The following is a 56,562-nucleotide window of genomic DNA, read 5'->3' as shown; positions in this document are numbered from 1 at the left end:
CGCAGTACACATGCGGGAACGCGACCTTGAGGGTGCGGTTCATCCGGCGCGCGCGTCGGACCAGCCCGAGGTGGGTCTCCTGCTTGCGAGCCGGGGCCTCGCCCACGGACGCAGCCTTACGTGCGCTCACGTGATTCAGGTTAGCGATGTCCTGCACGAACGCCGCTCACCGCGGCCGTCGGTGGCCGCGTCGAACCAGCCCGTCGAGCTCATCTCCGCAGGTCACAGCCGTGGCTCCGGTTCCGGTGTGAGCTACCCGGCACGTCCGGCCAAAATGAGGGACGCAACCTACGGTCAGGTAACAAGTCAGTGACGTCGCCTCGGCCGATGAGGATTCTGTGGGGTCTTTTGTGTTTACTTGTCCCCATGCATGGTCTCGCAGCACTGCTGTTCCCGGCTGTACTCATGCTCTTCGCCATGGGCATGGACAAGTTGCAGGCTCGGGTCGACCGCGTGTCCGTCTCGAACGACGAGGTCGACGAGTTCATCGACCGCACGGGGTCCCAGAACGCCGGCAAACCGCCGCGCGATTCCGCGCCTGCCGAACTGCACGAATTGCGGTTCCATCGCTTCGACCACGACTCGGCGACCGCCGATCACGCCGCCTCGCCGCAGCGGGCCAGCTGACCCGCGGCGGCTCGCACACACCGTTCCGACGCTTCTTTTCTCGGTGCCGACAGCCACGAGCGGTCGATGACGTCGAATCGCCGCATCTTGTCCGTCAGACACACCCGCAATGCGCCGTCAGTGACCCATTCAACACATATGCTGGTTCGCGGGGTAGCGTATCCAAGGGCGCGATCTCACACGTGGCTGTAGCAAAGATTTCGAGAAAGGTTCCCTAGGTGGAAGAAGTACTGGCGCGGGCAGGCATATTTCAAGGCGTCGAGCCTTCTGCCGTCGCGGCGCTGACAAAGCAGCTTCAGCCCGTTGACTTCCCTCGTGGACACGTGATCTTCCATGAAGGCGAGCCCGGTGACCGGCTCTACATCATCATGTCCGGCAAGGTGAAGGTCGGTCGACGCTCGCCCGACGGCCGCGAGAACCTGCTGACGATCATGGGACCGTCGGACATGTTCGGCGAGCTCTCCATCTTCGACCCGGGCCCCCGCACCTCGTCGGCGACGACGGTGACCGAGGTCCGCGCGGTCTCGATGGATCGTGACGCTCTGCGCGCCTGGATCAAGGACCGTCCCGAGATCGCCGAGCAGCTGCTGCGCGTGCTCGCACGTCGTCTGCGCCGCACCAACAACAACCTCGCCGACCTGATCTTCACCGACGTGCCCGGTCGCGTCGCGAAGCAGCTCCTGCAACTCGCCCAGCGGTTCGGTACCCAGGAGGGCGGCGCCCTGCGCGTCACACACGACCTGACCCAGGAAGAGATCGCCCAGCTGGTCGGCGCCTCGCGCGAGACCGTGAACAAGGCACTCGCCGACTTCGCCCAGCGCGGTTGGCTGCGCCTCGAGGGCAAGAGCGTCCTGATCGCCGACTCCGAGCGTCTGGCGCGTCGCGCCCGCTGACCCTTGCTTCGCTCGTTCCTCGGGGAGCGAGTTCGACGGAAGACAAGAGCCGCTCGTTCCTTCGGGGACGAGCGGCTCTTGCGTTTGTCCAAAAGCGCTATCTGAGGCCAGGTGCGCTATCCACGGATAGCGCACCGCGACTCTGCGGCCCTCAGGCGTGCCGCAGGTACTCCAACTGCGCCTTCACCGACATCCGCGCGGCCGGCCACAGCTTCTTGTCGACGTCGGAGTAGACCTTGCGCACGACCTTCATCGGCTTAGCCTCGTGCGGGGACACGCCCATGTCGTCGAGGGCGGCCACGATCTGGTCGATCCGCTCCTCGCGATGCGTCTTGTAGAACCGGGCGACCGGCACGAGATCCGGATGGTCGGGGCCGTGCGCGGGAAGGAGTGCCGCACCGTCGCCTTCGACGATGAGCCGGTTGAGGGAGTTCAGGTAGTCCCGCAACCCGCCATCACTGGGGTCCAGTACGGTCGTGCCACTTCCGAGGATCGTGTCTCCGGTCAGCACCGCACGCTGGTCCTCGTGCTCCACGAGGAAGCTCACCGAGTCCCCCGTGTGTCCAGGGGTGTGCAGCACGGTGATCCGCAGTCCCGCGATCTCGATGACCTCGCGGTCGCGAAGGGGCTCGGCATCGCGGCAGAATTTCCCGAGGCGGGCGCGGACGGGCGCGCCGGTGCGCTTGTGGAGGCGCTTGACCCCACCGGTGTGGTCGAAATGCCGGTGGGTGATGAGGGTCAGCGCGACCCCGGGCAGTTCGGCGAGGCGTCGCGCGTGGTGCTTGTACTTCGGCGGACCGGGATCGACGACGACGCACTCGTCACTGCCCGGCGCCCGCAGCACATAGGTGTTGGTGCCGTCGAGTTCCATCATCCCGGAGTTGTCGCACAACAGGACCGAGGCGAAGGGCGTGACCTCCCGCAGCACCCCGTAGGCGGGGTGTACGGGAACGGCATCGTCGGAGGCGCTCATGACTTCGAGCCTATCCATTGACGGCGACCCGGGTCACACTGCTCTGCGTATCCGACCACGCTGAGCCGATCCGCGGTCAGCTCGTGCTGCGGGCCATCCCCTCGAAGGGGTTCCACGACCGGCTGTCGTTCCACACGTGCAGGTACCACGCGTAGTTCGCGGAGGTCACCTGTTCCTGTTCCTCGGCCCCGGGCGACCGGGGTCCCCTGGCACGGACTACTCGTCGGCCGCCTCGTTCACGTCCTCGGCCCCGCCTTCGCCCGAACTCCAGGCCATCGCCGGCGGTCGTCGCCCGCGTGCACCGTCGGCGACGACGTACGCGGCGGTGACGACGGCGATCGTCCCGGCACCCAGGACGAGGGCGGCGTATCCGAACGCCCCCACCACGACTCCGGCGAGCGCGCCCGCGCCGGCCCCCGCGAGACTCATCGACGTGTCCGAGACACCCTGTGCAGCAGCGCGTCTCGTCGTGTCGACGGCATCGGTGAGCAGGGTCGACGCCGCGACCGTGGACGCCGACCACCCGATGCCGAGCAACACCAGCGCGACGACGAGGCCGGCCTGCGAGTCGACGAAGACGAACCCGGCGACGCAACTGGCCACCAGCACCGCCTGCCCGCCGAGAATGACCGGCACCCGCCCCAAGCGGTCGGCCAGGACGCCCATGATCGGCGAGAGCGCGTACATCCCGGCGATGTGGGCGCTGATCGACAACCCGACGAGCGTCACCGATGCGCCACCGTGATGCATGTGGACCGGAGTCAGGGCCATCACCCCGACCATCACCGCGTGCGCCGAGACCACCGCCGCCAATGCCGCTCGGGCGGAGGGGTTGTGCACGATCGCCGAAAGCCCCTCGGCCAGTGCCGGTCTCGCCCTCGGATCCGAATACCCACGGTTGGATTCGATCAGCGGATCGGGTCGCAACCCGAGGAGGAGTACGGTTGCGGCACACAGGCATCCGACGGCACCCAACAGGAACGGACCGGCCAGGTCGGCCATCCCGACCCATCCCGCGACCGTCGCCCCCAGCGGTACGAGCGCGGGACCGACGACAGCGCCGACCATCGTCATCCACACCACCAGCGAGAGGTCACGTCCCCGGGTCTCCGGCGCAGCGAGATCGGTTGCCGCGAAACGCGCCTGGAGGCTGACCGCGGTGCCCGACCCGAGGGCCATCATCCCGGCGAGCATCACCAGGAACCAACCCCGATCCACGCCGAGGGCCACGATGATCGTGCCCGCCGCGGCGACGAGCAGACCGGTGGCGAGTGCGGGTCGCCGACCCCGCGCCGACGCCAGGGCGGCCAACGGCAGGCCGGCCGCCGCCGCACCGAGGGTCAACACCGTCGTCGGCAGACCGGCCAGCGACTCGGTCCCGGACAGTTCTTCACCGAGGATCGCACCGAGGGCCAGTGCCCCGCCCATGGACACGCCACCCAGGACCTGGACCAGGCACAGCAGGACGACGGTGCGGCGCTGGATCGCGGCACGCATCGGATCGGCGACGGACTCACTCGGGGCGTTCACCTCCACAGCATCGACGTTCCGGCGCGAGACCACCAAGTCATTTCAACCCGCGCGCCGCATGCGCAACGAGTTCAGGGTTCCGAGTGCACCCGCGGCCAGCGGGATCACCAGGGCAACCTGCAACGCCACGGGGCGGACGTCGGTGTTGATCCGGAGGATCTCGGCCCGGACGTCCTCGGGTTGCGCGGCGAGCAGCTCGGACAGTTGGGAGTTGCTCATGACCTGCGCGTCGTCGTCGAGCACCTGTGCGACACGTTGCTGCTCGGCGGGTTCCAGCACCGTGCTCGATTCCGACGCGCGGGTGAAACCGAACGCGAGCGATGCCAGCAGGACCGCGCCGGCACAGGCCAGGCCGAAGGAGAGTCCGAACGACCCGGCGGCGGAGTTCGTCCCGGCCGCCTCACTCACGCGTTCCTCGCTCATCGGCCCCAGCGTGTAGTCGTTGAGTTGGGAGACCAGCAGCCCGAGGCCCGAACCGGCCACGAGGAGCGGGATGACCAGTCCCCAGCCGAATTCGGCGCGCGGCACGATCGGGATCAGCACGGCGATGCCCGCGGTGAGGAGCGCGAAGCCGACGAGGACGATGGTCGACGCAGGTCGCTCACCCGCCTTCCTACCGGCGAGCAAGGCCACCGCGAACATGCTGAGCGACAAGGGGGCCAACGACAGCCCGGCCTGCATCGCGTCGTACTCGAGCACCATCTGCAGGTAGATCGGCAACGCGATCATGATGCCGCCGAGCGCGATCTGCTGGAGCAGTTGCTGACTCACCCCGATCCGGAACGGCTTGGACCGGAACAGGTCCGGGTCGAGCAGAGTGGGCCGGCCGGCTCGTCGCCGACGAATCAACCACCAGGTCAATCCCGCGAGCGCGGCGGCCCCGACCACCAGCAGTGCTCCGACGGCTTCACCGCCCTCCTGCCAGACCAGGATTCCGAGGACGATGCCCCCCATGCCGATCACCGAGAGCACGGCACCGACGAGGTCGACGCCGCGCGGCCCGGTGAACTCGACATCGCGCACGAGCCCGATGCCGCACAACACGATCGCGATGATGACGACCTCGCCGAGAAATGCGAGTCGCCAGGACAGATAGGTCGTGATGAAGCCGCCGAGCAGCGGGCCGACCGCCGCCGCGATCGCCGCGGCCGCACCGACGAGGGCATAGACCCGCTTCTGGTCGTCGCCGGTGAAGTTCCCGTGGACGAGCGACTGCATCGCGGGCAACAGGAGGGACGCCCCGATGCCGCCGATGATTGCCCAGAAGACGACGATGGCCGTGAGTCCCTGCGCGAACACCATTGCCATCGCTCCGATGGCGTACCCGAGCAGGCCGAGGACGTAGGCGCGGCGTCGTCCGATGAGATCGCCGACCTTGCCGCCGATCAGGATGAACGCCGCCGAGACCAGGGCCTCCAGCGCGATCGCGGACTGCACGCCGCTGACGGTCGTCTCCAGGTCGCGGACCACGGCCGAGATCGAGACGTTCATGACCGACGTGTCGACGACGAGCACGAACATGGCCATCGCGAGCAGGAGGGCGAGGACCCGTTGCTTCCCCGACAGCGGCGCGGCTGTTCCGGGAGTCGTGGCATCGGTCATTCCGCACCGCCTCGCCGGGCGGCCGTCGAAGCATCGGGTGACGCATGCGACCGACCCGATGACGAGGATAAGTCCGCGGGCGGCCCCAGGTTCGGCGTTTGGTGGTGCCGGCCGGAGGATCAGTCCGTGATCAGGTCGTACCCGAGCTTCCCGACCATCACCACGACGACGGCGAGCAGGACCCACCGGACGAAGGAGCTACCGCGTCCGATGGCCATGTGCGAGCCGATCTGGGCGCCGACGATGTTGGCTGCCGCGAGCCCGAGACCCAAGAGCCACAGCACATTTCCCTGGAGCCCGAAGACCGTCAGCGCCCCGAGGTTGGTGCCGGTGTTGATGACCTTGGCCATGGCCGAACTCTCCAGGAACGACGTCCCGACGAGCGCGGTGAGGCTGATGATGAGGAAGGTCCCGGTACCGGGCCCCATGACCCCGTCGTAGAACGCGATCACCACACCGGCGATCACCAGACCGGCGATCGTGGACAGCCGCGACCGCGGTCCCGCCGACGCGTCACCGCCGAACCCGGGATTCAGCGCGACGAACAGCCCGACGCCGACGAGCATCACCAGCACGATCGGCGTGAAGATCTCCGTCGGCAGCGAGATCGCCACCAGTGCACCAATAGCCGAGAACCCGAGCGCGGCGACGAACACCGGGACGAGCCGGCGCAGGTCGATCCGCACGTGCCGCACATAGCGCCAGGCGGCCGACGCGGTACCGAAGACGGCGGCGAGTTTGTTGGTGCCGAGAGCCGTCGCCGTCGGCAGGCCGGGCTGAGCGATCAGCATCGCGGGGATCAACACCAGTCCCCCGCCGCCGACCACGGCGTCGACCCAGCCGGCAGCGGCGGCCGCGACGATCAGTAGCGCGACGTCCAAGGAGACGTCAGGCCACTTCGACGATCAGTTCCACCTCGACGGGTGCACCGAGCGGCAACTCCGCGACACCGACAGCCGAACGGGCGTGGACGCCCGCGTCGCCGAAGATCTCACCGAGCAGGTCCGATGCGCCGTTGATGACCTTCGGCTGCCCGGTGAAGCCCGGAGCGGACGCCACGAAGCCGACCACCTTGACGATGCGCACCACCGAGTCGATGCCGACCAGCGCGTGCACCGCCGCGAGCGCGTTCAGCGCGCAGGCGCGAGCCGCGGCGGTGGCCTCATCCGGACGGACGACGCCCTCGGCACCGTCGTGCACCTTGCCGTGGACCGAGAGTTCGCCGTCGACGATCGGGAGCTGCCCCGAGGTGTAGACGAGGTTGCCCGTCCGCACGGCCGGCGTGTAACTGGCCACCGGCGGCACCACATCGGGCAGCGCGATGCCGAGCTCGGCGAGTCGATCCGTCCAGGTCGCAGCCATGCTCAGCCCTTCGGTCGCTTCAGGTAGGCGACGTGCTGCTCACCGGTCGGGCCGGGCAGCACCGACACCAGTTCCCAGCCGTCGGCACCCCACTGATCGAGGATCTGTTTGGTTGCGTGCGTCAGCAGCGGCACCGTCACGTATTCCCACGCGGTCACTTCACTCATGGACTCACCCTAACTGCCGACGATGAATGGATAAGGTGTTGCGGTGGCCAATGAACAGGGCTCACGTTCCGGGGCGGGGGAAGGTCTCGATTCCGGCGTGACAGACAAGTCTTCAGTCACTGTCGACAACGAGTGGCCGGACGCGGCATCGCGCGCCCGGTTGCACTTCGTATCGGGCAAGGGCGGAACCGGTAAGACGACGATCGCGGCGGCGCTGGCACTCGCGCTGGCCGCCGACGGCAAGAAGGTCCTCCTCGTCGAGACCGAGGGCCGCCAGGGCATCGCGCAGCTCTTCGACATCCCGCCGCTGCCGCCGACCGACACCAGGATCGCGACCGCCGAGGGCGGCGGCGAGGTGTCGGCGCTCGCCATCGACATCGAGCACGCACTGCTCGAATACCTCGACATGTTCTACAACCTCGGCTTCGCGGGTCGGGCGATGAAGCGCATCGGTGCCATCGACTTCGTGACCACGGTGGCGCCCGGCCTGCGCGATGTGCTGCTCACCGGCAAGATCAAAGAGCGCATCATCCACACCGACAAGAAGGGCGACCGCGTGTACGACGCGGTGGTCGTCGACGCACCGCCGACCGGCCGGATCGGCAACTTCCTCGACGTCACCCAGGCGATGGCCGACCTCGCCAAGACCGGTCCGATCCGCAATCAGAGCGAGGGCGTCGTCCGCCTGCTGCACTCGGAGGAGACCGTCGTCCATCTGGTGACGCTGCTCGAGGCGATGCCGATCCAGGAGACCATCGAGGCGATCGACGAGTTGCGCGGCAAGAACCTCAACCTCGGCAGCCTCATCATCAACCGGGTCAGCGCCCCGCACCTGCCCGCCGACGCCATCGACGAGATCGCCGAGGGCCAGATCGATGCCGCGCGCATCGAGGAGAACCTGAAGGCCGCCGGGGTGAAGCTCGCCGACGGCGACCTGTCCGGCCTGCTCACCGAGACGATCGAACATGCGACCCGTCTGCAGGCGCAGCAGATCGCGAAGGCACAGCTCGACGAGGTGGAACTGCCGACGCTCGAACTGCCGTCCCTCGGCGACGGCATCGACCTCGGTTCCATCTACGAGCTGGCCAACCTCCTCCAGAAAGCGGGTGCGTGATGCCACTCGACCTCAAGATGGGGACGGTGCTCACCGACCCCGGGACCCGTGTCGTCATCTGTTGTGGCGCTGGCGGCGTCGGCAAGACCACGACCGCGGCGGCCATGGCGATGTATGCGGCCGAGCAGGGGCGCACGGTCGCCGTCCTCACCATCGACCCGGCCAAGCGGCTCGCCCAGTCACTCGGCATGTCCGAGCTCACCAACGAGCCGCAGCCCGTGCCGATCGAGGGCAAAGGCACCCTCGACGCGATGATGCTGGACATGCGCCGCACCTTCGACGAGATGGTGCTCGAGTACTCCACTCCGGAACGCGCCGAGGCGATCATGCAGAACGCCTTCTATCAGACGGTCGCGTCGTCGTTCTCCGGCACGCAGGAGTACATGGCGATGGAGAAGCTCGGCAAGTTGCTCGAGCAGGACCACTGGGATCTCATCGTCGTCGACACCCCGCCCTCACGGAACGCACTCGATTTCCTCGATGCCCCGCAGCGTCTCGGTTCGTTCCTGTCGGGCCGCCTGATGAAGGTTCTGGTCGGCGGCGGACGCGGCGTGGGCCGCATGGTCACCGGCGCGATGAGCCTGGCGATGCGCGGCGTCTCCACCATCATCGGCGGCGACATGCTTCGCGATGTCGCGATGTTCGTCCAATCGCTCGACTCGATGTTCGGCGGCTTCCAGGATCGGGCGCTGAAGACCTACGAACTGTTGAAGCAGCCGGGCACCCAGTTCGCGGTCGTCGCGGCAGCCGAGGCAGACGCCCTGCGTGAGGCCGCGTTCTTCGTCGACCGACTGTCTGAGGAGACGATGCCGCTCGCGGGTCTGATCCTCAACCGGACCCACCCGAACCTCACCTCGATCCACGAGGAGGCGGCGTTGGTGGCACTGGAGTCGGTCACCGACGACCTGACTCGCGGGGTGTTGCAGATTCACGCCGATCGCGCCGCCACCGGAAAGCGCGAACTCCATCTGCTGCAACGGTTCACGGCCGCCCATCCGCGGGTCCCGATCGTCGGGGTCCCGGCGCTGCCGTTCGAGGTCGCGGACGTGACCGCCCTCCGCGCCGTGGCGGAGCAGATCACCGGACGCGGCTGAGTCCTCTCCCCGCCCACTGATGACAATTCGGCTCGGCCGGCATCTGCCGGCCGAGCCGAATTGCTCTGACTGAAGGGTCTGCGGTGATCAGACCGCGTCGGCGCGCTGGCGACGACGCTGGGCTTCGAAAAACGCCGACCACGAGGTGACCTCGGGGTGCTGGCGCAGGAGGGCGCGGCGCTGACGCTCGGTCAGGCCGCCCCACACACCGAACTCGACGCGGTTGTCGAGGGCATCTGCGCCGCATTCGAGCTGTACCGGGCAGTGCCGGCAGATGGTCGCGGCCTTGCGCTGAGCTGCCCCTCTCACGAACAGATCGTCCGGGTCTCCGCCCCGGCATCGCGCCTTGGCCACCCAGGCCAAGCGATCTTCTCCGGTAGAAACTGCCGCTGTCGCCATCCGCCACCCCTACTTGTCGTGTTCCGCATAGCCCCGAGCTCGGGACTCAACTCGCTGCTCAGACCACATTTACAACTCACTGTTAAGTGAGTCACATTCTGCACTCAATCTAGGGATCTGTGCATGGGTGCGCAACCCCTGGAGCGCAACAAAGTGGGACCACCGTGCAAACTCATCCGATCGGAGGGTTGCGCTGACGCGCGGTCGGGTTTGCGCCGGGATCGTGTCCATGCACAACGGCAGCGCGGATCCCCGGGGGCGAGGCTGGACGATGTTCCGGCCGATCGCACGTATCCTGTCGGGGTGATGTCGAAGAAGCTGTGGTCACTGGCCTGGGCGAGCCTGCTGGCCGGCCTTCTCGTCGCGGGCCTTCTCTATCCGGTGGCCAGTGGGGTCGGCGTCGTCTCCAACCGGGCGGCAGCGGCAGTCGAGAACGTCTCCTCCGAACTACTGAACGGCACGTTGCCGGAGGTCACCACCATGACCGACGTCAACGGGAAGCCGATCGCGGTGCTGTTCGACCAGTACCGCTATCAGGTCGGATACAACGACATCTCGCCCGACATGATCCGCGCGATCATCTCCGTCGAGGACCGGCGCTTCCTGGAGCACGACGGCGTCGACTGGAAGGGCACCATCCGCGCGGCGCTGAAGAACTCGTCGTCCGGCGAGGTCCAGCAGGGTGCGTCGACGCTCGACCAGCAGTACATCAAGAACTATCAACTGCTCGTCCTGGCCCGCACCGACGCCGATCGCCAGGCCGCGGTCGAGACGACCCCCGCGCGCAAGCTGCGGGAGGTGCGCATGGCGCTCACCCTCGAGCAGACCCTCATCGACCAGGCCAAGCGTGACAAGGGCCTCGACGACGCCGCCGCCAAGCAGGAGGCGAAGAAGCAGATCGTCACCCGCTATCTGAACGTCGTCCCCTTCGGCAACAACGCCTACGGCATCGAGGCCGCCGCGCAGACCTACTTCGGCATCCCGGCCAAGGATCTCCAGGTCGAGCAGGCCGCGATGCTCGCGGGCATGGTCCAGTCCAGTTCCGCGCTGAACCCCTACAGCAACGCCGAGGGCACCCTGACCCGCCGGAACCTCGTGCTGGATACGATGATCGACAACTTCCCGGAACGACGCGCCGAGCTGGTGGCAGCCAAGGAGAAGCCGCTGGGCGTGCTCCCGCGTCCGCGGACGCCGACGCAGGGCTGCATCGCCGCCGACAACGAGGGCTTCTTCTGCGACTACGCACTGCAGTTCCTCGCCGAGAACGGCATGTCACGCAACTCGGTTCTGCGCGGCGGCTACATCATCCAGACGACCCTCGATCCCGACGTCCAGCGCGCGACCGATCGCGCGGTGAAGGCCCAGGCCAGTCCCACCGCCGACGGCGTCGCCGACGTCATGAGCACCATCCGTCCCGGCGACAAGTCGCACGACGTGCTGTCGATGGCGTCGAGCCGCCGCTACGGTCTGAACCTCGCCGCCGGCGAGACGATGCAGCCGCAGCCGTTCTCCACGGTCGGTGACGGCGCGGGCTCGGTGTTCAAGATCTTCACCGTGGCCGCAGCCATGGAAAAAGGCCTCGGTGCGGGCTCGAGCATTCCGGTCCCCGGCTTCGTCGCCGTGGAGGGCATGGGTAACAGCGCCGGCGCCAACGGATGTCCGGTGAACTCGTACTGCGTCAAGAACGACGGCCGGTACCCGGCGTCGCTGTCGGTGACCGATGCACTCGCCCAGTCGCCGAACACGGCCTTCGTCAAGCTGCTGCAGCAGGTCGGCGTCAAGCCGGCGGTCGACATGGCCGTCCGCCTCGGGCTCCGCTCCTACACGGTGCCCGGCTCGTCGGGTTACGGCGAGAAGAGCATGGCGCAATACGTCAAGGACGGGAACTTCGGCTCGTTCACCCTCGGCCCCCTCCCGCTCAACGGCCTCGAACTCGCCAACGTGGCCGCGACCCTCGCCTCCGGCGGGGTCTGGTGCCCGCCCAACCCCATCAAGGCGATCAGCCGCGTCAAGCGCGACCAGTACGGCAACCCGGTGATCGGCCCCGACGGACAACGCGCCCTCACCTCGGTCCCGTTCAACTCGCCGGGTTGCGAACAGGTCGTCGACAAGGGCCTCGCCGACACCCTCGCCAACGCGCTCAGCAAGGACGACCAGGGCGGCGGCACCGCGGCAGGTGCGGCCGGTTCGGCCGGTTGGACGCTCCCGATGTCGGGCAAAACCGGTACCACCGAAGCTCACCGCAGCTCCGCGTTCATCGGTTTCACCAACCAGATCGCCGGCGCCGCCTACGTCTACAGCGACGGCCCGAACCCGCAGGGTGTTTGCAGCAGCCCGCTCCGATCCTGCTACGACGGCGACCTGTACGGCGGCATGGAACCCGCACGCACCTGGTTCCAGGCGATGAAACCGGTGGCCACCAAGTTCGGCCCGGTCCGGATGCCCCCGGTCGACCGCGAATACTGGCGCGGCAGCGATCGCGGCCGGATTCCGCAGGTCAGTGGCCTGACCGCCAGTGAGGCCACCTCGCGGCTCCAGCGGGACGGTTTCAAGGTCAACGAGCTCGAGGTCGACAGCGGCCGCCCGAAGGGCACCGTCGTCTTCACCGCGCCGTCGGACTCCGCGATGCCCGGCAGCACGGTGACGATCTATGTGAGCAACGGTCGACGGGCAGGCGGTGACAGCGGCAACGGTCCCACCGAGACCACCGTCGTCGTTCCCGGCGTCGGACCCGTCGTCATCCAGCTGCCCGGTTGAGTCACGGGCCGGGCGGCCTCTGCTTCTGACGGCGGGCCGTCCGTGCGGCCCACCGAAGGGGGTGGGCACGGGCTCGGAGGTGCGTATTCTGAACAGATGCAGCACTCCGAACTCGACTTCCGCTCACGCCTCGGTTCGTCCGGTTCCGGGGTCGGTTCGCGCGCACTCGTCGGTGCCGCGGGGCTGGCCGCCGCCGGCCTCGTCTACTCGACCGTCATCGAGCGCAACGCCTTCGCCCTGCGCCACACGACGCTGTCGGTCCTCGAACCCGGCGCCTCGCCCTTGCGGGTCCTGCACATCAGCGACCTGCACATGATGCCCAACCAGCGACTCAAGCAGGCGTGGATCTCCGAGCTCGAGGCCCTGGAACCCGACCTGGTGGTCAACACCGGCGACAACCTCGCGCACCCGCAGGCAGTGCCCGCGGTGATCCAGTCCCTCGGTGGCCTCCTGTCGCGGCCGGGCCTGTTCGTCTTCGGGTCCAACGACTACTTCGGCCCCAAGCCGAAGAACCCGATGAAGTACTTCAAGAAGGACCATCAGCGGACGCACGGCGAACCGCTCCCCTGGCAGGATCTCCGGGCGGCGTTCACCGAACGCGGCTGGCTGGACGCCACGCACACCGTGCGTGAGCTCGAGGTCAGCGGGGTCCGCGTGGTCGCCTCCGGCGTCGACGATCCGCACATCGAGCGGGATCGCTACGAGACCATCGCCGGCCGCCCCAACCCGCTCGCGCACCTGCGCCTGGGCCTCACGCATTCGCCCGAGCCGCGGGTCCTCGACCGCTTCGCCGCCGACGGTTACGACCTCGTGATGGCCGGCCACACCCACGGCGGTCAGCTGTGCCTGCCGTTCTTCGGCGCGCTCGTCACCAACTGTCACATCGACCGCTCCCGGGTGAAGGGCCCGTCGAACTGGGGCTCGTCGATGAAGCTGCACGTCAGTGCCGGACTGGGCACCTCACCGTACGCGCCCGCACGCTTCTGCTGCCGCCCGGAGGCCAGCCTGCTGACCCTCACCCCGGTCTCGCACGGCGACGCCGACTATGACGCCGACCAGTCACTGCCGCAGCTGGCCCGCGAGACCTTGTGACGGGCAAGCGAACACGCCGGGAGCGCGCCGACTCGTGAACTCCCTCGGGGTGAAGGTCCTGGCGTTCGACACCTTCGGGACGGTCACCGACTGGCTCACCGGGATCTCCGGTGCCGTCGCACACACCGTGCCCGACGTCGACGCCGCCGACTTCGCCCGCGAGTGGCGTCGTCGCTACTCACCGATCCTCGCGCGGGTCGAGGCCGGAGACCTCCCGTGGCGACGTCTGGACGATCTGCAGACCGATACCCTCCACGAGGTCGCAGCAGCCTTCGACGTGACCCTGGACGCCGATCAGCGCCGCGCGCTCGTACGTGCGTGGCGTGCCATCCCTGGTTGGCCCGACGCCGCGGACGGGATTCGACGCCTCAAGCGCGACTTCGTCGTGTGCGCGCTCAGCAACGGCACCGTGGCGCTGCTGACCGACATGGCCCGGCACAACGACTTCGCGTGGGATGTCATCGGCGGCTCCGACCTCTGGCGGCACTACAAGCCCGCACGCGAGACCTACTGCGGCCTGGCCGAACTCCTCGAGGTCGAGCCGAACGAGGTGATGATGGTCGCGACGCACCAGGCCGACCTCGACGCCGCACGCTCCTTCGGTCTGCGCACCGCGTTCATCGAGCGCCCGGACGAGTGGGGCGGCGAGCCCAAGGACGATTCCGGGTCACCCGACAACGACTTCCACGCGCCGGATCTGCTGGACCTCGCCCGACAGCTCGGTTGCTGAGCGGCCACGGCCATGACCCTCGACGACCTGCGGCGCTGGGAGGACTCCGGCGCCGGCTGGCGGGTCGTCCACCGCGGCGCAGAGAGCGTGACGGTGAGCCTGCTGCGCTGCGACGGCGGCGAGGAGGTCGACCGGTTCGTCACCGACGACCCGGAGATCCTCGCCCACATCGGCGGTCGCACAGCATACGAACACGACGCCTGAATGGCGCCGCAAACGAGGAAACCCCGGCCGCATCTGGCGCGGACCGGGGTCTCACTGCTGTGTCTCAACCAACACATCTTGCTGACCGACCGTGGTCGATCTCTGTCGGGGTGGCGGGATTCGAACCCACGACCTCTTCGTCCCGAACGAAGCGCGCTACCAAGCTGCGCCACACCCCGTGTGTAGCCTGCGATAGCTTATACCGGACCCCCGCCGAGTACTAAATCGCCTGGTCAAAGATGTGCCCGAAGTGAGCGAAACGCTGTGGGTTGCGGGTCGGACGTCCCATTCTTGGTTAAGGTCCATCCGCAACAACGCCCCACGCCGTCGTTCAGGATCCCTGGGCGCCGGTGTACACCCCACACGAAAGGACGCCATCATGAGCGCCTCCACCGATCAGCAGGCGAACTCGTCCGCCAAGCAGGGCTTCGCCTTCGGCATCTCGATCGTCGCCGCCGCGCTGCTGTTCGTCGCCGGTCTGGTCTCGGTCTTCCAGGGCATCTCGGCGATCGCCAACGACGAGCTGTTCGTCGTCGGCCGCAATTACGTCTTCGAGTTCGACCTCACCACGTGGGGCTGGATCCACCTGATCCTCGGCATCGTCGGCATCCTCATCGCCGGTGGTCTCGCCGTCGGCGCCGACTGGGCGCGTATCGCGGCCATCGTGATCGCCTCGCTGTCGATCATCGCCCAGTTCCTGTGGCTGCCCTACTACCCGGCGTGGGCAATCCTGATCATCGTCCTCGACCTCATCGTCATCTGGGCGGTCTCCACCTGGAACCCGAACAACGCCTACAACCTGTAATCTCCAGCTCCACCAGCGTCGATGCCGGCCGACGAGGCCTGCCGGGTGCCCCCGACCCATCCGTGACCCGCAGTGATCCGAACCCTTCCCGACAGCCCATTGGGGCTCGACGGAGATGATCGGGCCACGAAAGGAAACACCATGCGCGTCACACGCACCCTCGCAGCCCTCGTGGCCGGCATCGTCGTCGGACTCGGTTACGTGATCGGAACCGGTTCGGCACAGGCCGCGCCCCTCGCCCCGGTGGAGAAGGTCGACGTCGACCGCTACCTCGGCAAGTGGTGGCAGCTCGCCACCGTCCCCTCGTTCTGGGGAGTCACCTGCGCCAAGGACACCAGCGCCTTCTACACCCGGATCGACGAGAAGACCATCGGCGTCGACAACCAGTGCACCGGACCCACGGGCATGAAGGGCGGCGTGCTCGGCCGCGCCACCGTCGTCGACACGAAGTCGAACGCCCAGTTGAGTGTTCGGTTCCCGCAGACACCGGCCAGCATCAACCCCAACGGGGCACCGAACTACATCATCGCCCACATCGAGGACGGCGAGAACCCGGACGGCCCCTACAAGTACTCGATCGTCGGCGATCCGAGTCGCGCGTCGGGATTTCTGCTCTCTCGCGACAAGGTCGTCTCCAACAGCGAGCTGCGCCGTTTGACCAAGGAGATCGAGAAGGTCGGCTTCAACCCGTGCACGTTCCTCGTCTCACCGACAACCGGTGGGCGCAGCGACTATTCGCCGCTGTGCACGATCTGAGATCTACCCCGTAGGCCGTCGGCGGACACCCTCACCGTGCTGGTGGTGTGTCCGCCGGGGTGTTGTAGATGTGCTGTAGCAGTCTGGCCATCACGGTGAACGCATTGTCGACGTCCTGTGTGACCGAGAGATTGGTCCAGATGACCATGCTGACGTCGTTGGCCTCGTCATGGACCGCCATCGTGTTGAAACCGGGAAGCTGGCCCTCGTGATAGGTGAGGCGGTTCTCTCCGAACCGGACCTCGGTGATCCCGTAGCCGTAGAACACCCGGGGATCCTCCTCGTGCTGGATCCGAATGCTGTCCCACCAGAGCTGCTGGTTGGCGTCGTCGAGAAGATCTCCGCCGACGAACGCCTTGATCCAGGTCATCAGGTCGTCGGCGCTCGAGACGACGCCGCCGGCCGCCCAGGCCCACGAGGGGCTCATCACCGTCACATCGTTGGGTAGCAGGGACCCGGCTCTCGCCGCCGCGGTCTCCTCGGGCGTCATCGGCTTGTCCGAGACCTGTAGCGGACCGTACTGATATCCGTGCGAGAACGGCGCCGAGAGGGTCGTGTCGGTCGCGGCGGGAAGCGCGGTACGGGTCAGGCCGAGCGGACCGAAGAACCGGTCGGTGAACACCTGCGCGAGGGACTTGTCCTCCACTTTCTCCACCACGAGGCCGGCAGCCGACATCGGAAGCTCTTCACGCTGTACGCCTTCCATCGGCCCGCTCCATGACGGACGTGCGATGTAGTCGTATCACGCGAGAGACGCCACCGTGCCAAAACCCGACAATTCCGGCATCAGCTAATGGGGATGCATCGACTCATGATGGGCCCCGAACGGCGGCGCCATACGGTTTCGGCGCAAGCACCCAAAGTGCTTGCGCCGAACTCTCTTAACTGGCTTCTGCGTCGGCCGCCATTGCGGTGCGCCGGAATTCGTCGGGTGTGAGACCGAACTTGGCGCGGAAGCGGTTGCGCATCGTCGCCGTCGAGGCGAAGCCCGAAGCATGCGCCACCGCTTCGAGTTTCAGGTTCCCCGGACCGGTCAACAGGCGGCGCGCCCACTCGAGACGGCGGTCGGCGATCATCTCGGCCAGCGACGTCGGGCCGCCGGCGAGAACGCGGTAGAGATGCCGGCGACTCACGTGAAGGTGCCGTGCCACGACCTCGACACTGAAATCTGGGTCGCGGAAATTACGCTCGATGAGGTCGGTGACCGCGGCACGTAGATACCGCTCACTGGTACGCAAGTCGGACACCCCGTCACGAGAAACGCGTTCACTGTGCGAAACACGTTCCGGCGCAATGCTCATCACTTGCCCGTCACCACCATTGGGACCTGCGCCCACCTGATTCCTTTCACAAGAGCCCCCTCCGACCCACAACAAAGATTACCGACGGGTCGCCCCTCGGTCTTGGGCCTTTGGTCCCAAATCGACGGGTCTTTGTCACGGGATTGTGCTGCGGGACGCGAACTTTCCCTATCCACTTCGCTCAGGGAGTGGGTCATACGTCCACGTTCTACTGCGACGTACGGTGGACTCCATGAGCACTCAGGACCCGGCCGCGCGCCGGAGCACCCTGCGAGCAGAGGCCCTTCGGGTCGCCGACGACATCCTGTTCCCGGCCGCCGCCGAGGTCGACCGGACCGGCGTCGTCCCGCCATCCCATTGGCGGGCACTCGCCGAGGCCGGCCTGTACGCGATCGCCGCGCCGGTCGAGGCCGGCGGACCCGGGCTCGAGTTCGGTGAGGTCACCGAGATCTTGGAGGTCCTGGTCAGCGGTTGCCTGTCGACCGCGTTCACCTGGCTCCAGCATCACGGTGTCGTCATCTCGCTGTCGCGAACCGCGAACAGATCGTTGAGCGACGAACTGCTCGAACCGACCATCACGGGTCGACTACGTGCGGGGGTCGCCTACGCCGGCGTTGTCCCGACCCCGCCTCGCATGACCGCCACCCGCACCGACAACGGCTGGGTCTTCGCCGGGCATGCCCCGTTCGTCAGCGGCTGGGGAGTCGTCGACCTCCTGCAGATCTCCGCCCGCGACAGGAGGACCGACAACGTCATCGCCGCGATCCTCCCCACCGCCGAGCTCCCGGGCACCATTCGGGCATCCCCGGTCGAGCTGACGGCCGCGGCAGCGACGTCGACTGTGTCACTGCAGGTCGACAGCCTCGCGATTCCCGACGCCCGGGTCGTCAGTCGCGTCACGGTCGACGAGTTCTTCGCCAACCAGAACGTCGGTGTCCGCCTCAACGGCACGCTGCCGTTTCGGGCTCGTCCGGCGCTGCACGGCACTTCTCGACGTCGCCGGGCAGGCGCGGGCCGCACGACGTCTCCGCGAGCGTGCCGACGACGCGCGGATGGTCCTCGACTCGGCGATGGACGACGCCACGGATCTGCTGGCCGCTCGCGCCGACGCCGCCGGGCTCGCTCTCGAGGCGGTCGCGGCCCTCGTCGCGGCACGCGGCGGCGAGGCATTGCTCCGCGGCAGCGACGCCGAGCGTCTGTTCCGGGAGGCGTCGTTCGTCCTCGTCGCGGCGAGCCGACCCGAGTTGAAGGACCTCCTGGTCCGGAGGTTCGCCGGCGAACCCGACTCCCGCTAGACCTCGCCCGCGGTGATGGCGGCCGATCTCGGGGCCTCCGATTTCGGGGCCTCCGCCGCGCGGGACGCGTAATCACGCAGGAAAAGAGCCTCGGCGAGGGCGATCCGCTCGATCTCCGTCGGGTCGACGCTCTCGTTCGGTGCGTGGATCAGGCACTGCGGTTCCTCGACTCCGAACAGCATGATCTCGGCGTCCGGAAAGGTGCTCTGCAGGACGTTGCACAGCGGGATCGACCCACCCTGCCCCTGGATCAGCACCTCGCTGCCGTAGGCGGTGGCCAGCGCGTCGGTCAGCGCCTCGTAGGCCGGCCCGGAGGTCGAACCGACGAACGGCGATCCCACCGCCTCGCGTTCGAAGGACACCCGCGCATTCCACGGGGTGACCGCCGTGAGGTGTTCGATGAGGGCGTCCTGGGCGTAGGTCGGGTCCATCCCCGGTGGCACGCGCAGATTGATGCGTGCCCGCGCCCGGGGCTGAACGGCGGCGGAGGACCCGACCACCGGCGGGCAGTCGATGCCGAGCACCGTCGCCGCGGGCCGCGCCCACACCATGTCCGACACCGATCCGGACCCCACGAGTTCGACGCCTTCGAGAACCGTTGCATCAGAACGGAACTGTTCGGGCGGATAGGACACGCCGGGCCACTCGGCGTCGGCATCGAGACCGGTGATGGTGGTGTTGCCGTGATCGTCGCGGAGGGTGGCGAGCATCGCGATGAGGGCGGCGAGCGCATCGGGTGCGGCCCCGCCGAACATTCCGGAGTGCATTGCCGATTCCAGGGTTTCGACCGACACGTCGATGTTGGCGATGCCGCGCAGCGTCGTGGTGAGGCTCGGTTTGCCGACGGCGAAGTTGCCGGAGTCGGCGATCAGGATGGCGTCGGCGCGCAGGAGGTCAGGGTTCTCGACCGCGAAATGCTCGAGTCCGCCGGTCCCCTGCTCCTCCGAGCCCTCGCCGATGATCTTCACGGTGACCCCGAACTCGCCGGCAAGCGAACGCAACGCGGTGAGATGTACGGCGATGTTGCCCTTGCAGTCGGCGGCCCCGCGGCCGTACCAGCGGCCGTCGCGCTCGGTCAGCTCCCAGACCGGGGAATCCCATTCGTCGTCGCCCAGCGGCGGCTGCACGTCGTGATGGAAGTACAGCAGGACCGTCGGCGCGTCTTCCGGACCGGGGATCTGCCCGGTGACGGCCTTGGAACCGTCGCTGGTCACGTGCGCGGCGACATCGCCGACGCCCAGCTCACGGAATGCCGTGAGCAGCCAGTCGACCATGCCGTCGCATTCCTCCGGCGGGAACTGCTGTGGGTCGTGGACCGACCGGAACCGAACCATCTCCGCCAGATCCGACTTCGCGCGAGGCATCAACTCCCGCACCCGATCCCGCAATGTCGCGTCGTCCATGCACACGTCTCCCTGTCGGCTCTCGACTGTCGGTTCGCCCTGCCGCCTGTGTACCACAGCCGGGCCGAATTCAGCTCTTTCCCTCTGCGTTCACTCCCGCGGCGGCCAGGTCGTACACGCTCAGTTCGCCACGGTTTATTGCCGCCGTCATCTGGACGTGGTCGGCGTCGTTGAGATCGGCGTAGGAGATCGAGAACTCTGCCATCGCGTCGGCGAAACCCGTTGTCTCGGCGAGATACCGAGCGATGTCGAACCGGGTCGACGTGCGGGCGTGCGCCTGACCGAGCGCCATTCCGCACAGGCGCGCATAGAGTTTCATCGCATCGGGTTCGAGCGCTTCGACGACGACCGACCCCTTGCCGTCGCGGAGCTGCCGCACGTAGAAGTCGCGGCGATCGCCGTTCTCGTCGAGTCCCGTCGACCAGCCGAGGAAGAGATCACTGGCCGCCTGCAGCAGCCGCTGCCCCTCGACGACGCGTTGTCCCTGGTTGTCGAAGCCCGAAGACGGCACGTGGTCGGCGAGGACCGACCGCTGCGCCTCCTTGACCTGGAGGAACAGCGGGTCCTCCAGGTTTCTGCCCATCATCAGCACGATCCACGCGCGGGTCCCGACACTGCCCACTCCGACGACCTTGAACGCGATGTCGACGAGGGAGAACTGAGCGAGCAGGGTCTGCACATGCAACGGCAGCGTCGCCCGGTAACTGTCGACACGTTCCCGGACCCGCGCTTCGACGACGCCGGCGTCCTCGTCGGTGAAGCGTTCCGTCAGCGGGACCAACAAGGGCGGGTCACTACGAATGTGCGCGTTGCCATCCGGGTCGATCTCGCAGAGTTTGGCCAGGGCCTGCGCGCTGTTGCGGTGCCGGGCCTTGCGCAGCGCCTTCTGCGTCCGTTGGGTCACCGAGGTGTCCAGGCGATCGCCGAGATCCGCGAACATGGACTCGACATCGATTCCGGCGTACCAGCACTCGAGCGTCGTCATCGAGACACTTCGCCTGATGGTCCGGCGGTAGGCCTTCGCCACCGTCTTGGCGATCTTGCGGTTGACCTTGTCGTCGAACCCGTTGTTGCGCCCCGCGATCGCGAAACTCGCGGCCAGTCGTTTCACGTCCCATTCGAAAGGCCCGATGTGGGTCTCGTCGAAGTCGTTGAGGTCGAAGACCATTCGACGCTCCGGACTGAAGAACAGACCGAGGTTGCTGAGGTGTGCATCCCCGCACAATTGGGTGATGATGCCGGTGTCGGGGGTCCGGGACAGGTCGTCGGCCATGACCGCGGCGGCGCCGCGATAGAAGGTGAACGGTGTCGCCGCCATCCGCGCGTGCCGGACGGGGATGAGTTCGGGCACGCGGTTGCGCGCCTGCGCGGCGAGGATCGTCAGCGGGTCGGCACGTTCGCCGCGCGTCGGACAGGCGGCCAGGTCGGCGGGGGTGGTGGTCACCGGGGCTCCTCCCAGTGGAGCGTGTCCCGGGCGCCGGTCGGAGCCCGGAGGTGGGCCTCCCGGCGCTACTGGTACGAGACGAACCAGGGTGTCGGCGCGACCGCCATGGTCGTCGCCGGCGAGAACGTCGGCTTGTCCTCCGTGTAGAAATTCTTCCAGCCCATCCACACTCCCGCGGGCAGATCGTCGAGCAATCTGCGCCATGTCTCCATCTTCACCGGAGGTGTCCCGTGCCCGTCGGCGTGCAGGACCACCTGCAGTTCGGGTCGATCGGTGATGATGTTCTTCCGTTGGGCGAGCATCCCGGCGTCGAACTGGTGCAGTACGAACAGCTTCTGCGGCAGTCCCCGGTCCCGCACCAGCCCCGCGAGCCATTCCGACGTGCGGTTCACCTCGTCTGCTTCGACGGAACCGATCTGCGTGAGGTGCACCTGGTCCGGTTTGAGACGCCACTCGGGGTCGAGCGCCAGCCCGACGTGCGGCAGCGCGAGGAGGTCCGCGTACCGCCGGGCCTGCTCGAGGAAGTCCATGCGTCCGGGCTGGAGGTCGAGGGTCACGTACACCCCGGCGCGTCCGGCCGCCTCCACCCACGGCCGCAGCACGGCCGGGTCGAGCATGTTCGTGTACCGGGCACCCTCGCCCGGTTCCGACGAGGCGACGGTAGCGATGATCTCGAATGCCGGGATCACCGGCTCGGCGCTGACCCGCTGATAGTCGGCTGCCAGTCGTCGGACACGGTCGATCGACGCCTCGATGCCCTGCCTACCGAGCGGTCCCAGCGCCGGCGCGTCGGGCGAACCGTAGAGCGCGACCATCCGACGGCCCGGGAACACGATCTGTCCGCCGCCGGGAAGCTCCGGTGTCCGACGCGCCTGATCGACACGTGCCGCGAAGACCTTGTCGTCGCCGAAGGCGGGACCGACCGCGCGGATCGCGGTCGTCGGCGATGCGCCGCTCACCGCGGCGACTGCGTCGGTACCGGCCCTGGGGTCGGGGACGGGCACTTCGACGACACGCCCCGCGGAACGGGCGGTCAGCGTCGCGTCCATCGGGGTACCGCGGGCGACCATCACGATCGGCTCGCCCGTTCTCGGGCGCGGGTTGCCGCGCAGGCCCTCGAGGTCGATCGAAGACCGTCTGTCGTCGAGGCCGTCGATCTCGCCGACGCGGACCACCCGCTGGACACCGAGGCGCCGCAACTCCTCGTCGACGCTGTGCACGGTCTTAGGGCGCACGGTGAGCACGGGGACGTGTTTCTCGCCGGCGGCCGCCGCGACGCGCTTCCGGGTCCCGGGATCGCCGAGCGCACCCGCCCCGAGGAGGATCGCCTCGTCGGATCGGGAGTAGAACTCGCGGCTGATGAGGATCGAATCCGGTTCCGCGCCGGTCAGAACGGCGGCACCCGGCCGTGGTTCGGCGAACGCCACGACCCCGTCGGTATCCGCCTGCCCCGCCGATGCGCTGATGAAGAGCCCGACCATCACGCAGACGATCGACGCCCCGATCATCCGGATCGTCACCTGTGCATTCCTCCCGTCCTCGGCTCCGCTCGACCGGGGGTCGGACGGGTCGCGGCCAGCGTTGGCGCAGACGATGGCCCAACGTATCAGCGGTCGCGCGTCCCTACGACCCCGTCGAGCATGGACATCCGGCCCGCCCCGTCGTGACCGGCACGGACAGACGCTCTGTGACCTGGTTCACGAGCGGTCATGCGCCGCGTTGTAGCGTGTGTGCCGTGGACTACTGGGGTGTGATGGTCGGGCTGGGACTTCTCGCGTCGGCGTTCGGTGCGGCTGCATTCGTGCGCTACCGCGAACGGGAGTCCGCAACCCTGCAACGACAGACGGCACTGGCGCGCGAACTGCGCGATCTCGCAGGCGATGACGAGGTCCGGCTGGCAGCGGTGGACGAGTTCTCGCTCTCCATCTATCAACGTCTCTTCTACGCATCGGTGGTGGCGCCGTGGATTCGCTCCGCGGTCTGGGCCCTGCTGGGTGCGGTCCTCGCCGCCGCCGGAGCAATCGCGGTCGGGCCACTCGACGGCGTGTATGCCACCGTCGTCCACATCGTCACGATCGCTGCCTCGGCGATCTTCATCCTGGCCGCACTGGTCTTCGCCGGCATCGCGCTGTACCACTCGGCGTCGACCCCGCGTGTTTCCTTCCGCGATTCCTACGCCGACGACGATCCGAGCACGACCACGACCACGACCGATGCCGAGGTCGCCGGCACGAAGGTCGGCGAGCCCGCGGGCGACTGACGTCGCGTCGACCACCTACCAGACATTCGGATACAACGAACCCCGCCGGTTGTGACCGACGGGGTTCGTTGCTGTGAGAGGCCCGATCGAGGGCTCATCCGGTTGGTCAGGCGGACTGCGCCTGCCACATCCAATGCAGCTGTTCGAGTTTCGAAGCGAACGAGATGAGCAGATCCTGCGTCACCGGGTCGGCTTCCTCGGTGACCTGGATGCGCTGGCGGAGACCGTCGATGACCGCCTTGAGGTTCTCCACGATGGCATCGACGACCTCGGTGTCCTTGGTCCAGCCTTCGCCGAAGCCCTTGGTGTTCGCGGTCTTCGCGACGGTCTCGGCACGACCATCCGGGCTGACTCCGATGGCGGTTGCGCGCTCGGCGGCGGCGTCGGTGAACTCACGCGCCACGCTGACGAGCTCGTCGAGATCGAGATGCACCGAGCGGAACTGCTTTCCCACGACGTTCCAGTGGGCCTGCTTGGCGATCAGGGTGAGGTCAAGCATGTCGACGAGGGTGTCCTGCAGGGCCTTCCCGGCCACGGACTGCTGCTCGTCGGTGAGGGTGCTGGTGATGGGGGTCGTCATGATCAAGAACGTCCTTCCTTGTCATATCTGGGAGTGCTACCGGGGCGCCGTCTCAGGCTGAGCACGACGCCCCGTCTGGAGGAGAGAACGACTGGTTCGGGTGGCCGGCGTCAGACGGTGACGGTGACCTTCTGCTCGATGTTGCCGCGGGTGGCCTTCGAGTACGGGCAGAACTCGTGTGCCTTGTTCGCCAGCTCCTGGGCCTTCGCCTCGTCGACCCCGGGGATGGAGACGTCGATCGCCACGGTCAGACCGAAGCCGCCGTCGGCGGGGTCCTTGCCGATGCCGACGGTCACGTTCACGGTGGAGTCGTCGGGCACCGGGCTGCCGGCCGCCTTCGACGTGGCCCGGAGTGCTCCGAGGAAGCACGCCGCGTAGCCGGCCGAGAAGAGTTCCTCCGGGTTGGAGCCGTCGCCGCTGCCGCCCATCTCCTTCGGCGGTCGGAGGTCGAGGTCGATCTGGCCCGAGGCCGAGACCACCTCACCGTCGCGTCCGCCGCCGGATGCCTTGGACGAGATGGTGTAGACGGGTTCGATCGCCATCGGAGATCCTCCTGGGTTCAGGTCGGTGGATGTTCAACTGTGTAGAACCAACGTTCTGTCCAACCGAGCTGTACCCGGATTCATTCCGACCAAACCGCCTGGTGGCGGGGGTTACAAACCGGCCGCCGAGTGTCAGCAGCGATACGACACTCCCGTGTCAGCGGCCGCGCATCATGCGGGTCGGCCTCATCCGGGTCGACTCCGGTAGCCACGTGTTGACGGACCGACGCACGGTGAGCAGCGCGGCGATCACCAGCAGCGCGAACTGCACCCAGCTGAGGACGACCATCGTCGACGAGATGTCGGGATAGCGGAAGAGGAGGTCGACGCCGACCGGGATGCAGAGGAGATGGACCACCACAGCGGCGAGGAAGAAGTTGCGGCAGTGTCGGCTGTGGTGGGTCACCGCGGCCATCAGGAGCAGGTACTCGATCACCAGCACCACGACGATCATGACCAGCATGAACGGCGGGAAGAATCCGGCGAGCGTCTCGACCTGGTCCTCCGGTGCGGAGTTGGCCGGGTCGGTCACGACTCCCTCGAGGAGGCGCTGCCGCAGGTCGTCGGTGATGGTGCCGAGGCTGAAGAAACCGTAGACCGCCAGGATCAGCCCGATGACCGCCGCACCCCACCAGACGACGCGGGCGTGGAGTGCCAGGGCCACCGGTGGACGGCCCGGGTCGGCCGGCCGCGGCGGATAGAGCGCCGACTGGTCGTGGTCGCGCGACGAGCGTTCCAGCTCGGCGAGGTCCTCGGCGTCGAGCTCGGCCTGGGTCGGGATGCGTTCCGGGTCGCGATCGTGGGGGTCCCCCGCCCCGTGCGGATCGTTCATTCCTCGATCCTGCCATCCAAGCCCCGGGTACGGACAGGGCCCGCCGGCGCGATGCCGGCGGGCCCTGTCCGTGGTTTCTGTTCTGGTTGTGTTCTGCCGACTACTTCCGGAACTCGCCGAGGACGAACTCCATGCCGGGCACGAAGGTGCCGAGCATCGGGACCACGTGGTTGACGATCGACTTGGTCAGGATCGGCGGCGTCGGGTCCGTGACGAACCGGACGTCGGCGCCCTGTGCACGCCAGTCCGCGGCAAGCTGGGCGACCTGACCGTGCGGGATCACGTCGTCGTTGAGGCCGCCTTCGAGGAAGACCGGCGCGTTCGGCTTCAGGCGTCCGATGCGCTGTTCGCCCACGATCTTCTGTACCTCGGGCGACCGAGCGATCACCGAGGAGAGCGTCTCACCGGTGCGGATCCAGTTCTTGGTCTGCTGGAAGCCGAAGGCGGGAATGATGTCGCCGATGCAGCTCGTCGAGATCTGCTTCAGCGCAGCCTTTCCGGAGGCGTTGGTCTCCCGTTGCACGACGTCGGCGACCACCGGATACCGCTGGGTGAGGCCGTTGACGGCGAAGCCGATGGCTCCGGCGATGGTGCTCCCGTCGATGGCCGGGATCACCTTCTCCAGGTCGGCGGGCGGTGCGCCGGCATAACTGGCACGGACGTTCAGTTCCGGCGCGTAGGTCGCGGCGAGTTCGGCCGCGGAGGCGGCTGCGCCACCGCCCTGCGAGTAGCCGATGAAGCCGACCGGCGCGTCGGCCGGGGCACCGGATGCGCGCAATGCCGCCCGCGCGCCGTCGATCATGGCGTGGCCGGTCTCCGAACGGTTGACGTAGGTGTGGATGCCCGGGGTGCCCATGCCGATGTAGTCGGTGACGAAGACCCGGACACCGTTGAGCAGCATGTAGAACATCTCCGGCGCGGTGTAGTTGACGCCGATGCTGGGCTTGGTGATGTCGATGGACATCGGCAGGCTCATCAACTTCGACGCCGCGCACTGGTCACCCTGGCCGATGGTGCCGGGACCGACGACGACGGTCGGGCGCGGACCCTTCCCGGTCCACGGCACGGTCGGCTCGACGACGGTCCCGGTGACCGCCGCCGGCGCGCCGTCCTGGTAGGTCGAGGTGTACATGACCTTGCGGGCCGTGCCCGGCCACTGATTCGGCGCGCCCGGGATCTGCAGGAGCAGCGGGATCTGCTGGCTCCGGATCACCGAGCCGGGTTCGCCGGCGAAGGATGCCGGAGGTGTGTAGAAATCGGCCGCACTCGCGTCCGGCGCCGGACTGATCACGGCTGCCGCACACGCCGCTGCCACCGCACCCGCGATCGTGGTCTTTCGCAGGCGTGACCTGCGGCGCGACCCAGCGCTCGTTCCCGACTTCAGCTTCATGGGCGAGTAACCTACCCCACAGTAAGTTGAGTCAAGCGACTGGGCTCTCATCCGGCGTGTTGTGATCGGCAGCCCCGCTGCCTGGGTTGCTCCGGCCTGCTGAGGACGTATCGAAGGGACCATCATCCCGGCGAGATCTTGAGCATCCGTCCGACCGTCGCCTGCCAGAGCGTGCCGTCAGCGGTGACGGTCCCGGTCAGTTCGAGTGGTTCATCGAGCGGCGCGGTGCCGACACGCTCGGTCTCGACGCGGCGCCCGGTCGCGAAATCCGTTGCGACATAGTCGACGGGGCCCAGCTGCTGCGGAAGTCCCGGCACCAGCGGGCCGTAACCGAGTGCGTGGATCAGGCCGTCGGTCCGCGAGAGCTTGGGCAGCGTCGCGACCCGGTCGGCGTTCTCCCAGACCCGCTCGCACCCGTCCTCACCGACGTCGATGCGGGTCATGCCGCCGACGAACGGCGCGTCCGCGGGCAGTGCGGGACCGGTCACCGCCATGGGCGGGTACTGGTAGCCGTACGTACTGGGGATGACGAGCGAAGTCCCCCACGCCATCGGCGAGTTCTCGGTACCCGGCCCGGATCGTCCGAAGGCGCGCATGCGGCACACCTCGGACCCGTCGTCACTGCGGAAGACCCGGAGGTCCGGCCGGTCAGCGTTGTCGACGATCGCGACCCAGCCATCCCCGTCGGGTCCGAAATACGTTGGCGTGGTGCCTGATCCCCAGGTGAGTTGGCCGGGCTTCCGACCGGGACCACGGTCGTACGCGCGGCGCCAGACGATCTTCGGCGCGGCGTCGGGTTCGGCGCGCATCTCGTAGAGCGCATGGGTGGTGAGGATCGACGCGCCCGATCGTCGGATGGAGAGTCCGTTGCCGAGCTCCTCCCCTGCCGGTAGCCGCGTCGAGCGAACACGCTCGGCCTCGTCCACCGTTCCCACGACGCCGCGTGTCGTCGCGAACCAGATCCGGCCGTCGAGATCCGGTGCAAGACCGGTGATCGCGTCACCGGCCGGGATGTGGCCTGCGACGTCGACGCGGTCGTCGACGTAGACCCGCCAACCCGACGCTGTCATTCGATGCGCCACACGGAGAATCGAACCGGACCCGTCGGCGACGACCACGCGGTCACGGTCGTCGAGGTAGCCGTAGACACCCCCGAGCAGTCCACCCTTGGTCAGTTGCGTCGACGCCAGTGGTTGTGCCGTACGGGGGTCGAACAGGACCACCGTCGGCGCCGCGAACGTCGGCGGAGACAGCGCCACGAACTGCGTGCACAGCGCGACCGGCATCCCGTCGCTGCCGACGAAGGTCGCCGCGCAGGCACCGCCGGGGATCGACGACGCGGCGAGGCGCGCACCGCGTCCCGGCCCTCGATGCCCGGTCGTGTCGGTGGACGCCAGATCTCCGTGCATCAGCGAGGTATCCGCCGGTCCCAGACCGCTGATCGGCGAATCAGGATGTGCTGCTGCGGGATACGCAACCGACATCGACACGACGAGCGCGAGGGCAGCCATCCACGGCCGGGTTCGCTTCATGAGTGGTCAAGCTACCGGAACGCAACCGAGAACCAGGGGCGCTGTACAGCGCGGCGCGGTCAGCCCGGTCAGATCACGAGGCCGAGCGCCAGCACGACGACCAGGCCGCTCACCGACAGCAGGGTCTCCATCATCGACCAGGTCTTGAATGTCTGGCCGACGCTCATGCCGAAGTACTCCTTGACCAGCCAGAAGCCGGCGTCGTTGACGTGCGACAGGAAGACTGAGCCGGCACCGATCGCGAGGACGACCAGCGAGACCTCACCCGAGCTCAGTCCGTCGACGAGTCCGAGCATCAGCGACGACGCGGTGATGGTCGCGACGGTCGCCGAGCCCGTGGCCAGGCGGATCAGCGCGGCGAGCACCCAGGCGAGGACCAGAACCGGGACGTTCGCACCGGTGGCCCAGTCGGCCAGGAGCGTGCCGATACCCGTGTCGACGAGGACCTGCTTGAAACCGCCACCGGCGGAGACGATCAGCAGGATGCCGGCGATGGCGGGCAACGCCGCACCGGTGCACTTCGAGATGGTCTCGCGGTCCATCCCCGATCCGCGGCCCAGGGTGAACATCGCGACGACAACCGCGATCAGCAGCGCGATCAGAGGAGTACCGAGGATGTCGAGAACGCGACGGAAGAGCTGGTCCTCGTCGTCGACGAAGATCTCGGCGAGCGCCTTCCCCAGCATCAGGACGACGGGCAGCAGGACGCTGAACATGGTGATCCCGAAGGACGGGCGCTTGGTCGTCGGACCGTCGTCGGGGTCGACGTCGAAGGTGTGCGGCGCCTCGACCTGCACCCACTTACCGGCGACGGTCGCAAACAGCGGGCCCGAGACGATGATCGTCGGGATCGCCACGCCCACACCGAGTGCGAGCGTGAGACCGAGGTCGGCGCCGAGGGCGTCGATCGCCACGAGCGGGCCCGGATGCGGGGGCACGAAGCCGTGCATGGCCGAGAGGCCGGCGAGCGCAGGGATTCCGATCGGGATCAGGCCCAGGCCCGACCGGCGAGCGACCAGGTAGATGACCGGCATCAGGAGGACGAGGCCGATCTCGAAGAACATCGGCAGACCGATGATCGCCCCGACGAGCGCCATCGCCCACGGCAGCATCCGCGGGGAGGCATGGCCGACGATCGTGTCCACGATCTCGTCGGCGCCCCCGGAGTCGGCGAGCAACTTCGCGAACATCGCACCGAGCGCGATAAGGATGCCCACACCGGCTGCGGTGGAACCGAATCCGGTGGTGAAGGACTCCAAGACCGTCGGGATCGACTCACCCGCGACGATGCCGACCATGGCACCGCCGCCGACCAGCGCGAGGAACGGATGAACCTTCGCGACAGTGATGGCGACGACGATGACCGCGATACCGGCCAGTGCCGCGACGACGAGCTGCCAGCCCGGCGCGACCGGCTCGGGCAGATCCGCGCTCGCGGCGAGGATCGTGGTGGTCGACAACATGCTCAGTTCTCCTCGCCGTCGGGGAGCGACGCGACCAGCTCGTCGACGATGGCGTCCACACTCTGGTCCACGTCGACGGTCAGGCCGCGTTCATCGGATGTCAGGGGTTCGAGGGTTTCGAACTGGGATTTCAGCAGCGCCGTCGGCATGAAATGCCCCGGCCGCGACGCCTGCCGGCGGGCGATGACCTCGACCGATCCGGCGAGATGCGCGAACAGCACCGAGGGCTCGTGCCCGCGGAGACGGTCGCGGTACTCGTGCTTGAGCGCGGAGCAGCTCATCACGCCGCCGTCACCGTGTTCGGCCAACCAGGCCCCGATGGATTCCAGCCACGGACGCCGGTCGTCGTCGTCGAGCGGCTGCCCGGCCGACATCTTGGCGATGTTCTCCGCCGAATGGAAATCGTCGGCGTCGGCGAACGGAACGCGTAGACGCTGCGCCACCGCGGCTCCCACGGTCGACTTCCCCGACCCGGAAACCCCCATGACGACCACCGGAGATCGCATGCCAACTCCTCCACATCGCTGTGCTGCTGATCACGGAGAATGCCTCAATAGTCATACTTATGCAAGTCACTCAAGTTTTAAGTACGCACATTTGCGTCAGACGTCGCGAATGAGAAGATGAAAGCGTGAGTCAGAGCACAGGTGGGACTGCGGATCGCCACGACGAGACCCTTGCTGCCATCGGCCGACGCATCGTCTCGGGGGCGCAGCCGGCGGGCAGCGTTCTGACGCTCGACGCCATCTGCACGGAGCACGGGGTGTCGCGGACCGTGGCGCGCGAGGTGATCAAGGTCCTCGAATCGATGGGACTCGTCGAGTCCCGACGCCGGGTCGGCATCACCATCCAACCGCGGACCAGGTGGAGCGTGTTCGACCCTCGACTCATCCGATGGCGTCTCGACGGCGCGGACCGTGCGGAGTTCCTCTCGACCCTGTCGGAGCTACGACGCGGCTTCGAGCCCGTGGCGGCCGCACTGGCGGCCGAACGTGCGAACGAGCACCACTGCCGCATCCTCGCGGCCGCGGTGTCGGACATGTCGGTTCACGGCCGGACCGGCGACCTGCAGTCATATCTGTTGGCGGACAAGGTCTTCCACCGCACTCTGCTCGAGGCGAGCGGCAACGAGATGTTCCGGTCGCTGGCCGACGTCGTCGGCGAGGTCCTCGCCGGCCGAACCCATCACGGGATGATGCCGCCGACCCCGAACCCGGCGGCCATCGCACTGCATGACGACGTGGCGAGAGCAATACGCCTCCGCGACCCGGAGGCCGCGGAGGCGTCGATGCGAGAGATCATCACCGAGGCGGCAGCAGCCGTCTCACCTCCGCCGCCGGACCCCTCCGCTGCCTGAAGCGCCAGCAGGCGAGTCCCCCCGCCGCCTGATCTGGAAGAAGCGCGGCACGACCCTTCGCTGCCCGAGGTGCGAGCAGCGACGACCGCGTCCCCGTGAACACCGTCGGAGGGCACATTTCCCTCGGCAGCCACAGAGCGGGACGCGACAGTCACCCCGACGGCCCGGTGCACGACACCCGGATCGACATCGCATGCGACATCAGTCCGTGAGAGCGACCTCGGTCGAGCTCGCAGCGCCGGAGCGAGGTCGCATGCGACGTCATTTCACGTCGATCCCGGGGACCGATCGCGCGTGCAACCGGGAAACCCGGCCCCCCTAGGACACCCGGCGAGGTCTATCCAACTCCACGACGGCCAGCCGGCCGCGCGCACTGAGGCGCGGGGAGCGTTGACGCCGCCACCCTCCGCTGTCCGGGGTGCGAGCGGAGCGAGCCACGAAGGCCTAGACCAGCAGCTCGGCGATCTGAATGGTGTTGAGAGCAGCACCCTTTCGGAGGTTGTCACCCGAGACGAACAGCGCCAGGCCGCGACCGTCCGGGACACCCGGGTCCTGACGAATACGACCCACGAGCGAGTTGTCCTTGCCGGCCGCGGCGAGCGGTGTGGGCACGTCGGTGAGCTCGACTCCGGTTGCGGCACCGAGGATCTCCTGGGCACGCGCCACCGACAGCGGCTCGGCGAACTCCGCGTTGATCGACAGCGAGTGGCCGGTGAACACGGGTACGCGCACGCAGGTTCCGCTGACGAGCAGTTCGGGGAGACCGAGGATCTTACGCGACTCGTTGCGCAGCTTCTGATCCTCGTCGGTCTCCCCGGTCCCGTCGTCGACGAGCGAACCGGCAAGTGCCACAACATTGAACGCGATGGGAGCGACGTACTTGTTGGGGGCCGGGAACTCGACGGCCGAACCGTCGTGGACCAGCTTCTCGGCATCGCCGGCGACTGCCCGCACCTGCCCGGCGAGTTCCTCCACACCGGCCAGACCGCTACCGGAGACCGCCTGGTAGCTCGAGATGATCAGGCGCTGCAGTCCCGCTTCGTCGTGCAGCGGCTTGAGCACTGGCATGGCGGCCATGGTGGTGCAGTTGGGGTTGGCGATGATGCCCTTGGGCGGGTTCTTCGCCAGCTCACCGTTGACCTCCGAGACCACCAGCGGCACATCGGGATCCTTGCGCCATGCCGACGAGTTGTCGATCACGGTGACACCGGCGGCGGCGAACCGCGGCGCCTGCTCACGGGACATCGTGGCGCCCGCGGAGAACAGTGCGATGTCGAGACCGGCGGGGTCTGCGGTGGCCGCATCCTCCACCACGATCTCCCCGTCGCCCCACGGCAGCTTCTTGCCCGCCGAGCGCGGCGACGCGAAGAAGCGCACCTCGTCGGCCGGGAAGTTGCGTTCCGCCAGCAGGGTTCGCATGACGGCGCCGACCTGGCCGGTCGCACCGACGACTCCGATACGTGCACCCACGGTTATCGACCCGTTCCTGCGTAGACAACAGCTTCTTCTTCGCCACCGAGGTCGAAGGCGGCGTGCAGAGCGCGCACGGCGTCGTCGAGTTCGGTGTCGCGGCACAGCACCGAGATGCGGATCTCCGAGGTGGAGATCAGCTCGATGTTCACGCCGGCCTCGCTGAGGGCCTCGCAGAAGGTGGCGGTGACGCCCGGGTGCGACTTCATGCCGGCACCGACGAGGGAGACCTTGCCGATGTGGTCGTCGTACAGCAGTTCGGTGAAGCCGATCTCCTCCTGCAGCTTGGTGAGCTTCTCGACGCCCAGCGGGCCGAGCTCGCGCGGCAGGGTGAAGGTGATGTCGGTCTTGCCGGTGTCGATCTTCGAGATGTTCTGCAACACCATGTCGATGTTGATCTCGGCGTCGGCGACGGCACGGAACACCTTGGCGGCGTAGCCGGGCTTGTCGTCGAGACCCACGACGGTGATCTTGGCTTCGCTGCGATCGTGTGCGACGCCGGTGAGAATGGCTTCTTCCACGGGAATGTCCTCCATCGATCCGGTCACCACGGTGCCGGGTTTGGTCGAGTACGACGAGCGCACGTGAACGGGAACGTTGTACCGGCGGGCATACTCCACGCACCGCAGCATCAGGACCTTCGCGCCACAGGCCGCGAGCTCGAGCATCTCCTCGAAGGAGACGGTGTCGAGCTTCTTGGCGTCGGAGACGATGCGCGGATCGGCGGAGTACACGCCGTCGACGTCGGTGTAGATCTCGCAGACGTCGGCCTCGAGGGCCGCCGCCAGCGCGACGGCGGTGGTGTCGGAGCCACCGCGACCGAGGGTGGTGATGTCCTTGGTGTCCTGCGAGACACCCTGGAATCCGGCGACCAGCACGATCTTGCCGTCGTCGAGCGCGCTACGGACGCGGCCCGGCGTGACGTCGATGATCTTGGCCTTGCCGTGAGAGCTCGTCGTGATGACGCCGGCCTGTGAGCCGGTGAACGACTGAGCGTGTGCGCCAAGCGAACTGATGGCCATCGCCACCAGTGCGTTGGAGATGCGCTCACCCGAGGTCAGGAGCATGTCCATCTCGCGCGCCGGGGGCGCCGGATTGACCTGCTGGGCGAGGTCGAGCAGTTCGTCGGTGGTGTCGCCCATCGCCGAGACGACGACGACAACGTCGTTGCCCTGCTTCTTCGTCTCGACGATGCGCTCGGCAACGCGACGGATGCGTTCGGCCGTTGCGACCGAGGATCCGCCGTACTTCTGCACCACGAGGGCCACGTCGAGTTACCTCCCGCCGGCTCGTGCGCCGGTTCGATAGACGACAGCTTGCTTCGGACAACCTTACCGGGCAGCAGGTTGCCGCTCTGACCTGGTCACCGACGTCGGCGTGATCCGACGCACACGGCATGTCGCCTGTGGTCGGCCGCGACGACCTAGGATTCCACGGGTGGCCATCCCAACCGACGTCGACGATCCGGGCCGTCCCGATCCCGATCCGGGCCCCGGCGGAGTCGACGGCAGGCCGATCTCACCGGGCGGTTCGACACCTGCTCGACGCTCGGCCGACGCGCTACCGCCGTTCGCCGAGTGGGTCCGCCGGTACCGCTGGTGCATCGACGCCCTCGTCGTCTACCTGGTCATCCGCGCGATCGGCATCCTCACGCTCGCCCGGTTCGCGGACCTGCGCGAAACCACGCTCGGCGAGGCCCTCACCGTGTGGGACGGGCAGTGGATGCTGGCGATCGCCACCCACGGATACGACGGAGTGCCCGCCCGCCTGACCGACGCGCGCGGAATCCACACCTCCGACACCGCATTCGCCTTCTTCCCCGGCTACCCGTACCTGGTCGGGTTCCTGGCGAAGCTGCCCGGCGTGTCACCGTTCGGTGCGGCGTTGACCCTGAATCTCGTCCTCGGATGCGTCGCCGCGGTCGGCGCGGCCCGCCTCGGCATGGCCTGCGCGCGGCTGATGTCCCGACGCTCCCCCATCGGCCCCGCCCCCGAACGTGCCACCGGGCTGTTCCTGGTGGTGTTGTTCGCCGCGACCCCGATGTCGATCGTGCTCAACATGGCCTACACCGAAGCGATGTTCTGCGCCCTCGCGACGTGGGCGCTCGTCGGCATCCTGGAGAAGCGCTGGCTGCTGGCCGGGGTCATGGCCGGCCTCTGCGGCTTCTGCCGGCCGACAGCCGCGGTCATCATCGGCGTGGTGGTCCTCGCCGCGATCGTGTTCCTGTGGGCCGGCCGCAACTCCACCGAGGTCACCGGTGCGGACCGCGCGCGTGCCGCCGCGGCGATCGTCCTCAGCCCCCTGGGTTACCTCACCTACCTGGGCGTGGTGTGGGCCCACACCGGTTCTCCGACGGGATGGTTCCGCATCCAGACCGAGGGCTGGGACACCGAGTTCGACTGGGGGGTGGCCGCATTCAACTTCGTCAACGAACAGTTGGTCAACTCTGCAGAGGTCGCCCCGACCGCGACCTCGTGGATCGTCCTGAGCACCCTGGTGATGCTCGCGGTGGCGGTCTGGGCGCGGCTGCCGTGGCCGGTGCTGTTGTTCGGTTCACTCCTCGTCGCCCAGATCGTGCTGTCGAGCGGCCTGATGATGAGCAGGCCGCGACTCCTGTTGCCCGCCTTCGTCCTTCTCATCCCGCTCGCGATGGCCCTCGCCCGGGCGCGGCCGGCGATCGCCGGCCTCGTCGTCGTGCCGATCGTCGTCGGCAGTTCGTGGTTCGGCGCGCACATGCTGACGGTGTTCCCGCACGCGATGTGACCGCGGCCGCGGCGCCTCAGCGCGCTGTAGCCCGGCGACTCAGTGCGCTGCGGCCCCGAAACCCGCGCAGAGATAACCGATTCCGGTGTCGAGGCGGGCGCGGGGGTCCAGCAGGTGTGCGGCGTCGGGCCGTCCGGCGAGACGGGCGAGGTGTTCGGGCATCGCGGCGTCGGAGCGTCCGGCGATCACATCGGACAGCCGGACCGACGGCACCTCGGACTCGCCCCGGACCTGATCGTCGATCAGCTTGTCGCCGACCGCCATCAGCGCAACACCGTGGACGAAGCTCCACACGGTCAGCGCCATGTCGGTGGCACGTTCGATGCCGACGCCGAGTTCGAGGAAACCCGCGGACAGCCAGTCGAGGCATTCCAGCGAGGCCTCGCCGTAACTGAGGCGCGGTGAGGAGTAGGCCAGCACCACCCACGGGTGCCGTTGGTACAGCTCCCAGTCGACGTCGACGGCTATCCGGACCCGCTCCTGCCACGGCGGTGCGTCCTCGTAAGGGTAGGGATAGCGCTGCGCGACCTCTTCGGACATCGCCAGCAGGAGCGCCTCTTTGTCGGCGACGTGGCGGTACAGCGACATCGCCCCGACCCCGAGCTCGTCGGCCACCCGCCGCATCGAGAGTCCGTTGAGTCCCCGCGCGTCGGCGATCCGGATCGCGGCGTCGACGATGACCGCCGGCGACAACTTGGTCGTGCCAGATGTCACCTGCTCGTCCTTCCTGCTCACGACCGGGAATAAAAGGATTGCGTACAGCGTACTCAGCTGGCGTACGCTTTCTCGCGTACACCGTACGCAACACACCTGAGCAACCCCACCCGCGAAACCATCGAGGAGCACATCGTGTCAACCCGTCTCGGCACGTCTGACCGGCAGCTTCCGGGCAATGCCGACCGACGAACCTGGCTGGGGCTCGCGGTGCTCACGCTGCCGGTGTTCCTGGTGTCGATGGACGTCTCCGTCCTCTACCTCGCGATCCCCTCGATCACCGACGCCCTCGCACCGTCGGCGGCCCAGCAGCTGTGGATCCTCGACATCTACGGTTTCCTGATCGCCGGCCTGCTGATCACGATGGGCAACCTCGGCGATCGCATCGGACGACGCCGCATCCTGCTCGCCGGGGCCGCGGTGTTCGGCGGGGCGTCGATCCTCGCCGCCTTCGCGCCGACCGCCGGAATCCTGATCGCCGCGCGGGCCCTGATGGGTGTCGGCGGGGCGACGCTGATGCCGTCGAGCCTGTCGCTGATCGCCAACATGTTCTCCGACGAGCGTGAGCGCGGTCGGGCCATCGGCGTGTGGACGGCCGCCTTCGCCGGCGGCGCCGCGGTCGGCCCGGTCATCGGCGGCGTGCTGCTGCACCACTTCTGGTGGGGCTCGGCCTTCCTCATCAACGTGCCGGTGCTGGCCGCCCTCCTCATCCTCGGTCCCCGACTCATCCCCGAGTACAAGGCGCCCTCGACCGCACGGTTCGACGTCCTCGGCGTCGTGCTGTCGATGGCCGGCATCCTGCCTGTCGTCTACGCGATCAAGACCCTCGCGAGCGACGGCGCCGACGCGGGCATCATCGTGATCGGACTCGCGGGTCTGGCGCTCCTCGCCGGATTCGTGGTGCAGCAACGTCAGTCCGCGGCCCCGCTCCTCGACCTCAAGCTCTTCCGGAACGCCCACTACGTCGGCGCGATCTCCGTGGCCCTCGTCGGCATGATGGCCCTGGGCGGCATGTCCTACCTGACCGGCGTCTACCTGCAGTCGGTGATGGGTCACGACGTCCTCGCCGCGGCGGTGGCCGGACTCCCGATGGCCATCGCGGTGGCGGTGTTCTCGATCGGCGCCTCCCGGATCGCGACGATGGTCGGCATCCGAGCGGCATTCCTCGGCTCGATCGTGCTCGCCGCGGTCGGCAACTTCGGCTTGCTCGCGCTCACCACCTCGTCGCCCATCTGGGTCTACCTCGTCTTCACGTTCATCGCCGGTATCGGTTACGGCATACAGTTCAGCCTGGTGTCGGTCGTCGTCGTCGGCGCGGTCCCGCCGGAGCGGTCGGGCTCGGCATCGGGCATCTCGGAGACGAGCTTCGAGCTGGGCAACGCGCTCGGACTCGCCCTGTTCGGTTCGCTCGCCACGCTGGTGTTCCGCGGACATCGCGACGGCTGGTCGTTCGGCGACACACTTGGTGAGACGCTGCATCGCGCCCTCGAGATGGGCACGCAGGGAGACGGGCTCGCGGCCGCGGCCCGCCAGTCCTACGTCGACGGCATGCACGCGGCGTCGCTGGCGATCGGGATCTCGATGACCGTTCTCGGCATCGGGGTGTTCTTCGCGATGCGCAAGCCGCTGAAGCCCTGGACTGCCGACGACGCCCGGACCGGCAGCGACGAAGCCGAGGCGGTCGCGCCGCTACCCTCGACCAAGTGCATGAACTGATCGAAGGACGGTGGAGCGCGCGGGGTTACGACCCCGCCGCCACCATCTCCGTCGCCGACCTCACGACCATCGTCGACGCCGGACGGTGGGCACCGACCTGGGGACGAATGCAGCCGGTCCGGTTTCTCGTCGGCCGGCGCGGTGACGCGACCTTCGAGACCCTCACCGGCGTCCTGACCCGGGGGAACGCCGGCTGGGCGCCGAGGGCGGCCGCGCTCGTCCTGGTGTGCACCACCGACCGACCCGACGACCCGAAGGAACACACCTACGCAGCGGTCGACGTGGGTCTCGCGGTGTCGCAGATGATCCTGCAGGCCGAGGCGCTCGGCTTCAACGGCCACCCGATGGCCGGCTTCGACGCCGCCGCGGCAACCGCGGCGTTCGACATCCCGACCGACAAGCGCCCCCTCGTCCTGCTGGGGATCGGCGCGCTCGCCGAGGACACCGCGTCGTTGCCCGAGGACATCCGCGAGCGTGACGAACGTCCGCGGACCCGTCTCCCGCTCGACGAGGTCGCCTTCGCCGGACACTGGGGACGACCCGCGTTCACCACACCCGAGACGTGAGACGTCCCCGCCGCGATCGATGATCGCGACGGGGACGTCGTCGTACTGCGGCCGTGTATCCGATTCGGCCTCAGGAACTTCAGCCGACCAGTTCGGGCTCCGGTTCGGTCCGCTCGACCTGGGCCCGCATGGCTTTGTCCTTGGTCTCCACGATCAGGATCGTGCAGACCACGCTGATCGCGGACAGGCCGGCGAGCAGGACACCCACCCCAGATCGCACCGGGTCCGGCGATCAGCGGGGCGGCGATCAGCGGCGGGATGGCGCCGCCGAAGATACCGGCGAGGTTGTAGCCCATGCCGGCACCGGTGTAGCGGTAGCGCGCCTCGAACAGCTCGGGGAGCAGTGCACCCGCCGGGCCGTAGGCGATGCCGAAGATCAGCAAGGTGCCGATCAGTCCGACGACGAAGGCGAAGCCTCCGCCGATCTCGAGAATCGGGAACAGGACCAGCGCCCACGGGATGGCGATGATGCACGAGGTCAGGATGACCCGGCGTCGACCGACCCGATCGGACCACATCGCCGACGCCGCGGTGGACAGACCGAAGACGATCGCGGCGACCATGCCCGCACTGAGGACGAAGGTGCGGGACAGGTCGAGGCTCTTGGTGCCGTAGTTCGTCAAGAAGGCCGTGCCCATGTAGAAGAGCGAGAACAGGCTCGCCAGCGCACCGCCGGCGATGAGGATCTCCTTCCACTGGTAGCGGAAGGCGTCCATGAAGGGCAGGGCAGGACCATCCGACTTCTCGGCCTCGAGTGCCTTGCGACGCTGGGCTTCCTGGAAGACGGGGGTCTCCGCGACGGCGAGCCGCACCCCAGAGGCCGACGGCGACGAGAGCGAACGACAAGATGAAGGGAATGCGCCAGCCGTAGTCGAGGAAGGCCGAGCTGGTCTCTCCGAGGGTGAGCGAGGCGATGAGGAAGGTCAGGCTCGACAGGAAGAACGCGAACGCCGGTCCCAGCTGCGGGAACATGGCGTACAGACCACGTTTGCCGGGGGGTGCGTATTCGGCCGTGAGCAGCGTCGCGCCGGCCCACTCGCCGCCCACCGCGAAGCCCTGAAGGAATCGCAGTACGACAAGCGCTATGGGCGCCGCGATCCCGATCCCCGATTCGGCGATGCCGAAGACACCGGTCTCGTACCCCGGGAGGAGTCCGATCGCCACGGTGGCGATGCCCATGATCAGCAGCGTCCAGACGAGCGTCCGCTTGCGGCCGATCCGGTCACCGAAGTGCCCGAACAGCATGGCGCCGACCGGACGTGCGAAGAACGCCACGGCAAACGTCGCGAAGGATGCGATCGTGCCGGTCACCTCGTCGGCTGCCGGGAAGAACACCGTCGGGAAGACCAGCGCGGCCGCGGTTCCGTAGATGAAGAAGTCGTAGAACTCGATGGTCGTGCCGATCGAGCTGGCGGCCGCGACGCGTCGAAGGCTGGTGGGCTTCGCGTCCGGCGCAGTCTGGGGATCCGGCGGTAAGTCAGCGCGAGGCGGATCGGCGGGGATCGTGGTCACTGGCGTCGTCCTTCTGTGCAGGCGGCCGCGTCGTGGTTGAGCGGCTCTGTCGAAGACCGGGCACGAAGCCCGTACACCCTCCTTGCCGGGAATGAGTTCGATCACTCCGCAACCCAGGTGAGATGCATGTCATAGATTCGCCGTGGCCGCCCCCGCGCGGCACCCCCCGAAGAGGGGGGTGCGGTGGGGGTCAGTCCACGACGGCCGTCGCCTCGATCTCGACCAGCACCTCCGGCTCGTACAGCACCTGCACTCCGATCAGCGTGGCCGGCGGCATGGGCACGGGCAGCCCCACTTCGTCGGCCACGGCTTCGATCCCGGCCATGAAGTCGCCGATCTTCACCGGCTCCCAGTCGGTCACGTACACGGTCAGACGTACGACGTCGCCGAAATCGGCGCCCGCGCCTCGCAATCCGCGGGCGACGTTCCGCAGCGCCTGGGCGACCTGCCCGGTGAGATCGGCCGGGATCGGCGAGCCGTCACCGGTGTGTGCGACCTGCCCGGCGACGTACACGTGCCGGGCGCCGACTCCCACGGCGACGTGGTGGTACGGGGCGTCGGGCAGCATGCCTTCGGGGCTGGAGAGCGTGACGGACATGAGTTCCTCCTGGTCTATGTAGGTATCGCTTGTATACTTGGTTCCTGTCAGTTACTTCAACGAAACCAGGTCTCATGCCCGAAACCCCTACACCCGCCTCACCGTCGACCGCACCCACATCGACTCCGTCGAGGGCCGACCACGAACTGAGCATCGACGCCGCGTCCCGGGAATTGCTGGGACAGGTCCTGGACAAGTGGTCCCTGAGCGTGCTGAACGAACTGTGCGAGGCGCCGTCTCGGTTCAACGAACTGCGCCGCGCCATCCCGGCGGTGTCACAGAAGTCGCTCACCAGTACGCTGCGTCGCCTCGAACGCAACGGCATCGTCGAGCGACGCACGCTCAGCACCCGACCGGTCTCGGTCGAGTACCGGATCACACCGTTGGGCAAGACGGTTCGCGAACCGATCGACGGGCTCCTGGGGTGGGCCGCCACGCACCTGCCGGCCATCGACGCCGCGCGCCAGAGGTTCGACGACGAGGTCCTCGGCCTCGGCGTGGACCGCTGACAGTGCCCCACCTTCCATTCGATGAAACCGCAGTAATACGCTGTCACCTGCACCTTTGGTCCCGATAGCACCGAGGAGTACAGTCAAGCGCATGCAGCGTGCACTCCTTCTCGGTTGCCGCGGCGGGGTCTGACACGACCGGCCCTCCGTCGCGGGGCCCAATCACGCGCCGGTCACTTTCCTTCCAGACACGGAGAATGACCACTCATGGCACCAGCAGATACCTTCACTTCCGGCGCCAGCCGAATCGTCGAGCCGAGCGGACCGATTCCGGCCGACCAGCCCGTATGGAATCCGCAGCGCAATTCCGCAATGCCGGTTCACCGTTACCGTCAGTTCGCCGACGAGGTCGAGACCATCTCGCTGCCGGACCGCACCTGGCCCGACAAAGTCATCACCAAGGCCCCGCTGTGGTGTGCGGTCGACCTGCGTGACGGCAACCAGGCCCTGATCGACCCGATGAGCCCGGCGCGCAAGCGTCGCATGTTCGACCTGCTGGTTCGCATGGGCTACAAGGAGATCGAGGTCGGCTTCCCCTCGGCGAGCCAGACCGACTACGACTTCGTCCGCGAGATCATCGAGGACAACGCGATCCCCGACGACGTCACCATCCAGGTACTGACGCAGTGCCGCGAGGAACTGATCGAGCGCACCTTCGAGGCCTGCCGCGGTGCCGCGAACGTCATCGTCCACTTCTACAACTCGACCTCGGTTCTGCAGCGCCGCGTGGTCTTCCGTGCCGACAAGCCGGCCATCATCAAGATCGCCACCGACGCCGCCCACAAGGTGCTCGAGGTGGAGAAGAACTACCCCGACACCAACTGGCGCTACGAGTACTCGCCGGAGTCCTACACGGGCACCGAGCTGAGCTTCGCCAAGGAGGTCGTCGACGCGGTCACCGAGATCATCGCGCCCACTCCCGAGAAGCCGATGATCGTCAACCTGCCCGCCACCGTCGAGATGGCCACGCCGAACGTATACGCCGACTCGATCGAGTGGATGCACCGCAACCTGGCGCGCCGCGACTCGATCATCCTGAGCCTGCACCCCCACAACGACCGCGGAACCGGTGTCGCCGCAGCCGAACTGGGCTTCCAGGCCGGTGCCGACCGCATCGAGGGCTGCCTGTTCGGCAACGGTGAGCGCACCGGCAACGTGTGCCTGGTGACCCTGGGCATGAACATGTTCAGCCGCGGCGTCGACCCGCAGATCAGCTTCTCCGACATCGACGAGATCCGTCGCACCGTCGAGTACTGCAACCAGCTGAACGTCCCCGAGCGCCATCCGTACGGCGGCGATCTGGTCTTCACCGCCTTCTCCGGCAGCCACCAGGACGCCATCAACAAGGGCCTCGACCAGATGAAGTACGACGCCGACGACGCCGATTCCGACGTCGACGACATCATCTGGGCGGTCCCGTATCTGCCGATCGACCCCAAGGACGTCGGCCGCAGCTACGAAGCGGTCATCCGCGTGAACAGCCAGTCCGGCAAGGGTGGCGTCGCCTACATCATGAAGGCCGACCACGGCATGAACCTGCCGCGTCGTCTGCAGATCGAGTTCAGCCGCGAGATCCAGAAGATCACCGACGGCGAGGGCGGCGAGGTCAATCCCAAGGAGATGTGGGACGTCTTCGCCCAGAACTACCTGCACCCGGTCTGGCCGCTGGAACGCATCCGCCAGAAGGTCGACGCAGCCGAGGTCGACGGCGGCGAGGACCACATCACCGCGGTGGTGAAGATCGAGGGCAACGAGCGCGAGATCACCGGATCGGGCAACGGTCCGCTGGCCGCCTTCGTCGACGCCCTGGGCACCGTCGGCTACGAGGTCCGGGTCCTGGACTACAGCGAGCACGCCCTGACCGCCGGCGGCGACGCCAGCGCTGCGGCGTACGTCGAGACCGAGGTCAACGGCGAAACCGTCTGGGGTGTCGGCGTGGCGTCGTCGATCACCACCGCCAGCCTCCGAGCCGTGGTCTCCGCGGTGAACCGCGCCTACCGCGTCACTTCGACCCCGCCCGCCGAGGCCGAGACCGCCCCGCGGACCTGGGCCCCGTAACGGCCCTCGGGTAGCGAACAATCGAATACGTATCCGGTTGATGGGCCGGGACCGCGTCGACGGGTGATCCTCGTCCGGGTCCCGGCCCATTGCGCATCTTCGTGCCGCCGCACCACGAACACGGCACAGCGACGGCATCCCTCCCGCCGTGTTCTTGGATACGGTGGCCGCATGGGAGACACGACAACCCGGGAGTTGTATCTGGAGACCGGCCTCGCCGTCCTCGCTGATTCGGGCTACAGCGCCTTGAAGCTGTCCGAGGTGTGCAACCGACTCGGGGTCACCACCGGCTCGTTCTATCACTTCTTCAAGAACTGGTCGGACTACACCACCCAGTTGATCGACCACTGGCTGGACTCGCGCACCCAGGTTGAGGTCGCGGCGGTTCAGTCCGTGCCTGATCCGCTGCGCCGGATGATCGAGCTCATCGAGTTCGCGGTGTCCCTCCCCCACGACGCGGAGGCCGCGATCCGCACGTGGGCGGCGATGGATCCGGACGTCCGCGAGGTGCAGGAGGCAGCCGACCGCGCACGCTACGATGTCGTCTTCGACCTCGCCATGGAACTACTCGACGACCGGGTCGCCGCTCATCGGTACTCGAGCTGGGCCAACTTCGTTCTCACCGGATACGAACAGACCACTCTCCCCGAGGACCGTGAGGCCCTCCGGTGGGCGGCCGAGCAGTTCATCACGTCCCTCGCGGATGCGGGCCGAAGGCATCGCGACGGCCAGATCGTGACGACGGACGGTCGAACCCAGACGCCGGTGGACGCCCGCGACTGACCTGCCGCGCCGCACCCGGGCACCCGGGAACAAAACGGACCGTGGTTTCATTTACCGATCATGAAGAAGATCGGTTTCCTGTCGTTCGGTCACTGGTCGGAGTCGCCCGGATCGCAGGTCCGGACGGCCGCCGACACGCTGCTGCAGTCGATCGACCTCGCCGTGGCCGCCGAGGAACTGGGCACCGACGGCGCGTACTTCCGGGTTCACCACTTCGCGCGACAGCTGGCGTCGCCGTTCCCGCTCCTGTCGGCGGTCGGCGCCAAGACCAGCCGCATCGAGATCGGCACCGGCGTCATCGACATGCGCTACGAGAACCCGCTGTACATGGCCGAGGACGCCGGGGCGGCCGACCTCATCGCCGGCGGGCGCCTGCAGCTCGGCATCAGCCGTGGATCGCCCGAGCAGGTCATCGAGGGCTACAAGTACTTCGGCTACGTCCCGCCGGAAGGTTCCACCGACGCGGACATGGCCCGTCAGCACACCGAGGTGTTCCTCCGCGTCATCGAGGGCGGCGGCTTCGCCCGACCCAACCCGCGACCCATGTTCCCGAACCCGCTCGGCCTGTTGCCGATCGAGCCGCAGTCGCCCGGTCTTCGCGACCGCATCTGGTGGGGCGCCGGCACCCGTGCGACCGCCGAATGGACTGCGCAGCAGGGCATGAACCTGATGTCGTCGACCCTGCTGACCGAGGACACCGGCGTGCCGTTCCACCAGCTGCAGGCCGAACAGATCCAGCGATTCCGAAAGGCCTGGGCCGATGCCGGCCACCCGCACGAGCCGCGGGTCTCGGTGAGCCGCAGCATCTTCGCGATCGTCGACGACCGGGACCGCGCCTACTTCGGCCGCGGTGGCGACGAGTCCGATCAGGTGGGCGTCATCGACAACAGCGTGGCTCGGTTCGGCCGCAGTTACGCCGACGAGCCGGACAAGCTCATCGAGCAGCTGCGCGAGGACGAGGCGATCGCTGCGGCCGACACCCTCCTGCTGACCGTGCCCAACCAGCTCGGCGTCGACTACAACACGCACGTCATCGAGTCGATCCTCACCCACGTGGCACCCGAACTCGGCTGGCGCTGAGTTCGACCATCGGCGATTTCGCCACGCGAACGACCGCACTCCCATAACGTCACGAGCGATCCCCATCCCCACCCCGAGGAGTACTCGCCCATGTCCGAAGTGATCGTCGTCGCCACCATCTCGCCGAAGCCCGGCGAGGAGCAGGCCGTCCGCGACGCGGTGCTGGCCGCGATCCCCCAGGTGCACGGCGAGCCCGGCTGCGGCAAGTACGCCCTGCACGAGGCCACCGGCGACTCGACCGACCTGGTCATGATCGAGCGCTGGGAGTCCTTCGACGCGCTGGCCACCCATGGTGGCGCACCGGCGCTGACCGAACTCGGCAAGAAGATCGGGCCGCTGCTGGCCGGCCCGCTGGACGTGAAGACGTTCTCCCCCGTTCCCGCCGGTGACGCCGACAAGGGCGCGATCTGACCTGCTGAACCGACGACGCCCTCGCCCCGTTCTCGACGGGACGGGGGCATTGTCCTATTCGAATCCCACCGCACCTGTTGATTCGCCGGACAGATGCGTGCTAAAAACTGTATAACGATCGTTAGATAAAGTGATGGGCGCCATGCTGGGTCCCACACCGGTTCGCGACACCACACGGAGGAAGCCCCCATGCCCGAAGCCACGATCATCGAACGTGTCTGACTCAGCGAAAGCCGCTGCCGGAAAACGGTTCACGGTCGACACCGAGGGATTGGACTGGCGACGGCGCGAGCCGGTACCGCTGCCGACGACCCTGGTCGCGGCGAAGCGCGCGTTCTATGAGCGCGGGTTCCACGGAACCTCGATCCGCGACATCGCGTCGCGCGCCGGGGTGTCCCTGCCGACCCTCTATTACCACCACGACAACAAGCTCGGCATCCTCGTGGAGTTGCTCGAAGCCGCGATGACGTCGGTCCTCGCCTGGGTCGGAGCAGCGATCGAGGAAGGGCGCACGCCGAGCGAGAAGCTGTCGAACGCGATCGAGTCCATCGTTCTGCACATGACCAGCGATCTCGAGCTGGCCAGTGTCGCAAGCGAGTTCCGCCATCTCGACCCGGAGGACCCGCGCCGCGAGCCCTACATCGCGATGCGGACCGAGACCGAGAACATGCTCGCCGACGTCATCCAGGCAGGCCTGGACTCGGGCGAGTTCCGATTCGACCAGGACGCAAAAGACGTCCTGCGCTATCTCTTCGGCGCCTGCCAGGCGGTCACCACCTGGTACCGCCCGTCCGGTGCTCGCACACCCGCAGAGGTCGCGGCGTCCTACGCCGAGATCGCACTGCGGGTCGTGGGTGCGCAGGGCGCGAACAACAACTGACACAACGAATTACGGTCCACGAAAGGGAAATCCATGAAGCGCAAGATCTTCGAAGACGAGCACGAGGCCCTGCGGGAAACCGCGCGCAACTTCCTGATCCGCGAGTGCGGTCCGTACAACGAGGAATGGACCAAGGCCGGTCAGGTCGACCGTGAGATCTTCAAGAAGGCCGGCGACGCCGGTCTCCTGGGCTTCAACATCCCGGAGGAGTACGGCGGCGGCGGCGCGATGGACGACTTCCGCTTCAACGCGGTCGTCGTCGAGGAGTTCGCCAAGTTCGACGGCGCGGCTCCCGGCCTCAGCCTCCAGAACGACGTCGTCGCACCGTACTTCGTCCACCTGGCCAACGACGAGCAGAAGAAGCGCTGGATGCCGGGCATTGCCACCGGTGAGACGATCCTCGCCGTCGCGATGACCGAGCCGGGCGCCGGTTCGGACCTCGCCGGGATCAAGACCTCGGCGAAGCTGGAGGGTGATCACTACGTCCTCAACGGCAACAAGACCTTCATCTCGTCGGGCATCAACTCCGACCTCGTCGTGGTCGTGTGCCGCACCAACCCGGACCCCGCGGCCGGCCACAAGGCGTTCTCGCTGCTGGTCGTCGAGCGCGGCATGGAGGGCTTCGAGCGCGGCCGCAAGCTCGACAAGATGGGACTGAAGGCGCAGGACACCGCCGAGCTGCACTTCAACAACGTGCGCGTCCCGGTCGAGAACCTGCTCGGCCAGGAGGGCATGGGCTTCTACCACCTGATGCAGAACCTGCCGTCCGAGCGTCTGTCGATCGGCATCGGCGCGATCGCCGGTGCACGCGCGATCTTCGAGGAGACCCTGCAGTACACCAAGGACCGCAAGGCATTCGGTCGTCCCATCGGCACCTTCCAGGCGAACCGCTTCACGCTTGCCGAGATGGCCACCGAGCTGGATATCGCCGAGGTCTACATCGATCGCTGCCTCCAGGGGGTGCTCGACGGTGAACTCGACGCCATCGACGCCTCCAAGAACAAGTGGTGGTGCACCGAGCTCGCCAAGCGTGTCATCGACAGCTGCCTGCAGCTCCACGGCGGCTACGGCTACATGAACGAGTACCGCGTGGCCCGCGCCTACACCGATGCCCGCATCCAGACGATCTTCGGTGGCACCACCGAGATCATGAAGGACATCGTCGGCAAGAGCCTGGGCGTCTGATCCCGGAGTCGAACCACAACGGCCGGTGGGTCACGCTCAATGCGTGGCCCATCGGCCGCTCGTTCACTGCCGGTGTTCGGCGCCCGCGGCCGTCAGGTGTTCCACGACCTGCTGGACCGCTGACCGGGACCGCGGCCGCGCCAATGCCTCGTACACTCGTGCCGCCCTAACTCCCTTGAGTTCCAAACGCTTCACCCGCGGGTGACGGACCGCGAACCGCGGCATCAGCGCGATCCCGTGACCACCGGCGACGAGCGCCTCGATCGTGGTGAAATCCAGCATGCGTTGGGTGACCCTGGGCGCGACCCCCGTCACCGCCGAGATCGACTGCAGCACATCGTCGACCGGAAACCCGCCTTCGACGCTGATCCAATCGTGTTCGGCGAGTTCCGAAACCGCCACCTCGTCGGCCTCGGCGAGCGGACTGTCGACGGGGACGATCACGTCGACCGGCTCGCGCATCAGCTCGGCGACCCGCACGCGCGACTGATTGACCGAGGGCGTCCGCTCGTCGCGGTGCGTCACGACGACGTCGAAGTCGGCGAGAGCAGGTGCCGCATCCGAATATCCGACGTCGAGGTGAAAGGCGTGCACCTCGATCCCGGATTCGGCGGCGCGGTCGAGGACGGTCGGCAGCAAGAGCGTCGAACCCGACGGGAACATGGCGAGCCGCACACGGGCCCGGCCCGATCGATACGACGCCATCTCCTCCTGGGCCCGTTCGACCGCGGCGACCACCTCGTCGGCGCGCAGCACCAGCGCCCGGCCCGCCTCGGTCAGCCGGATGCGCCGACCGTCCGGTTCGAACAGGGGCACGCCGGCCTCGTCGGCGAGAACCTTCAGTTGCTGGGACACCGCCGACGGCGTCATGTGCATCGCGTCGGCGACCGCTCCGATCGACTCACGATCGGCGAACTCACGCAACAACCGCAGCCGACGGACCTCCATGCGCCAAAGGTACCGACACGCGACCGGACCACCTGCGGAATGTCTCCGCCCCCGAAACGGTTGTGGGGAGCATGGCAACACAAGACGTGACCCTGGAAACCTTCCAACCCACCATCGAGGCCGATGGCATCGTGCTGCTCGACTTCTGGGCGAGCTGGTGCGGCCCGTGCCGCATGTTCGGCCCCGTGTTCGAGAAGGCCTCCGAGGCCCACTCCGACATCTTCTTCGGCAAGATCGACACCGAGGCAGAGCAGCAGCTCGCCGGAAGCCTTGGTATCCAGTCGATTCCGACGCTGATGGCCTTTCGTGACGGCATCCTCGTGTTCAACCAGCCCGGAGCGCTCCCCGCCGCACAGCTCGAAGAGCTCATCGGCGCGGTCGAGGCTCTCGACATGGACGACGTCCGGGCGAAGGTCGCCGCCGCACAGCAGTGACCCGCTGACGCGCACACGGGGAGGATTGTTCAGTAAATCTGAACAATCCTTCCGTTTAAATTCGATTGTCCTTCATCGCGGCGACTCGGACGATGGTGACCATGTCCACTCGTGACCGGTTGCTCGCCCTCTGTGTCGTGTTCTTGTGGGGACTGAACTTCGTGGCCATCCACTTCGGTCTCGAACACTTCCCGCCGTTCTTCCTGGCTGCGCTGCGCTTCGCCGTCATGGCCATCCCGGTCATCTTGTTCGTGCGCTTCCCGAAGGTCCGGCTCAAATGGTTCCTCGTCTACGTGGCGGGGTTCGGGTCGGTGCAGTTCATGTTCCTGTTCCTGGCGATGAGCCTGGGAATGCCTGCCGGACTGGCCTCGCTGGTCCTGCAGACGTCGGCGCCCTTCACGGTGATCCTCGGCGTGCTGTTCCTGCGTGAGCGGATGACGGTCGCCCAGGTGGTGGGCCTGCTCGTCGCCGTCGGCGGCATGGGTCTGATCGCCTTCGACCGCGCCGCCGGCAGCGACATCGGTGTGGCCGCACTTGTCCCGACCGGCCTGACCATCCTCGGTGGGCTCAGCTGGGCGATCGGAAACATCGGCGGCCGGCTCGCACAGCCCGACGACTCGTTCCGGATGACCATGTGGATGGCCGTCGTCGCGTCGCCTCCGCTCTATCTGGCGAGCCTGATCATCGAGGGACCTTCCGCGGGCTTCGACGCGCTCATGACGATCGGCACGGACACCGGGCTGCGCGCCCTCGGCGGACTCATCTACCTCGCCGCTCTGGGAACCCTCGTCGGCGCGGGCCTGTGGACCGTGCTCCTGAGCCGCAACGACGCCAGCCGGGTGTCGCCGATGTCGCTGCTGGTGCCCGTCGTGGGCATCAGCGCGTCGTTCGTCTTCCTCGGCGAGGTTCCGACGGTCGGCGAGATCGTCGGTGCGGTGATCGTTGTCAGCGGCTGCGCTGTCGGCGTGATGGCCCGGCCGCGATCGCCCAGACCTCAGCGACTGCCGACCGAAGCTGCGGCAGCCAGCACGACGACGGAAGCCGACGACGAACTGACGTGCGCCGCGACAGCTGCCCGCGACCGCTAGCCGGCGATCTCCTCCCGGCCCGCCGACGATGCCTCGTCGAGGGCTCTCCGGACCTCGGCACACATCCGGTCGACCGCCGCGCGGGCTCCGGAGCTGATCAGGGTCATGTTGATGAACCCGTGGATCATCGACCCCTCCCGGCGCAGCGTGACCGGAACCCCCGCCTCCTCGAGCCGCTTGGCGTAGGCGAGGCCCTCGTCGCGCAACGGGTCGAAGCCGGCGACGATGACGTGCGCCGGCGGGAGTCCGCTGAGGTCGTCGGCGAGAAGCGGCGAACACCGCGGGTCCTTGCGCTGCGCGACGTCGGGCACGTAGCGGTCGTTGAACCACTCGATGCCGTCCGCGGTCAGGAAGAAGCCGGTCGCGAATTCACGACGCGACGGGGTGTCCGCGGTGGCGTCGGTGACCGGGTAGATGAGCAGCTGGAAGACCGGCGTGACCGGCTCGTCGCGGACGAGTCGTGCGACCACGGTCGCCAGGTTGCCGCCCGCGCTGTCCCCGGCGACCACGATCCGCTCGGGGTCGAGACCCCACCGCGGTGCGATGTCGACGGCGAAGTGCCAGGCTGCGACGGCGTCGTCGACTCCGGCGGGGAACGGGTGCTCGGGCGCGAGCCGGTACTCGACCGACAGGACGTCGAGTCCGGTGCCGTGCGCGAGCCGGCGCACGAAAGTGTCATGGCTGATGCGACTGCCGGTGACGAAGCCACCGCCGTGGTAGTAGACGATCAGCCCGTCCGACTGCGTCGACGACCGATACCGCGTGGCCGGGATGGGACCGTCCGGACCGTCGATGACCAGGTCTTCCTCAACCGCCATGGGCGGCAGGTTCTCCGCCATCGACGCGCCGCTCTCGTCGGTCGCGAAGCGTGACCGGGCGACCTCGCCCGCGAACGGGTTGAGGCCCGGGACGTGCTGGTTGGCCCAGCCGATCGCGGCGAGTTCGGGCGCGACGCGTTCGCCGTCGGAGTTGACCGGCGCCCGCCGGCCGAGGACCGACATCGCGGCGTCGGGAATCTTCCCCGCGGCGATCAGCACGCCACGCTGGATTCGCGCGGGCAGGGACAGACGCAGATAGGTGTCACGGCTCACAGTGGCCGAGCCTACTTGCTGGTCGGCGGTCAGCACGAGCAACCCGGGGATCGACGCTGTGGAACACTCGTGGCCATGCCCGACCGCCCATCGTCCACCACCGGAACCGCCTCTCGCACGCGCACCCGTGTGCCCGCCCGCACCTCGGTCGCGCTGGCGGCGGCCGCAGCGGCTCGCTGGGCCTCGCGCACCGCGGGACGGGGCAAGGGTTCGATGATCGGCGGCCTCGTCGCCGCCAAGATCGATCCCGACATCATGCGTCGTCTCGCCGCCGGCAAACGCTCCGCGATCATCACCGGCACCAATGGCAAGTCGACGACCACCCGGATGACCGCCGCGGCGATGGCCGAACTCGGCGAGGTCGCCACGCAGGCCGACGGCGCCAACATGGACGCCGGCATCATCGCGACCCTCACCCTCAGCCGCACCGCGCCACTGTGTGCGCTGGAGGTCGACGAACTCCACGTGCCGCATGTCAGCGATGCGGTAGATCCCGAGGTGTTGGTCCTGCTGAACCTGTCGCGCGATCAGCTCGACCGGGTCGGCGAGATCAACATGATCGAGCGCAGGCTCCGCGAGGGCATCGCCCGTCACCCGTCGACCACCGTGATCGCGAACTGCGACGACGTACTCGTCACCTCGGCCGCCTTCGACGCTCCCGACGTGGTGTGGGTGGCCGCGGGCGCGAGCTGGGTCGGGGACTCGGTGAGCTGTCCCCGCACCGGCGAGCCGATCGTGCGGTCCGGCGACGGCTGGCAGTCGACCGGCGACGAGAACTTCCGTCGGCCCACCCCCGACTGGTGGTTCGACGACGAGAACATCTACGGCCCCGGCGGCTTCTCCGCTCCCCTGAGCCTGGCCGTCCCCGGCCGGGCCAACCGCGGGAACGCGACGCAGGCCGTGGCTGCCGCCGTCGCGATGGGCGCGGACCCGGGCAAGGCCGTTGCCGCGGTCGGGACGGTCGGCGAGGTCGCCGGCCGCTACGGCGTCCACCAGGTCGGGAACCACTCCGTCCGTACCCTTCTCGCCAAGAACCCGGCCGGATGGCAGGAGGCCCTGTCGATGATCGACCAGGACGCCGACGGTTTGGTCATCGCGGTCAACGGTCAGGTTCCCGACGGCGAGGACCTCTCCTGGCTGTGGGACGTGCGGTTCGAGGCCTTCGAGACGATGCAGGTGGTCGCCGCCGGCGAGCGGGCCGCAGATCTGTCGGTGCGCCTGCTCTACGCGGGCGCGGAGCACACCACGATCCCCGACCCGATGGCGGCGATCGCCTCGTGCCCGCCCGGACGCGTCGAGGTACTCGCCAACTACACCGCGTTCCGCGATCTCGGGATCGCCATGGAACGTGCGGCACGTGCACGAAAGGCCGAACAGTGAGCGAGTCGACGCTGCGGATCGGGCTGGTCCTGCCCGACGTCATGGGCACCTACGGCGACGGCGGCAACGCCCTCGTCCTCAAACGTCGTGCTCTCATGCGCGGCATCGACGCCGAGGTCGTGCACATCACGCTCGACGACGCGGTGCCGGACTCCCTCGACGTCTACACCCTCGGCGGCGCCGAGGACTACGCCCAGCGTCTGGCCACCCGCCACCTGACCCGTTACCCCGGCCTGCAGCAGGCCGCCGCGGCGGGACGCCCGGTCCTCGCGATCTGCGCCGCCATCCAGGTGCTCGGTCACTGGTACGAGACCTCGGCCGGTGAACGGGTCGACGGCATCTCGCTGTTCGACCTGACCACCGCACCCCAGGAGAAGCGCAGCATCGGCGAACTGGTCACCGAACCGACCCTCGCCGCGCTCACCCAGCCGCTCACCGGTTTCGAGAACCACCGCGGCGGAACCACATTGGGCTCCGACGCCAAGCCGCTGGGTCGCGTGAAGCACGGTGTCGGCAACGGCGTCGGCGACGGCACCGAGGGCGTCGTGCAGGGCAGCGTGATCGGCACCTACATGCACGGTCCGGCCCTGGCCCGGAACCCGGAACTCGCCGACCACCTTCTCGCCACCGCGCTGGGCGTCGAATCCCTTGCGCCGCTCGACCTCCCGGAGGTCAGCCGGTTGCGCAAGGAGCGCCTCGCCGCCGGCCGGCGGCGGTAGGCACTCACTCCCCCGGCAGGATCCCCGCGGACTCCGCCGCGGCTTTCAGCACGTCCACGAGCATCTCGACGGTCAGCCGTCCGGTGAAGGTGTTGTGCTGACTCACGTGATAGCACCCGAACACCTCGAGGGTCGCGTCGTCGCGGGTCAGTATCGTCGACGCACCGTGTCCGAACTTCGGTGCCGGACGCGGCACCGTCCAGCCGAGCGCGCCGAACGTTCGCAGCGTCGACTGCCAACCGAAGGCGCCGAGCGTGATCACCGAACGGGCCGTCGGAGCGAGCAATTCGAGCTCACCGTGCAGCCAGCGTGAGCATCGGTCCCGTTCCTCGACAGTCGGCTTGTTCTGTGGCGGAGCGCAGTGCACGGGCGCAGTGATCCGGGTGCCGAACAGTTCCAGCCCGTCGTCCATCGACACCGAATGGGGCTGACTCACCAGGCCGGCGAGATACATGGCGGAGAACAGGAAGTCGCCCGACTGGTCGCCGGTGAACATGCGGCCGGTGCGGTTGCCACCGTGCGCGGCCGGTGCGAGACCCACGATCAGCAATCGGGCGTCCGCCGGTCCGATGCCCGGGACCGGGCGCCCCCAATACTCCTGGTCGGCGAACGCCCGACGCTTCTCGCGGGCCACCTGTTCACGCCACTCGACGAGCCGCGGGCATGCGCGACAGTCGATCAGCTGCGCGTCGAGCTCCGCGAGATTCCGGAACCGCTGTCGAGGAGCCATATCCGACAGTAACCGTGAGCGGTGGTCATGCCGCTAGTCCAACACGACGCACCGTTCACGGGTGCGGTCCACCGCGAACCAGCCGCGCTCGAACTCCTGCCAGTGCTTCAGGTGCACCCGAGACTCCTCGCCGTCCCGCGCGACGGCCCGCTCGAGACGCTCCGCCTCGGTGCCGCCGTCGAGCCACAGGGCGTGGGCCAACCGGTCGGCGATCCGACGCCGCGCCGACGACACCCCTTCGATGATCAGCAACGGCTGCCATTCGATCCACACCTGCGGTCCGGGCGTCGCCACGCCGTCCCGCCACACCCGAGGCCGGTAGCGGTAGTCCCGTCGTCGGCCGAAGGAATGCAGCACATCCGCTTCCAACTCGGGCCACCAGGCGACCGGGTCGTCCCAGGAGGCGAAATCGTCGGTGCGCACCAGCGTCACCCCGGCGCCCCGTTCACGTAGTTGCTTCACCAGCAGGTCGGCGACCGTCGACTTCCCGGCCCCGGACGGGCCGTCGATCGCGACGATCCCCGAGTCGAGCTGGGCAGCGAGTCCGGCGACCCGCGCACCGACCTCTGGGGAGATGATGTCGGACGCCGTCACCGCACCCCCACGCCCGTGAACAGGCCCGGCGGGATCTTCGTCAACGGCGCGGTGATCGGCGCCTCCGGGACCCGGGTCACGCCTGTCCGGCCGGTCCGCAGGTATTCGGCGATCGCGGCGTCGAGCGGCCGGTTCGCACGGCCCAACTGCCCATGGTCGCCGCCACCCACGGTGATCAGGTGGCTGTTCATCTGCCGGCGCATGACGAGGCTGCCTCGATACGGCGTCTGGGGGTCTCCGACACTCTGGATCTGCAGCGGGCGGACGGCGAGTCCACGATTCCGGATCGGGATCGGACGAGTGACCGGAGCGGCTCCCGCGCAGGCCATCCCCGACCGGTAGATCAAGCCGGGTGCCTCGAACGGATCGGCGGTGACGTAGCCGGCGATGAACGCGGCGAGATTCGCCGACGGATCGGCCAGCACTTGGTTCTCGTTGCACAGGACGGCACCCTGCATGTCCTGTGAGATCGCCGCGGCCTCGAGCACCGCGGGTGAGGGTTCGGCGAGCTTCCGGGTTGTACCGGCCGTCATCATCGCGATGATCGGCCAACTGTTCCGGTCAGGTGCGAACGCCTGCGTGAGGATCAGCAGCCCCGAATTCGCCTGCACCGAACCGGGTGTCAGCAGTGTCGCGGCGAAGTTCTCGAACCGTGCTCGCGCATCTGCGGTGAGGTCGGTGCCGGCGATGTACTGGTCGGCGACGGCGCGGAGGCCCGGCGGGACGTCCCCGACCTGTGCCGGTGGTGCGACCAGTGACGGCGGGACGCCCGCCTCGGCACTGACTCGGTCACTCCATTTCCGGTACACCGCAAGCGGAGTCGTCCCCAGGCGGTAGATGTGGTCGTGGCGCGCGATCCACGCCATCATGGCGTGGACGCGAGCCTTGTACCCAGGGGTCTGCGCGTCGAGGAGAGCGTTCCACACGAGGCCGGGGTCGAAGCCGGAATCGAGGACCAATCGGTCGACACGCTGGGGGAACAGCGTCGCGTAGGTCCCGAAGAGCAACGTCCCGTAGGAGATCCCGTACAGACTGATCTTGGTCTCGCCAAGCTTTCGGCGAACCACCTCGATGTCACGCGCGGTGTTCTCCGTGGTCAGTGTCGACCCCAGACCGGGCGTACGCCGTGCACATCGATCACGGTTGAGTTTGCCTGCAGCGGTGTAGATCTCGGCTTCCGTTCCGGTGAGCGGTGCACATTTCAGCGGCGTACCCGACACCAGACCCCGCGGCTGCACCGCGACGAGATCCCACTGGTCGCGCACCTCGTCCGGCACACGCAGCTGACTGAACATCGCGATCGCGTCGCCGCCGGGACCTCCCGGATTACCCATCAGGACACCGCGCCGCTGAGACGGTTGCCGCGCGGGAATGCGACTCACGAGGAGCTCGATCGTGGGTCCGTTCGGCCTGGTGTGATCCAGCGGGACCTCGACCGCAGCGCAGCGGACACTCGCCGGGACACCGTGGACGGCGGGACATGACGTCCAGTCCAGCTCGGGTTCCGCAGCCGCGGCGAGCGGCTCGGCGCGCACCGTGTCCAGCAGACCGACCGTGGCCACCGCGGCCACAACCAGCGCGATCACCCGGACTCGTCGACGCCCCCGCTTCAGCGATATCACTCCCCGACCCTAGCCGGGCACACGAGAAGCTTGCGCGTCTGGCCCTCAGGCCAGAATCCGGCGCCCGGACAGCGCCCGGCCGAGGGTGAGTTCGTCGGCGAACTCGAGGTCGCCGCCCATCGGCAGACCCGACGCCAGACGCGTCACCGACAGCCCGGGGAAGTCCTTGAGCATGCGCTGCAGGTAGGTGGCGGTGGCCTCGCCCTC

The 56,562-nt window shown here is 67.9% G+C and carries 56 protein-coding genes, 1 tRNA gene and 2 pseudogenes (2 of these 59 only partly in view); 27 read left to right on the top strand and 32 right to left on the bottom strand.

The genetic code is table 11. From position 1 onward, the window contains the following. On the bottom strand, positions 1–157 hold the 5' end (the start) of the coding sequence (gene nth / locus RVF83_RS08025) for an endonuclease III (protein ID WP_005194570.1). 647 nt of this gene lie to the left of the window's left edge; only the first 157 of its 804 coding nucleotides appear in the window; it begins with the start codon at positions 155–157; its stop codon lies off the left edge, out of view. A 209-nt stretch (positions 158–366) separates the two neighbouring features. Here nth and RVF83_RS08020 point away from each other — a divergent pair, with 209 nt between their 5' ends. Then, on the top strand, positions 367–627 hold the full coding sequence (locus RVF83_RS08020) for a hypothetical protein (protein WP_005194568.1): 261 nt from the start codon (positions 367–369) through the stop codon (positions 625–627). A 218-nt stretch (positions 628–845) separates the two neighbouring features. Beyond that, positions 846–1,520, top strand: coding sequence for a Crp/Fnr family transcriptional regulator (locus RVF83_RS08015; protein ID WP_005194565.1), 675 nt, complete (start codon positions 846–848; stop codon positions 1,518–1,520). Positions 1,521–1,671: 151 nt separating this feature from the next. Here the strand turns inward: RVF83_RS08015 and RVF83_RS08010 are convergent, their stop codons facing one another. The 6 genes from RVF83_RS08010 to RVF83_RS07985 form a co-directional block, all read right to left on the bottom strand. Continuing rightward, on the bottom strand, positions 1,672–2,493 hold the full coding sequence (locus RVF83_RS08010; protein WP_005194561.1) for an MBL fold metallo-hydrolase: 822 nt from the start codon (positions 2,491–2,493) through the stop codon (positions 1,672–1,674). A gap of 216 nt (positions 2,494–2,709) precedes the next feature. Beyond that, entirely contained in the window at positions 2,710–3,990 is a 1,281-nt protein-coding gene (locus RVF83_RS08005; protein WP_247602410.1) for an MFS transporter, read from the bottom strand. A gap of 75 nt (positions 3,991–4,065) precedes the next feature. Next, on the bottom strand, positions 4,066–5,625 hold the full coding sequence (locus RVF83_RS08000; protein ID WP_005194557.1) for an MFS transporter: 1,560 nt from the start codon (positions 5,623–5,625) through the stop codon (positions 4,066–4,068). Between the two features lie 119 nt (positions 5,626–5,744). Further along, on the bottom strand, positions 5,745–6,506 hold the full coding sequence (locus RVF83_RS07995; RefSeq protein WP_005194555.1) for a TSUP family transporter: 762 nt from the start codon (positions 6,504–6,506) through the stop codon (positions 5,745–5,747). Between the two features lie 7 nt (positions 6,507–6,513). Next, entirely contained in the window at positions 6,514–6,987 is a 474-nt protein-coding gene (locus RVF83_RS07990; RefSeq protein WP_005194553.1) for a RidA family protein, read from the bottom strand. Positions 6,988–6,989: 2 nt separating this feature from the next. Then, positions 6,990–7,154: a DUF4177 domain-containing protein gene (locus RVF83_RS07985; protein ID WP_004022081.1), complete on the bottom strand. Its 165-nt coding sequence runs from the start codon at positions 7,152–7,154 to the stop codon at positions 6,990–6,992. A gap of 43 nt (positions 7,155–7,197) precedes the next feature. Between RVF83_RS07985 and RVF83_RS07980 the strand changes: the two genes are divergently transcribed. Both RVF83_RS07980 and RVF83_RS07975 read left to right on the top strand, forming a co-directional pair. Continuing rightward, positions 7,198–8,268, top strand: a complete 1,071-nt coding sequence (locus RVF83_RS07980; protein WP_005194545.1) for an ArsA family ATPase — start codon at positions 7,198–7,200, stop codon at positions 8,266–8,268. Beyond that, complete coding sequence (locus RVF83_RS07975; protein WP_005194543.1) at positions 8,268–9,362, top strand: ArsA family ATPase; 1,095 nt, start codon at positions 8,268–8,270, stop codon at positions 9,360–9,362. The genes RVF83_RS07980 and RVF83_RS07975 overlap by 1 nt, the downstream gene beginning before the upstream one ends. 87 nt (positions 9,363–9,449) lie before the next feature. Here RVF83_RS07975 and RVF83_RS07970 read toward each other — a convergent pair whose 3' ends face one another. Continuing rightward, entirely contained in the window at positions 9,450–9,761 is a 312-nt protein-coding gene (locus RVF83_RS07970) for a WhiB family transcriptional regulator (protein ID WP_035754718.1), read from the bottom strand. A gap of 306 nt (positions 9,762–10,067) precedes the next feature. Between RVF83_RS07970 and RVF83_RS07965 the strand changes: the two genes are divergently transcribed. The 4 genes from RVF83_RS07965 to RVF83_RS07950 all read left to right on the top strand — a co-directional run bounded on the left by RVF83_RS07965 (position 10,068) and on the right by RVF83_RS07950 (position 14,544). Continuing rightward, the gene (locus RVF83_RS07965; RefSeq protein WP_005194540.1) at positions 10,068–12,518 is read left to right on the top strand and encodes a penicillin-binding protein; all 2,451 of its coding nucleotides are present in this window, start codon (positions 10,068–10,070) and stop codon (positions 12,516–12,518) included. 96 nt (positions 12,519–12,614) lie between these two features. Then, positions 12,615–13,610, top strand: coding sequence for a metallophosphoesterase (locus RVF83_RS07960; RefSeq protein WP_005194539.1), 996 nt, complete (start codon positions 12,615–12,617; stop codon positions 13,608–13,610). A 34-nt stretch (positions 13,611–13,644) separates the two neighbouring features. Beyond that, on the top strand, positions 13,645–14,340 hold the full coding sequence (locus RVF83_RS07955) for a haloacid dehalogenase type II (RefSeq protein WP_005194537.1): 696 nt from the start codon (positions 13,645–13,647) through the stop codon (positions 14,338–14,340). A 12-nt stretch (positions 14,341–14,352) separates the two neighbouring features. Beyond that, the gene (locus tag RVF83_RS07950) at positions 14,353–14,544 is read left to right on the top strand and encodes a hypothetical protein (RefSeq protein ID WP_005194536.1); all 192 of its coding nucleotides are present in this window, start codon (positions 14,353–14,355) and stop codon (positions 14,542–14,544) included. Positions 14,545–14,649: 105 nt separating this feature from the next. On the opposite strand, the gene RVF83_RS07945 is transcribed toward RVF83_RS07950, so the two are convergent. After that, positions 14,650–14,723 (bottom strand) — tRNA-Pro (locus tag RVF83_RS07945). Positions 14,724–14,923: 200 nt separating this feature from the next. Here RVF83_RS07945 and RVF83_RS07940 point away from each other — a divergent pair. Then, positions 14,924–15,349, top strand: coding sequence for a DUF7144 family membrane protein (locus RVF83_RS07940; protein WP_005194534.1), 426 nt, complete (start codon positions 14,924–14,926; stop codon positions 15,347–15,349). A 141-nt stretch (positions 15,350–15,490) separates the two neighbouring features. Then, the gene (locus RVF83_RS07935; RefSeq protein ID WP_005194532.1) at positions 15,491–16,105 is read left to right on the top strand and encodes a lipocalin family protein; all 615 of its coding nucleotides are present in this window, start codon (positions 15,491–15,493) and stop codon (positions 16,103–16,105) included. 31 nt (positions 16,106–16,136) lie between these two features. On the opposite strand, the gene RVF83_RS07930 is transcribed toward RVF83_RS07935, so the two are convergent. Then, on the bottom strand, positions 16,137–16,811 hold the full coding sequence (locus RVF83_RS07930; protein WP_005194526.1) for a serine hydrolase domain-containing protein: 675 nt from the start codon (positions 16,809–16,811) through the stop codon (positions 16,137–16,139). A gap of 175 nt (positions 16,812–16,986) precedes the next feature. Then, a complete protein-coding gene (locus tag RVF83_RS07925) occupies positions 16,987–17,442 on the bottom strand; it encodes a helix-turn-helix transcriptional regulator (RefSeq protein ID WP_005194525.1) in 456 nt (151 codons plus the stop codon). 196 nt (positions 17,443–17,638) lie between these two features. On the opposite strand from RVF83_RS07925, the pseudogene RVF83_RS07920 reads away from it, so the two are divergent. Next, positions 17,639–18,701: pseudogene (locus RVF83_RS07920) on the top strand (acyl-CoA dehydrogenase family protein). Here the strand turns inward: RVF83_RS07920 and RVF83_RS07915 are convergent. From RVF83_RS07915 to RVF83_RS07905, 3 genes are all read right to left on the bottom strand, one after another. Further along, positions 18,698–20,104 (bottom strand): dipeptidase, encoded by a 1,407-nt coding sequence (locus RVF83_RS07915; protein ID WP_005194519.1) that lies wholly within the window; start codon positions 20,102–20,104, stop codon positions 18,698–18,700. The pseudogene RVF83_RS07920 and the gene RVF83_RS07915 sit on opposite strands and share 4 nt — an antisense overlap. Before the next feature lie 70 nt (positions 20,105–20,174). Next, the gene (locus tag RVF83_RS07910) at positions 20,175–21,548 is read right to left on the bottom strand and encodes a DUF2252 domain-containing protein (protein WP_005194517.1); all 1,374 of its coding nucleotides are present in this window, start codon (positions 21,546–21,548) and stop codon (positions 20,175–20,177) included. A 65-nt stretch (positions 21,549–21,613) separates the two neighbouring features. After that, positions 21,614–23,068: a hypothetical protein gene (locus RVF83_RS07905; RefSeq protein ID WP_005194515.1), complete on the bottom strand. Its 1,455-nt coding sequence runs from the start codon at positions 23,066–23,068 to the stop codon at positions 21,614–21,616. A gap of 206 nt (positions 23,069–23,274) precedes the next feature. Between RVF83_RS07905 and RVF83_RS07900 the strand changes: the two genes are divergently transcribed. Next, positions 23,275–23,808, top strand: coding sequence for a hypothetical protein (locus RVF83_RS07900; RefSeq protein WP_039879870.1), 534 nt, complete (start codon positions 23,275–23,277; stop codon positions 23,806–23,808). A 106-nt stretch (positions 23,809–23,914) separates the two neighbouring features. Here RVF83_RS07900 and RVF83_RS07895 read toward each other — a convergent pair whose 3' ends face one another. The 7 genes from RVF83_RS07895 to RVF83_RS07865 form a co-directional block, all read right to left on the bottom strand. Next, on the bottom strand, positions 23,915–24,388 hold the full coding sequence (locus tag RVF83_RS07895; RefSeq protein WP_005194511.1) for a Dps family protein: 474 nt from the start codon (positions 24,386–24,388) through the stop codon (positions 23,915–23,917). A gap of 110 nt (positions 24,389–24,498) precedes the next feature. After that, on the bottom strand, positions 24,499–24,930 hold the full coding sequence (locus RVF83_RS07890) for an organic hydroperoxide resistance protein (protein ID WP_005194509.1): 432 nt from the start codon (positions 24,928–24,930) through the stop codon (positions 24,499–24,501). A 157-nt stretch (positions 24,931–25,087) separates the two neighbouring features. Further along, positions 25,088–25,762, bottom strand: a complete 675-nt coding sequence (locus RVF83_RS07885) for a hypothetical protein (protein ID WP_005194507.1) — start codon at positions 25,760–25,762, stop codon at positions 25,088–25,090. Between the two features lie 100 nt (positions 25,763–25,862). Further along, positions 25,863–27,152 (bottom strand): lipase family protein, encoded by a 1,290-nt coding sequence (locus RVF83_RS07880; protein ID WP_005194505.1) that lies wholly within the window; start codon positions 27,150–27,152, stop codon positions 25,863–25,865. A gap of 122 nt (positions 27,153–27,274) precedes the next feature. Further along, on the bottom strand, positions 27,275–28,684 hold the full coding sequence (locus RVF83_RS07875) for a hypothetical protein (protein ID WP_143933867.1): 1,410 nt from the start codon (positions 28,682–28,684) through the stop codon (positions 27,275–27,277). 68 nt (positions 28,685–28,752) lie between these two features. Then, positions 28,753–30,147 carry a GntP family permease gene (locus RVF83_RS07870; RefSeq protein ID WP_005194501.1) on the bottom strand — a complete coding sequence of 465 codons (1,395 nt, stop codon included), beginning with the start codon at positions 30,145–30,147 and terminating at the stop codon, positions 28,753–28,755. A 2-nt stretch (positions 30,148–30,149) separates the two neighbouring features. Continuing rightward, complete coding sequence (locus RVF83_RS07865) at positions 30,150–30,653, bottom strand: gluconokinase (RefSeq protein WP_005194500.1); 504 nt, start codon at positions 30,651–30,653, stop codon at positions 30,150–30,152. Positions 30,654–30,778: 125 nt separating this feature from the next. On the opposite strand from RVF83_RS07865, the gene RVF83_RS07860 reads away from it, so the two are divergent. Continuing rightward, positions 30,779–31,504: a FadR/GntR family transcriptional regulator gene (locus RVF83_RS07860; RefSeq protein WP_005194498.1), complete on the top strand. Its 726-nt coding sequence runs from the start codon at positions 30,779–30,781 to the stop codon at positions 31,502–31,504. A gap of 444 nt (positions 31,505–31,948) precedes the next feature. On the opposite strand, the gene RVF83_RS07855 is transcribed toward RVF83_RS07860, so the two are convergent. Both RVF83_RS07855 and RVF83_RS07850 read right to left on the bottom strand, forming a co-directional pair. Next, the gene (locus tag RVF83_RS07855; protein ID WP_005194495.1) at positions 31,949–32,974 is read right to left on the bottom strand and encodes an aspartate-semialdehyde dehydrogenase; all 1,026 of its coding nucleotides are present in this window, start codon (positions 32,972–32,974) and stop codon (positions 31,949–31,951) included. Between the two features lie 2 nt (positions 32,975–32,976). After that, positions 32,977–34,242 (bottom strand): aspartate kinase, encoded by a 1,266-nt coding sequence (locus RVF83_RS07850; protein ID WP_005194493.1) that lies wholly within the window; start codon positions 34,240–34,242, stop codon positions 32,977–32,979. 169 nt (positions 34,243–34,411) lie between these two features. Between RVF83_RS07850 and RVF83_RS07845 the strand changes: the two genes are divergently transcribed. Beyond that, positions 34,412–35,737, top strand: coding sequence for a hypothetical protein (locus tag RVF83_RS07845; protein WP_005194491.1), 1,326 nt, complete (start codon positions 34,412–34,414; stop codon positions 35,735–35,737). 39 nt (positions 35,738–35,776) lie between these two features. Here the strand turns inward: RVF83_RS07845 and RVF83_RS07840 are convergent, their stop codons facing one another. Further along, positions 35,777–36,451 carry a TetR/AcrR family transcriptional regulator gene (locus RVF83_RS07840; protein ID WP_005194489.1) on the bottom strand — a complete coding sequence of 225 codons (675 nt, stop codon included), beginning with the start codon at positions 36,449–36,451 and terminating at the stop codon, positions 35,777–35,779. 135 nt (positions 36,452–36,586) lie between these two features. Between RVF83_RS07840 and RVF83_RS07835 the strand changes: the two genes are divergently transcribed. Beyond that, a complete protein-coding gene (locus RVF83_RS07835) occupies positions 36,587–38,167 on the top strand; it encodes an MFS transporter (RefSeq protein WP_005194487.1) in 1,581 nt (526 codons plus the stop codon). After that, positions 38,155–38,733, top strand: coding sequence for a nitroreductase family protein (locus RVF83_RS07830; protein WP_005194485.1), 579 nt, complete (start codon positions 38,155–38,157; stop codon positions 38,731–38,733). Before RVF83_RS07835 ends, RVF83_RS07830 begins: the two co-directional genes overlap by 13 nt. Before the next feature lie 79 nt (positions 38,734–38,812). Here RVF83_RS07830 and RVF83_RS07825 read toward each other — a convergent pair. Together RVF83_RS07825 and RVF83_RS07820 are read right to left on the bottom strand one after the other, a co-directional pair. Further along, positions 38,813–40,245: pseudogene (locus tag RVF83_RS07825) on the bottom strand (MFS transporter). A 190-nt stretch (positions 40,246–40,435) separates the two neighbouring features. Next, entirely contained in the window at positions 40,436–40,843 is a 408-nt protein-coding gene (locus RVF83_RS07820; protein ID WP_005194481.1) for a RidA family protein, read from the bottom strand. Positions 40,844–40,917: 74 nt separating this feature from the next. On the opposite strand from RVF83_RS07820, the gene RVF83_RS07815 reads away from it, so the two are divergent. The 7 genes from RVF83_RS07815 to RVF83_RS07785 all read left to right on the top strand — a co-directional run bounded on the left by RVF83_RS07815 (position 40,918) and on the right by RVF83_RS07785 (position 47,749). Continuing rightward, the gene (locus RVF83_RS07815; protein ID WP_005194479.1) at positions 40,918–41,352 is read left to right on the top strand and encodes a winged helix-turn-helix transcriptional regulator; all 435 of its coding nucleotides are present in this window, start codon (positions 40,918–40,920) and stop codon (positions 41,350–41,352) included. 207 nt (positions 41,353–41,559) lie between these two features. Continuing rightward, complete coding sequence (leuA, locus tag RVF83_RS07810) at positions 41,560–43,410, top strand: 2-isopropylmalate synthase (protein ID WP_005194478.1); 1,851 nt, start codon at positions 41,560–41,562, stop codon at positions 43,408–43,410. Between the two features lie 171 nt (positions 43,411–43,581). Beyond that, positions 43,582–44,193: a TetR/AcrR family transcriptional regulator gene (locus tag RVF83_RS07805; RefSeq protein ID WP_005194476.1), complete on the top strand. Its 612-nt coding sequence runs from the start codon at positions 43,582–43,584 to the stop codon at positions 44,191–44,193. Positions 44,194–44,253: 60 nt separating this feature from the next. Continuing rightward, on the top strand, positions 44,254–45,273 hold the full coding sequence (locus RVF83_RS07800) for an LLM class flavin-dependent oxidoreductase (protein WP_005194474.1): 1,020 nt from the start codon (positions 44,254–44,256) through the stop codon (positions 45,271–45,273). A 90-nt stretch (positions 45,274–45,363) separates the two neighbouring features. Further along, entirely contained in the window at positions 45,364–45,684 is a 321-nt protein-coding gene (locus RVF83_RS07795; RefSeq protein WP_005194472.1) for a putative quinol monooxygenase, read from the top strand. Positions 45,685–45,898: 214 nt separating this feature from the next. Then, entirely contained in the window at positions 45,899–46,564 is a 666-nt protein-coding gene (locus RVF83_RS07790; protein WP_005194471.1) for a TetR/AcrR family transcriptional regulator, read from the top strand. A 33-nt stretch (positions 46,565–46,597) separates the two neighbouring features. Beyond that, positions 46,598–47,749, top strand: coding sequence for an acyl-CoA dehydrogenase family protein (locus RVF83_RS07785; RefSeq protein WP_006358975.1), 1,152 nt, complete (start codon positions 46,598–46,600; stop codon positions 47,747–47,749). A 63-nt stretch (positions 47,750–47,812) separates the two neighbouring features. Here the strand turns inward: RVF83_RS07785 and RVF83_RS07780 are convergent, their stop codons facing one another. Continuing rightward, positions 47,813–48,697, bottom strand: coding sequence for a LysR family transcriptional regulator (locus tag RVF83_RS07780; protein ID WP_005199049.1), 885 nt, complete (start codon positions 48,695–48,697; stop codon positions 47,813–47,815). Between the two features lie 71 nt (positions 48,698–48,768). Between RVF83_RS07780 and trxA the strand changes: the two genes are divergently transcribed. Together trxA and RVF83_RS07770 are read left to right on the top strand one after the other, a co-directional pair. Then, positions 48,769–49,131: a thioredoxin gene (trxA, locus tag RVF83_RS07775; protein ID WP_005199050.1), complete on the top strand. Its 363-nt coding sequence runs from the start codon at positions 48,769–48,771 to the stop codon at positions 49,129–49,131. A 101-nt stretch (positions 49,132–49,232) separates the two neighbouring features. Continuing rightward, positions 49,233–50,219, top strand: a complete 987-nt coding sequence (locus tag RVF83_RS07770; protein WP_005199051.1) for an EamA family transporter — start codon at positions 49,233–49,235, stop codon at positions 50,217–50,219. Here the strand turns inward: RVF83_RS07770 and RVF83_RS07765 are convergent. Beyond that, positions 50,216–51,310, bottom strand: coding sequence for an alpha/beta hydrolase (locus tag RVF83_RS07765; protein WP_005199052.1), 1,095 nt, complete (start codon positions 51,308–51,310; stop codon positions 50,216–50,218). The two genes, RVF83_RS07770 and RVF83_RS07765, sit on opposite strands and share 4 nt — an antisense overlap. Before the next feature lie 75 nt (positions 51,311–51,385). Here RVF83_RS07765 and RVF83_RS07760 point away from each other — a divergent pair, with 75 nt between their 5' ends. Both RVF83_RS07760 and RVF83_RS07755 read left to right on the top strand, forming a co-directional pair. Continuing rightward, a complete protein-coding gene (locus tag RVF83_RS07760) occupies positions 51,386–52,690 on the top strand; it encodes a MurT ligase domain-containing protein (RefSeq protein WP_039880579.1) in 1,305 nt (434 codons plus the stop codon). Beyond that, positions 52,687–53,409 carry a type 1 glutamine amidotransferase gene (locus RVF83_RS07755; protein ID WP_005199054.1) on the top strand — a complete coding sequence of 241 codons (723 nt, stop codon included), beginning with the start codon at positions 52,687–52,689 and terminating at the stop codon, positions 53,407–53,409. The genes RVF83_RS07760 and RVF83_RS07755 overlap by 4 nt, the downstream gene beginning before the upstream one ends. A gap of 4 nt (positions 53,410–53,413) precedes the next feature. Here RVF83_RS07755 and RVF83_RS07750 read toward each other — a convergent pair whose 3' ends face one another. The 4 genes from RVF83_RS07750 to recR form a co-directional block, all read right to left on the bottom strand. Next, entirely contained in the window at positions 53,414–54,139 is a 726-nt protein-coding gene (locus RVF83_RS07750; protein WP_005199055.1) for a uracil-DNA glycosylase, read from the bottom strand. Positions 54,140–54,172: 33 nt separating this feature from the next. Continuing rightward, positions 54,173–54,733: a uridine kinase family protein gene (locus RVF83_RS07745; protein ID WP_005199056.1), complete on the bottom strand. Its 561-nt coding sequence runs from the start codon at positions 54,731–54,733 to the stop codon at positions 54,173–54,175. After that, positions 54,730–56,319, bottom strand: a complete 1,590-nt coding sequence (locus RVF83_RS07740; RefSeq protein WP_005199057.1) for an alpha/beta fold hydrolase — start codon at positions 56,317–56,319, stop codon at positions 54,730–54,732. The genes RVF83_RS07745 and RVF83_RS07740 overlap by 4 nt, the downstream gene beginning before the upstream one ends. An 81-nt stretch (positions 56,320–56,400) precedes the next feature. Then, on the bottom strand, positions 56,401–56,562 hold the 3' portion of the coding sequence (gene recR, locus RVF83_RS07735; protein ID WP_005199058.1) for a recombination mediator RecR. It continues 450 nt past the right edge of the window; 162 of the gene's 612 nt are visible here — the last part of the coding sequence; its start codon lies beyond the right edge, outside the window; it ends in the stop codon at positions 56,401–56,403.

This window comes from Gordonia rubripertincta (genome assembly GCF_038024875.1).
Classification (GTDB): Bacteria; Actinomycetota; Actinomycetes; order Mycobacteriales; family Mycobacteriaceae; genus Gordonia; species Gordonia rubripertincta.
Note: the sequence above shows the minus strand (reverse complement) of the source record. Positions and strands in the feature narration are given on the sequence as shown.

What these genes read in the sequence shown, in the direction of transcription:
- RVF83_RS07805 (WP_005194476.1), top strand. Translation starts at nt 43,582, where the DNA reads ATGGGAGACACGACAACCCGGGAGTTGTATCTGGAGACCGGCCTCGCC.
- RVF83_RS07930 (WP_005194526.1), bottom strand. Translation starts at nt 16,811, where the DNA reads ATGGAAGGCGTACAGCGTGAAGAGCTTCCGATGTCGGCTGCCGGCCTC.
- trxA (WP_005199050.1), top strand. Translation starts at nt 48,769, where the DNA reads ATGGCAACACAAGACGTGACCCTGGAAACCTTCCAACCCACCATCGAG.
- RVF83_RS07875 (WP_143933867.1), bottom strand. Translation starts at nt 28,684, where the DNA reads ATGAAGCGAACCCGGCCGTGGATGGCTGCCCTCGCGCTCGTCGTGTCG.
- RVF83_RS07880 (WP_005194505.1), bottom strand. Translation starts at nt 27,152, where the DNA reads ATGAAGCTGAAGTCGGGAACGAGCGCTGGGTCGCGCCGCAGGTCACGC.
- RVF83_RS07820 (WP_005194481.1), bottom strand. Translation starts at nt 40,843, where the DNA reads ATGTCCGTCACGCTCTCCAGCCCCGAAGGCATGCTGCCCGACGCCCCG.
- RVF83_RS07750 (WP_005199055.1), bottom strand. Translation starts at nt 54,139, where the DNA reads ATGGCTCCTCGACAGCGGTTCCGGAATCTCGCGGAGCTCGACGCGCAG.
- RVF83_RS07785 (WP_006358975.1), top strand. Translation starts at nt 46,598, where the DNA reads ATGAAGCGCAAGATCTTCGAAGACGAGCACGAGGCCCTGCGGGAAACC.
- RVF83_RS08005 (WP_247602410.1), bottom strand. Translation starts at nt 3,990, where the DNA reads ATGCGTGCCGCGATCCAGCGCCGCACCGTCGTCCTGCTGTGCCTGGTC.
- RVF83_RS07760 (WP_039880579.1), top strand. Translation starts at nt 51,386, where the DNA reads ATGCCCGACCGCCCATCGTCCACCACCGGAACCGCCTCTCGCACGCGC.
- RVF83_RS08020 (WP_005194568.1), top strand. Translation starts at nt 367, where the DNA reads ATGCATGGTCTCGCAGCACTGCTGTTCCCGGCTGTACTCATGCTCTTC.
- RVF83_RS07935 (WP_005194532.1), top strand. Translation starts at nt 15,491, where the DNA reads ATGCGCGTCACACGCACCCTCGCAGCCCTCGTGGCCGGCATCGTCGTC.
- RVF83_RS07815 (WP_005194479.1), top strand. Translation starts at nt 40,918, where the DNA reads ATGCCCGAAACCCCTACACCCGCCTCACCGTCGACCGCACCCACATCG.
- RVF83_RS07865 (WP_005194500.1), bottom strand. Translation starts at nt 30,653, where the DNA reads ATGCGATCTCCGGTGGTCGTCATGGGGGTTTCCGGGTCGGGGAAGTCG.
- RVF83_RS07890 (WP_005194509.1), bottom strand. Translation starts at nt 24,930, where the DNA reads ATGGCGATCGAACCCGTCTACACCATCTCGTCCAAGGCATCCGGCGGC.
- RVF83_RS07950 (WP_005194536.1), top strand. Translation starts at nt 14,353, where the DNA reads ATGACCCTCGACGACCTGCGGCGCTGGGAGGACTCCGGCGCCGGCTGG.
- RVF83_RS07970 (WP_035754718.1), bottom strand. Translation starts at nt 9,761, where the DNA reads ATGGCGACAGCGGCAGTTTCTACCGGAGAAGATCGCTTGGCCTGGGTG.
- RVF83_RS08000 (WP_005194557.1), bottom strand. Translation starts at nt 5,625, where the DNA reads ATGACCGATGCCACGACTCCCGGAACAGCCGCGCCGCTGTCGGGGAAG.
- RVF83_RS07985 (WP_004022081.1), bottom strand. Translation starts at nt 7,154, where the DNA reads ATGAGTGAAGTGACCGCGTGGGAATACGTGACGGTGCCGCTGCTGACG.
- RVF83_RS07870 (WP_005194501.1), bottom strand. Translation starts at nt 30,147, where the DNA reads ATGTTGTCGACCACCACGATCCTCGCCGCGAGCGCGGATCTGCCCGAG.
- RVF83_RS07915 (WP_005194519.1), bottom strand. Translation starts at nt 20,104, where the DNA reads ATGGACGACGCGACATTGCGGGATCGGGTGCGGGAGTTGATGCCTCGC.
- RVF83_RS07965 (WP_005194540.1), top strand. Translation starts at nt 10,068, where the DNA reads ATGTCGAAGAAGCTGTGGTCACTGGCCTGGGCGAGCCTGCTGGCCGGC.
- RVF83_RS07990 (WP_005194553.1), bottom strand. Translation starts at nt 6,987, where the DNA reads ATGGCTGCGACCTGGACGGATCGACTCGCCGAGCTCGGCATCGCGCTG.
- RVF83_RS07770 (WP_005199051.1), top strand. Translation starts at nt 49,233, where the DNA reads ATGTCCACTCGTGACCGGTTGCTCGCCCTCTGTGTCGTGTTCTTGTGG.
- RVF83_RS07895 (WP_005194511.1), bottom strand. Translation starts at nt 24,388, where the DNA reads ATGACGACCCCCATCACCAGCACCCTCACCGACGAGCAGCAGTCCGTG.
- leuA (WP_005194478.1), top strand. Translation starts at nt 41,560, where the DNA reads ATGGCACCAGCAGATACCTTCACTTCCGGCGCCAGCCGAATCGTCGAG.
- RVF83_RS07780 (WP_005199049.1), bottom strand. Translation starts at nt 48,697, where the DNA reads ATGGAGGTCCGTCGGCTGCGGTTGTTGCGTGAGTTCGCCGATCGTGAG.
- RVF83_RS07795 (WP_005194472.1), top strand. Translation starts at nt 45,364, where the DNA reads ATGTCCGAAGTGATCGTCGTCGCCACCATCTCGCCGAAGCCCGGCGAG.
- RVF83_RS08010 (WP_005194561.1), bottom strand. Translation starts at nt 2,493, where the DNA reads ATGAGCGCCTCCGACGATGCCGTTCCCGTACACCCCGCCTACGGGGTG.
- RVF83_RS07885 (WP_005194507.1), bottom strand. Translation starts at nt 25,762, where the DNA reads ATGAACGATCCGCACGGGGCGGGGGACCCCCACGATCGCGACCCGGAA.
- RVF83_RS07940 (WP_005194534.1), top strand. Translation starts at nt 14,924, where the DNA reads ATGAGCGCCTCCACCGATCAGCAGGCGAACTCGTCCGCCAAGCAGGGC.
- RVF83_RS07975 (WP_005194543.1), top strand. Translation starts at nt 8,268, where the DNA reads ATGCCACTCGACCTCAAGATGGGGACGGTGCTCACCGACCCCGGGACC.
- RVF83_RS07960 (WP_005194539.1), top strand. Translation starts at nt 12,615, where the DNA reads ATGCAGCACTCCGAACTCGACTTCCGCTCACGCCTCGGTTCGTCCGGT.
- RVF83_RS07800 (WP_005194474.1), top strand. Translation starts at nt 44,254, where the DNA reads ATGAAGAAGATCGGTTTCCTGTCGTTCGGTCACTGGTCGGAGTCGCCC.